At 70.2% G+C, this 54,275-nt stretch carries 61 protein-coding genes and 1 riboswitch (2 of these 62 cut by a window edge); of the genes, 50 read left to right on the plus strand and 11 right to left on the minus strand.

Annotation, left to right across the window (positions count from 1 at the left end; translation table 11 throughout):
• The 5 genes from JOF43_RS23025 to tuf form a co-directional block, all read left to right on the plus strand.
• Positions 1-591 carry the 3' end of a resuscitation-promoting factor gene (locus JOF43_RS23025; RefSeq protein ID WP_342592207.1) on the plus strand. The gene continues 639 nt to the left of window position 1, outside the view, so the window shows 591 of its 1,230 coding nt (coding positions 640-1,230); its start codon lies beyond the left edge, outside the window; the stop codon is at positions 589-591.
• 530 nt (positions 592-1,121) lie between these two features.
• Positions 1,122-1,496: a 30S ribosomal protein S12 gene (rpsL, locus tag JOF43_RS15675; protein WP_076808106.1), complete on the plus strand. Its 375-nt coding sequence runs from the start codon at positions 1,122-1,124 to the stop codon at positions 1,494-1,496.
• Positions 1,496-1,966, plus strand: coding sequence for a 30S ribosomal protein S7 (gene rpsG / locus JOF43_RS15680; protein ID WP_209903811.1), 471 nt, complete (start codon positions 1,496-1,498; stop codon positions 1,964-1,966). Before rpsL ends, rpsG begins: the two co-directional genes overlap by 1 nt.
• Positions 1,967-2,056: 90 nt before the next feature.
• Positions 2,057-4,204, plus strand: a complete 2,148-nt coding sequence (fusA, locus tag JOF43_RS15685) for an elongation factor G (protein WP_209903813.1) — start codon at positions 2,057-2,059, stop codon at positions 4,202-4,204.
• 128 nt (positions 4,205-4,332) lie between these two features.
• Positions 4,333-5,520 (plus strand): elongation factor Tu, encoded by a 1,188-nt coding sequence (gene tuf, locus JOF43_RS15690; protein ID WP_209903814.1) that lies wholly within the window; start codon positions 4,333-4,335, stop codon positions 5,518-5,520.
• Positions 5,521-6,006: 486 nt separating this feature from the next.
• Here the strand turns inward: tuf and JOF43_RS15695 are convergent, their stop codons facing one another.
• Positions 6,007-7,125 (minus strand): YflT domain-containing protein, encoded by a 1,119-nt coding sequence (locus JOF43_RS15695; RefSeq protein ID WP_245354574.1) that lies wholly within the window; start codon positions 7,123-7,125, stop codon positions 6,007-6,009.
• 612 nt (positions 7,126-7,737) lie between these two features.
• On the opposite strand from JOF43_RS15695, the gene ngcE reads away from it, so the two are divergent.
• The 14 genes from ngcE (at position 7,738) to rpsQ (ending at position 17,354) form a co-directional block, all read left to right on the plus strand.
• On the plus strand, positions 7,738-9,180 hold the full coding sequence (gene ngcE, locus JOF43_RS15700; RefSeq protein ID WP_209903816.1) for an N-acetylglucosamine/diacetylchitobiose ABC transporter substrate-binding protein: 1,443 nt from the start codon (positions 7,738-7,740) through the stop codon (positions 9,178-9,180).
• Entirely contained in the window at positions 9,177-10,244 is a 1,068-nt protein-coding gene (locus JOF43_RS15705; protein ID WP_245354575.1) for a carbohydrate ABC transporter permease, read from the plus strand. The genes ngcE and JOF43_RS15705 overlap by 4 nt, the downstream gene beginning before the upstream one ends.
• Complete coding sequence (locus tag JOF43_RS15710; protein WP_209903817.1) at positions 10,241-11,176, plus strand: carbohydrate ABC transporter permease; 936 nt, start codon at positions 10,241-10,243, stop codon at positions 11,174-11,176. Before JOF43_RS15705 ends, JOF43_RS15710 begins: the two co-directional genes overlap by 4 nt.
• A gap of 487 nt (positions 11,177-11,663) precedes the next feature.
• Positions 11,664-11,972 (plus strand): 30S ribosomal protein S10, encoded by a 309-nt coding sequence (gene rpsJ / locus JOF43_RS15715; RefSeq protein ID WP_076808092.1) that lies wholly within the window; start codon positions 11,664-11,666, stop codon positions 11,970-11,972.
• Positions 11,973-11,983: 11 nt separating this feature from the next.
• Positions 11,984-12,664 carry a 50S ribosomal protein L3 gene (rplC, locus tag JOF43_RS15720; RefSeq protein WP_209903819.1) on the plus strand — a complete coding sequence of 227 codons (681 nt, stop codon included), beginning with the start codon at positions 11,984-11,986 and terminating at the stop codon, positions 12,662-12,664.
• A 5-nt stretch (positions 12,665-12,669) separates the two neighbouring features.
• On the plus strand, positions 12,670-13,614 hold the full coding sequence (rplD, locus tag JOF43_RS15725) for a 50S ribosomal protein L4, sunset domain variant (protein WP_209903821.1): 945 nt from the start codon (positions 12,670-12,672) through the stop codon (positions 13,612-13,614).
• Positions 13,611-13,913 (plus strand): 50S ribosomal protein L23, encoded by a 303-nt coding sequence (gene rplW, locus JOF43_RS15730; RefSeq protein WP_076808087.1) that lies wholly within the window; start codon positions 13,611-13,613, stop codon positions 13,911-13,913. Before rplD ends, rplW begins: the two co-directional genes overlap by 4 nt.
• A gap of 46 nt (positions 13,914-13,959) precedes the next feature.
• On the plus strand, positions 13,960-14,796 hold the full coding sequence (rplB, locus tag JOF43_RS15735) for a 50S ribosomal protein L2 (RefSeq protein ID WP_209903823.1): 837 nt from the start codon (positions 13,960-13,962) through the stop codon (positions 14,794-14,796).
• A 15-nt stretch (positions 14,797-14,811) separates the two neighbouring features.
• Positions 14,812-15,093, plus strand: coding sequence for a 30S ribosomal protein S19 (gene rpsS, locus JOF43_RS15740; protein WP_209903825.1), 282 nt, complete (start codon positions 14,812-14,814; stop codon positions 15,091-15,093).
• Positions 15,094-15,145: 52 nt separating this feature from the next.
• Positions 15,146-15,499, plus strand: a complete 354-nt coding sequence (gene rplV / locus JOF43_RS15745) for a 50S ribosomal protein L22 (RefSeq protein WP_209903827.1) — start codon at positions 15,146-15,148, stop codon at positions 15,497-15,499.
• A gap of 10 nt (positions 15,500-15,509) precedes the next feature.
• Entirely contained in the window at positions 15,510-16,349 is an 840-nt protein-coding gene (rpsC, locus tag JOF43_RS15750) for a 30S ribosomal protein S3 (protein ID WP_209903829.1), read from the plus strand.
• A 5-nt stretch (positions 16,350-16,354) separates the two neighbouring features.
• Positions 16,355-16,774: a 50S ribosomal protein L16 gene (gene rplP / locus JOF43_RS15755; protein WP_076808078.1), complete on the plus strand. Its 420-nt coding sequence runs from the start codon at positions 16,355-16,357 to the stop codon at positions 16,772-16,774.
• The gene (gene rpmC, locus JOF43_RS15760; RefSeq protein ID WP_114853752.1) at positions 16,774-17,007 is read left to right on the plus strand and encodes a 50S ribosomal protein L29; all 234 of its coding nucleotides are present in this window, start codon (positions 16,774-16,776) and stop codon (positions 17,005-17,007) included. Before rplP ends, rpmC begins: the two co-directional genes overlap by 1 nt.
• Positions 17,008-17,027: 20 nt before the next feature.
• Positions 17,028-17,354, plus strand: coding sequence for a 30S ribosomal protein S17 (gene rpsQ / locus JOF43_RS15765; RefSeq protein WP_209903830.1), 327 nt, complete (start codon positions 17,028-17,030; stop codon positions 17,352-17,354).
• A gap of 152 nt (positions 17,355-17,506) precedes the next feature.
• Here rpsQ and JOF43_RS15770 read toward each other — a convergent pair whose 3' ends face one another.
• Positions 17,507-17,920 (minus strand): hypothetical protein, encoded by a 414-nt coding sequence (locus JOF43_RS15770; RefSeq protein ID WP_209903832.1) that lies wholly within the window; start codon positions 17,918-17,920, stop codon positions 17,507-17,509.
• A gap of 191 nt (positions 17,921-18,111) precedes the next feature.
• Between JOF43_RS15770 and JOF43_RS15775 the strand changes: the two genes are divergently transcribed.
• The 20 genes from JOF43_RS15775 (at position 18,112) to rplQ (ending at position 30,917) form a co-directional block, all read left to right on the plus strand.
• A complete protein-coding gene (locus JOF43_RS15775) occupies positions 18,112-19,800 on the plus strand; it encodes an MFS transporter (protein ID WP_209903834.1) in 1,689 nt (562 codons plus the stop codon).
• Positions 19,801-20,252: 452 nt separating this feature from the next.
• A complete protein-coding gene (rplN, locus tag JOF43_RS15780; protein WP_209903836.1) occupies positions 20,253-20,621 on the plus strand; it encodes a 50S ribosomal protein L14 in 369 nt (122 codons plus the stop codon).
• 1 nt (position 20,622) lies between these two features.
• Positions 20,623-21,009, plus strand: a complete 387-nt coding sequence (gene rplX / locus JOF43_RS15785) for a 50S ribosomal protein L24 (RefSeq protein ID WP_209903838.1) — start codon at positions 20,623-20,625, stop codon at positions 21,007-21,009.
• A 1-nt stretch (position 21,010) separates the two neighbouring features.
• A complete protein-coding gene (rplE, locus tag JOF43_RS15790) occupies positions 21,011-21,580 on the plus strand; it encodes a 50S ribosomal protein L5 (protein WP_209903840.1) in 570 nt (189 codons plus the stop codon).
• Position 21,581: 1 nt separating this feature from the next.
• Positions 21,582-21,767 carry a type Z 30S ribosomal protein S14 gene (locus JOF43_RS15795; RefSeq protein ID WP_010550318.1) on the plus strand — a complete coding sequence of 62 codons (186 nt, stop codon included), beginning with the start codon at positions 21,582-21,584 and terminating at the stop codon, positions 21,765-21,767.
• Between the two features lie 71 nt (positions 21,768-21,838).
• Positions 21,839-22,237 carry a 30S ribosomal protein S8 gene (rpsH, locus tag JOF43_RS15800; RefSeq protein WP_209903842.1) on the plus strand — a complete coding sequence of 133 codons (399 nt, stop codon included), beginning with the start codon at positions 21,839-21,841 and terminating at the stop codon, positions 22,235-22,237.
• A 19-nt stretch (positions 22,238-22,256) separates the two neighbouring features.
• A complete protein-coding gene (rplF, locus tag JOF43_RS15805; RefSeq protein WP_209903844.1) occupies positions 22,257-22,799 on the plus strand; it encodes a 50S ribosomal protein L6 in 543 nt (180 codons plus the stop codon).
• A 2-nt stretch (positions 22,800-22,801) separates the two neighbouring features.
• Positions 22,802-23,188, plus strand: a complete 387-nt coding sequence (rplR, locus tag JOF43_RS15810; protein ID WP_209903845.1) for a 50S ribosomal protein L18 — start codon at positions 22,802-22,804, stop codon at positions 23,186-23,188.
• A gap of 37 nt (positions 23,189-23,225) precedes the next feature.
• The gene (gene rpsE, locus JOF43_RS15815; RefSeq protein ID WP_209903847.1) at positions 23,226-23,909 is read left to right on the plus strand and encodes a 30S ribosomal protein S5; all 684 of its coding nucleotides are present in this window, start codon (positions 23,226-23,228) and stop codon (positions 23,907-23,909) included.
• Complete coding sequence (gene rpmD / locus JOF43_RS15820; protein WP_281065156.1) at positions 23,906-24,088, plus strand: 50S ribosomal protein L30; 183 nt, start codon at positions 23,906-23,908, stop codon at positions 24,086-24,088. Before rpsE ends, rpmD begins: the two co-directional genes overlap by 4 nt.
• A gap of 5 nt (positions 24,089-24,093) precedes the next feature.
• Positions 24,094-24,552 (plus strand): 50S ribosomal protein L15, encoded by a 459-nt coding sequence (gene rplO / locus JOF43_RS15825; RefSeq protein ID WP_209903851.1) that lies wholly within the window; start codon positions 24,094-24,096, stop codon positions 24,550-24,552.
• 155 nt (positions 24,553-24,707) lie between these two features.
• Positions 24,708-26,012 carry a preprotein translocase subunit SecY gene (gene secY, locus JOF43_RS15830; protein ID WP_209903853.1) on the plus strand — a complete coding sequence of 435 codons (1,305 nt, stop codon included), beginning with the start codon at positions 24,708-24,710 and terminating at the stop codon, positions 26,010-26,012.
• Positions 26,009-26,605 carry an adenylate kinase gene (locus JOF43_RS15835; protein WP_209903854.1) on the plus strand — a complete coding sequence of 199 codons (597 nt, stop codon included), beginning with the start codon at positions 26,009-26,011 and terminating at the stop codon, positions 26,603-26,605. Before secY ends, JOF43_RS15835 begins: the two co-directional genes overlap by 4 nt.
• Entirely contained in the window at positions 26,602-27,450 is an 849-nt protein-coding gene (gene map / locus JOF43_RS15840) for a type I methionyl aminopeptidase (protein ID WP_209903856.1), read from the plus strand. Before JOF43_RS15835 ends, map begins: the two co-directional genes overlap by 4 nt.
• Before the next feature lie 328 nt (positions 27,451-27,778).
• Positions 27,779-28,000: a translation initiation factor IF-1 gene (gene infA / locus JOF43_RS15845; protein ID WP_076808056.1), complete on the plus strand. Its 222-nt coding sequence runs from the start codon at positions 27,779-27,781 to the stop codon at positions 27,998-28,000.
• A 22-nt stretch (positions 28,001-28,022) separates the two neighbouring features.
• Positions 28,023-28,136 carry a 50S ribosomal protein L36 gene (gene rpmJ / locus JOF43_RS15850; protein ID WP_010532506.1) on the plus strand — a complete coding sequence of 38 codons (114 nt, stop codon included), beginning with the start codon at positions 28,023-28,025 and terminating at the stop codon, positions 28,134-28,136.
• A gap of 218 nt (positions 28,137-28,354) precedes the next feature.
• Positions 28,355-28,729, plus strand: a complete 375-nt coding sequence (rpsM, locus tag JOF43_RS15855) for a 30S ribosomal protein S13 (RefSeq protein WP_209903858.1) — start codon at positions 28,355-28,357, stop codon at positions 28,727-28,729.
• Between the two features lie 104 nt (positions 28,730-28,833).
• Positions 28,834-29,238, plus strand: coding sequence for a 30S ribosomal protein S11 (rpsK, locus tag JOF43_RS15860; RefSeq protein ID WP_076808050.1), 405 nt, complete (start codon positions 28,834-28,836; stop codon positions 29,236-29,238).
• A 158-nt stretch (positions 29,239-29,396) separates the two neighbouring features.
• Complete coding sequence (locus JOF43_RS15865) at positions 29,397-30,395, plus strand: DNA-directed RNA polymerase subunit alpha (RefSeq protein ID WP_209903860.1); 999 nt, start codon at positions 29,397-29,399, stop codon at positions 30,393-30,395.
• Between the two features lie 27 nt (positions 30,396-30,422).
• Positions 30,423-30,917: a 50S ribosomal protein L17 gene (gene rplQ / locus JOF43_RS15870; RefSeq protein WP_209903862.1), complete on the plus strand. Its 495-nt coding sequence runs from the start codon at positions 30,423-30,425 to the stop codon at positions 30,915-30,917.
• 134 nt (positions 30,918-31,051) lie between these two features.
• On the opposite strand, the gene purL is transcribed toward rplQ, so the two are convergent.
• The 3 genes from purL to JOF43_RS15885 form a co-directional block, all read right to left on the minus strand.
• Positions 31,052-33,382 (minus strand): phosphoribosylformylglycinamidine synthase subunit PurL, encoded by a 2,331-nt coding sequence (purL, locus tag JOF43_RS15875; protein ID WP_209903864.1) that lies wholly within the window; start codon positions 33,380-33,382, stop codon positions 31,052-31,054.
• Between the two features lie 276 nt (positions 33,383-33,658).
• Positions 33,659-35,797 (minus strand): acyl-CoA dehydrogenase family protein, encoded by a 2,139-nt coding sequence (locus JOF43_RS15880; RefSeq protein WP_209903866.1) that lies wholly within the window; start codon positions 35,795-35,797, stop codon positions 33,659-33,661.
• On the minus strand, positions 35,794-36,441 hold the full coding sequence (locus JOF43_RS15885; protein WP_209903868.1) for a TetR/AcrR family transcriptional regulator: 648 nt from the start codon (positions 36,439-36,441) through the stop codon (positions 35,794-35,796). Before JOF43_RS15885 ends, JOF43_RS15880 begins: the two co-directional genes overlap by 4 nt.
• 93 nt (positions 36,442-36,534) lie before the next feature.
• On the opposite strand from JOF43_RS15885, the gene JOF43_RS15890 reads away from it, so the two are divergent.
• The 3 genes from JOF43_RS15890 to JOF43_RS15900 all read left to right on the plus strand — a co-directional run bounded on the left by JOF43_RS15890 (position 36,535) and on the right by JOF43_RS15900 (position 40,326).
• Positions 36,535-37,860 carry an acetyl-CoA C-acetyltransferase gene (locus JOF43_RS15890; RefSeq protein ID WP_209903870.1) on the plus strand — a complete coding sequence of 442 codons (1,326 nt, stop codon included), beginning with the start codon at positions 36,535-36,537 and terminating at the stop codon, positions 37,858-37,860.
• 97 nt (positions 37,861-37,957) lie between these two features.
• A complete protein-coding gene (locus JOF43_RS15895; RefSeq protein ID WP_209903872.1) occupies positions 37,958-39,307 on the plus strand; it encodes a 3-oxoacyl-ACP reductase in 1,350 nt (449 codons plus the stop codon).
• Positions 39,304-40,326, plus strand: a complete 1,023-nt coding sequence (locus JOF43_RS15900; RefSeq protein ID WP_342592208.1) for a MaoC/PaaZ C-terminal domain-containing protein — start codon at positions 39,304-39,306, stop codon at positions 40,324-40,326. The genes JOF43_RS15895 and JOF43_RS15900 overlap by 4 nt, the downstream gene beginning before the upstream one ends.
• 88 nt (positions 40,327-40,414) lie before the next feature.
• Here the strand turns inward: JOF43_RS15900 and JOF43_RS15905 are convergent, their stop codons facing one another.
• Positions 40,415-41,389, minus strand: a complete 975-nt coding sequence (locus JOF43_RS15905; protein WP_209903874.1) for a nucleoside hydrolase — start codon at positions 41,387-41,389, stop codon at positions 40,415-40,417.
• 138 nt (positions 41,390-41,527) lie between these two features.
• Here JOF43_RS15905 and JOF43_RS15910 point away from each other — a divergent pair, with 138 nt between their 5' ends.
• Positions 41,528-41,923 carry an MmcQ/YjbR family DNA-binding protein gene (locus tag JOF43_RS15910; protein ID WP_245354576.1) on the plus strand — a complete coding sequence of 132 codons (396 nt, stop codon included), beginning with the start codon at positions 41,528-41,530 and terminating at the stop codon, positions 41,921-41,923.
• Between the two features lie 175 nt (positions 41,924-42,098).
• Here JOF43_RS15910 and JOF43_RS15915 read toward each other — a convergent pair whose 3' ends face one another.
• The gene (locus tag JOF43_RS15915; RefSeq protein WP_209903876.1) at positions 42,099-43,235 is read right to left on the minus strand and encodes a serine hydrolase domain-containing protein; all 1,137 of its coding nucleotides are present in this window, start codon (positions 43,233-43,235) and stop codon (positions 42,099-42,101) included.
• A 65-nt stretch (positions 43,236-43,300) separates the two neighbouring features.
• On the opposite strand from JOF43_RS15915, the gene JOF43_RS15920 reads away from it, so the two are divergent.
• Both JOF43_RS15920 and JOF43_RS15925 read left to right on the plus strand, forming a co-directional pair.
• Positions 43,301-44,347, plus strand: a complete 1,047-nt coding sequence (locus JOF43_RS15920; protein ID WP_209903878.1) for a pirin family protein — start codon at positions 43,301-43,303, stop codon at positions 44,345-44,347.
• 11 nt (positions 44,348-44,358) lie between these two features.
• The gene (locus JOF43_RS15925; RefSeq protein WP_209903880.1) at positions 44,359-45,678 is read left to right on the plus strand and encodes a class I SAM-dependent methyltransferase; all 1,320 of its coding nucleotides are present in this window, start codon (positions 44,359-44,361) and stop codon (positions 45,676-45,678) included.
• Between the two features lie 155 nt (positions 45,679-45,833).
• On the opposite strand, the gene purQ is transcribed toward JOF43_RS15925, so the two are convergent.
• Positions 45,834-46,559, minus strand: coding sequence for a phosphoribosylformylglycinamidine synthase subunit PurQ (gene purQ, locus JOF43_RS15930; protein ID WP_209903882.1), 726 nt, complete (start codon positions 46,557-46,559; stop codon positions 45,834-45,836).
• Entirely contained in the window at positions 46,559-46,816 is a 258-nt protein-coding gene (gene purS / locus JOF43_RS15935) for a phosphoribosylformylglycinamidine synthase subunit PurS (RefSeq protein WP_209903884.1), read from the minus strand. Before purS ends, purQ begins: the two co-directional genes overlap by 1 nt.
• Positions 46,817-47,138: 322 nt before the next feature.
• Here purS and JOF43_RS15940 point away from each other — a divergent pair, with 322 nt between their 5' ends.
• Together JOF43_RS15940 and JOF43_RS15945 are read left to right on the plus strand one after the other, a co-directional pair.
• Positions 47,139-47,864, plus strand: a complete 726-nt coding sequence (locus JOF43_RS15940; RefSeq protein ID WP_209903886.1) for an MBL fold metallo-hydrolase — start codon at positions 47,139-47,141, stop codon at positions 47,862-47,864.
• A 9-nt stretch (positions 47,865-47,873) separates the two neighbouring features.
• Positions 47,874-48,467: a protein-L-isoaspartate O-methyltransferase family protein gene (locus JOF43_RS15945; protein ID WP_209903887.1), complete on the plus strand. Its 594-nt coding sequence runs from the start codon at positions 47,874-47,876 to the stop codon at positions 48,465-48,467.
• A gap of 25 nt (positions 48,468-48,492) precedes the next feature.
• Here the strand turns inward: JOF43_RS15945 and JOF43_RS15950 are convergent, their stop codons facing one another.
• On the minus strand, positions 48,493-49,266 hold the full coding sequence (locus tag JOF43_RS15950) for an MBL fold metallo-hydrolase (protein ID WP_209903889.1): 774 nt from the start codon (positions 49,264-49,266) through the stop codon (positions 48,493-48,495).
• 127 nt (positions 49,267-49,393) lie between these two features.
• Positions 49,394-49,479: riboswitch (TPP riboswitch) on the plus strand.
• A 55-nt stretch (positions 49,480-49,534) separates the two neighbouring features.
• On the opposite strand from JOF43_RS15950, the gene JOF43_RS15955 reads away from it, so the two are divergent.
• The 3 genes from JOF43_RS15955 to JOF43_RS15965 are packed head-to-tail and all read left to right on the plus strand — an operon-like array spanning position 49,535 to position 53,422.
• The gene (locus JOF43_RS15955; RefSeq protein ID WP_342592209.1) at positions 49,535-50,254 is read left to right on the plus strand and encodes a YkoF family thiamine/hydroxymethylpyrimidine-binding protein; all 720 of its coding nucleotides are present in this window, start codon (positions 49,535-49,537) and stop codon (positions 50,252-50,254) included.
• Positions 50,251-50,898, plus strand: a complete 648-nt coding sequence (locus JOF43_RS15960) for an ECF transporter S component (RefSeq protein WP_209903891.1) — start codon at positions 50,251-50,253, stop codon at positions 50,896-50,898. Before JOF43_RS15955 ends, JOF43_RS15960 begins: the two co-directional genes overlap by 4 nt.
• The gene (locus tag JOF43_RS15965; protein ID WP_342592210.1) at positions 50,888-53,422 is read left to right on the plus strand and encodes an ATP-binding cassette domain-containing protein; all 2,535 of its coding nucleotides are present in this window, start codon (positions 50,888-50,890) and stop codon (positions 53,420-53,422) included. The genes JOF43_RS15960 and JOF43_RS15965 overlap by 11 nt, the downstream gene beginning before the upstream one ends.
• 24 nt (positions 53,423-53,446) lie before the next feature.
• Here JOF43_RS15965 and JOF43_RS15970 read toward each other — a convergent pair whose 3' ends face one another.
• Positions 53,447-54,275, minus strand: the 3' portion of a protein-coding gene (locus JOF43_RS15970; RefSeq protein ID WP_209903892.1) for a phosphoribosylaminoimidazolesuccinocarboxamide synthase. It continues 89 nt past the right edge of the window; 829 of the gene's 918 nt are visible here — the last part of the coding sequence; its start codon lies off the right edge, out of view — the gene reads right to left on this strand; it ends in the stop codon at positions 53,447-53,449.

Raw genomic sequence — 54,275 nt, forward strand, 5'->3', positions numbered from 1 at the left:
ACCAAGACGGTCGAGGACGACGAGCTGCTCGAGGGCGAGACCAAGACCACGACCGAGGGCAAGAAGGGCGTCACGGAGAAGGTCTTCACCGACACCGTCGTGGACGGCGAGGTCACCGATTCCGAGCTGGTCTCCGAGAAGGTCACCTCCAAGCCGGTCGACCGCGTCGTCGCCAAGGGCACCAAGCCGGCGCCTGAACCGGAGCCCGAGGAGGAGGCCGCGGACGAGTCCGACCAGGACAGCGCGCAGTCCACGCGCTCCGAGAGCTCCTCCTCGCGCAGCTCCGAGCGCGAGTCGACCTCCGAGTCCGGCAGCACCGGGGCCTCCGCCCCGTCGGTCTCCGACGGCTCGGTGTGGGACCGCCTGGCCCAGTGCGAGTCCGGCGGCGACTGGTCGATCAACACCGGCAACGGTTTCTCCGGCGGCCTGCAGTTCACCAAGTCGACCTGGCTCGCCTTCGGCGGTGGCCAGTACGCCCCGGTGGCGCACCAGGCCAGCCGCGAGCAGCAGATCGCGATCGGCAAGAAGGTCCAGGCCGGTCAGGGCTGGGGCGCATGGCCCTCCTGCACCTCCCAGCTCGGGATTGGCTGAGCGGACCCGACCGTCCCGGTGGTCTCGCACCCCTGAGAGGGTCGACTAGCCGCTGACCAGCACTGCACGAGCGCGCCGCGATGATCGCGGCGCGCTCGTGCACGTCGGGGGCGATGTGCGACACGCCGGGGGACACACGGCGTCATGTGATCTGCGTCGGAACAGCGGAGAAGCTTTGACCGGGTGCGGCGGGCCTCAGTAGACTGCCATTGCGTCCGGAGTGCCCTCTGGTCGTGACCCGGGACGAGATCCGCGAAAACCCTTCGGGGCGGCCGCGGAAGGTGTCCCCCGCGAGGAGCGGATCCTCGCGGCGTGCCCGAATGCGGAACGGCTGCCATGTCCGGCACCGACCGCGGGCACCGATCACGGTCCTCCTGGACGCCCGGCAGGTGCCATCACCTGACGGGCGGGTCGATCCGCCGACGTCCCCGGACATGGGGACGGTGCATCGGGTCGCCGGCCGCGAGAGCGGTCGAAGAAGTTGATCCTTCGGTGCCAACAGCTCCGAGGGCTGAACAGGAAGAGAAGCTGTGCCCACTATTCAGCAGTTGGTGCGCAAGGGACGGGACGCCAGGTCCGGTTCCTCCAGCACGCCCGCGCTCAAGGGGTCCCCCCAGCGCCGCGGCGTCTGCACGCGCGTCTACACCCAGACCCCCAAGAAGCCGAACTCGGCGCTGCGCAAGATCGCCCGCGTGCGCCTGTCCACCGGCGTCGAGGTCACCGCGTACATCCCCGGCGAAGGCCACAACCTTCAGGAGCACTCCATCGTGCTCGTCCGCGGCGGTCGTGTGAAGGACCTCCCCGGTGTGCGCTACAAGATCGTCCGTGGCGCGCTCGACACCCAGGCAGTCAAGGGCCGCAAGCAGGCCCGCTCCCACTACGGCGCCAAGAAGGAGAAGAAGTAATGCCTCGTAAGGGCCCCGCTCCCAAGCGCCAGCTCGTCGTCGACCCCGTCTACGGCTCGCCGATCGTCACGCAGCTCATCAACAAGATCCTCCTGGACGGCAAGAAGACCGTCGCCGAGGGCATCGTGTACGACGCCCTCGAGGGCGCCCGCGAGAAGAACGGCCAGGATCCTGTCGTCACCCTGAAGAAGGCGCTGGACAACATCCGGCCCTCCCTCGAGGTCCGTTCCCGCCGCGTCGGCGGCGCGACCTACCAGGTCCCGATCGAGGTCAAGCCCGGCCGCGCCACCACTCTGGCGCTGCGCTGGCTGGTCAGCTACTCCCGCGCCCGTCGTGAGCACACCATGACCGAGCGCCTGATGAACGAGATCCTCGACGCGTCCAACGGCCTGGGTGCCGCGGTGAAGCGTCGCGAGGACACTCACAAGATGGCCGAGTCCAACCGGGCCTTCGCGCACTACCGCTGGTGAGTCCGGGTGGGGTCCACCCTCGACGGTGGGCCCCACCGACTGCCCTCCGGCACGTCGACCAGCTTCCGTTCTCCAGAAAGGCACAAGCCCGTGGCACTCGCAGTGCTCAGCGACCTGAACAAGGTCCGCAACATCGGCATCATGGCCCACATCGATGCCGGCAAAACCACCACGACCGAGCGCATCCTCTTCTACACCGGCGTGAACTACAAGATGGGCGAGACCCACGACGGTGCCGGCACCATGGACTGGATGGACCAGGAGAAGGAGCGCGGCATCACGATCACGTCGGCCGCGACCACCTGCTACTGGCACGACAATCAGATCAACATCATCGACACCCCCGGGCACGTCGACTTCACCGTCGAGGTGGAGCGTTCGCTGCGCGTGCTCGACGGCGCCGTCGCGGTGTTCGACGGCAAGGAGGGCGTGGAGCCCCAGTCGGAGACCGTCTGGCGCCAGGCCGACAAGTACGACGTCCCCCGCATCTGCTTCGTCAACAAGATGGACAAGCTCGGCGCGGACTTCTTCTTCACCGTGCGCACCATCACCGAGCGCCTCGGCGCGAAGCCGCTGGTCATGCAGGTCCCGATCGGCGCCGAGAACGACTTCACCGGCGTCGTCGACCTGGTCGAGATGAAGGCTTACGACTGGCCGGAGGTCCTCGAGGAGGACATGAAGGTCATCAACTCCAAGAAGGGTGATCCCTCGCTCGGCCAGTGGCAGCGCGAGATCCCGATCCCCGAGGACCTCGCCGACACCGTCGAGGAGTACCGCGCCAAGCTCGTCGAGGACGTCGCCGAGAGCTCCGAGGAGCTCATGGAGAAGTACCTCGAGGAGGGTGACCTCAGCACCGACGAGCTCAAGGCCGGCATCCGCGCCCTGACCGTCAACTCCGAGGCCTACCCGGTCTTCTGCGGCACCGCCTTCAAGAACAAGGGCGTCCAGCCCATGCTCAACGGTGTCATCGACTACCTCCCGTCCCCGCTCGACGTCCCCGCGATGGTGGGCCACAAGCCGGGCGACGAGAGCGTCGATCTGACTCGCAGCGCCGACTGGGACGAGCCCTTCTCGGCCCTCGCGTTCAAGGTCTCCACGCACCCGTTCTTCGGGTCGCTGACCTATGTGCGCGTGTACTCCGGTCAGGTCAAGCAGGGCGAGCAGATCGTCAATGCCACGACCGGCCGGAAGGAGCGTGTCGGGAAGCTCTTCCAGATGCACTCCAACAAGGAGAACCCGGTGGAGGAGGCCTTCGCAGGCCACATCTACGCCTTCATCGGCCTCAAGGACACCACCACGGGCGACACGCTCACGGATCCGTCGAACCAGATCCAGCTGGAGTCCATGACGTTCCCGGAGCCGGTCATCTCGGTGGCCATCGAGCCCAAGACCAAGGGCGACCAGGAGAAGCTGGGTGTGGCCATCCAGAAGCTGGCCAAGGAGGACCCGACCTTCCAGGTGCAGCTCGACGAGGAGACCGGTCAGACGGTCATCCGCGGCATGGGCGAGCTCCACCTCGACATCCTCGTGGACCGCATGCGCCGCGAGTTCAACGTCGAGGCGAACATCGGCAAGCCGCAGGTCGCGTACCGCGAGACCATCAAGCGCGTCGTGGAGAAGTACGACTTCACCCACAAGAAGCAGACCGGCGGCTCCGGCCAGTTCGCGAAGGTGCAGATCACCTTCGGCCCGCTGACCGATGCCGAAGAGGGCGTCTTCTACGAGTTCGACAACAAGGTCACCGGCGGCCGCATCCCGCGCGAGTACATCCCGAGCGTGGACGCGGGCATCCAGGACGCCCTGGAGTCGGGCATCATGGCCGGCTACCCGGTCGTGAACGTGAAGGCCGAGCTGCTCGACGGTGCGTTCCACGACGTCGACTCCTCGGAGATGGCGTTCAAGATCGCCGGCTCGATGGCGGCCAAGGAGGCCCTGCGCAAGGCGCAGCCGGTCCTCCTCGAGCCCGTCATGGACGTCGAGGTCCGTACTCCGGAGGAGTACATGGGAGATGTCATCGGCGACCTGAACTCGCGACGGGGTCAGGTCCAGTCGATGGAGGACGCGAGCGGGGTCAAGATCGTCCGTGCTCTCGTCCCGCTGTCGGAGATGTTCGGCTACGTCGGCGATCTGCGGTCCAAGACCCAGGGTCGCGCGATGTACACCATGCAGTTCGACAGCTACGCGGAGGTCCCCTCCAGCATCGCTGAGGAGATCGTCGCGAAGACCCGGGGCGAGTGAGACGACGGGGGAGCAGGTAGGCTCCTTCTCCTGTTCCCCCGCGCTTCCGTCGGACCGCCCTCCTGCTCAGGAGGGATCCGATCCCGATCCAGAAGTACCACGATTAGAAGTCCTAGGAGGACACCATCATGGCCAAGGCCAAGTTCGAGCGGACCAAGCCGCACGTCAACATCGGCACCATCGGTCACGTCGACCACGGCAAGACGACGCTGAGCGCCGCCATCTCCAAGGTCCTGTACGACAAGTTCCCGGAGCTGAACCAGGCCCGCGACTTCGACACGATCGACAACGCGCCCGAGGAGAAGCAGCGCGGCATCACGATCAACGTCTCGCACATCGAGTACGAGACCGACAAGCGTCACTACGCTCACGTCGACGCCCCCGGCCACGCCGACTACGTCAAGAACATGATCACCGGCGCCGCTCAGATGGACGGTGCGATCCTCGTGGTCGCCGCCACCGACGGCCCGATGGCTCAGACCCGTGAGCACGTCCTGCTCGCGAAGCAGGTCGGCGTCCCCTACCTGCTCGCAGCGCTCAACAAGGCCGACATGGTCGACGACGAGGAGATCCTCGAGCTCGTCGAGATGGAGGTCCGCGAGATGCTGGCCTCGCAGGGCTTCGACGAGGACGCGCCGATCGTCAAGGTCTCCGCGCTCAAGGCTCTCGAGGGCGACGAGAAGTGGGTCCAGTCCGTCGCAGATCTGATGGACGCGGTGGACGAGTCCATCCCGGATCCGGTTCGCGATCTGGATCAGCCCTTCCTCATGCCGATCGAGGACGTCTTCACGATCCAGGGTCGCGGCACCGTCGTCACCGGCAAGGTCGATCGCGGCAAGCTCGCGATCAACTCCGAGATCGAGATCGTGGGCATCCGTGCGCCGCAGAAGACGATCGTCACCGGTATCGAGATGTTCCACAAGCAGATGGACGAGGCGTGGGCCGGCGAGAACTGCGGTCTGCTCCTGCGTGGCACCAAGCGTGAGGACGTCGAGCGCGGCCAGGTCGTCGTGAAGCCGAAGTCGATCACGCCGCACACCAACTTCGAGGCGCAGGTCTACATCCTGTCCAAGGACGAGGGTGGCCGTCACAACCCGTTCTACTCGAACTACCGTCCGCAGTTCTACTTCCGGACCACCGACGTCACCGGCGTCATCGAGCTGCCCGAGGGCACCGAGATGGTCATGCCCGGCGACAACACCGAGATGACGGTCGAGCTGATCCAGCCGATCGCCATGGAGGAGGGCCTCGGCTTCGCCATCCGTGAGGGTGGCCGCACCGTGGGCTCCGGCCGCGTCACCAAGATCATCAAGTGATCTGAGCGGGGGCGACCCCGCAGCGTGACGGCAGGACGCCGTGCCTCGGAAGGCCCCGACCCGGGAAACCGGGCCGGGGCCTTCTGGCATGTGCGGGCCGCGTCGCGGGGGAGCGCGCCTCTCACCTCCGCGCCGGGACGCGGCATGCCCCGCCCCCGGCGACATAGCAAGGTCGTGAAAGGTGCCATCGAGGTGGCACCTTTCGGCGCGCGGGGGAGCGGCTTGCGCGGGGGAGCGGTCCGCGGCAGGGCCCGGCCGCCATGTGTCCGGCAGGGTGATCGCGGCGCGCCCGACGGGTTCCTCGGCGTCGACGCTGCGCGCGTCGAGCTGCGTACTCGAACGGGCCCTGCTCCAGATATCACTACGCCCCCGCTCCGTCGGGGCGGAACGGGGGCGTGGTCGAGAGGTCCCTCGTGGTCACTCCCGGCGGACCGGGGCCACGGGGTGAGCAGGAGTCACCGGGTACCGGTTCACCCGCGGACGAGGTCAGCGAGAGCCGCGGTACGGGTCGTCCTCGGCCGACGAGCCGTTCTGCGGTCGTGTGGGTTCGGGGGCCGACGGACTGCCCTGCTCCGCACCGGTATCGGCGGGGCGCTCATCCTCCCGCAGCGGGGTCCCGGCCGGCTGGCCGAAGGAGGGTCGGCTCCCTCGGCCGAATCGATCCTCAGCAGGATGGGACGGCGACGGCGAGGATGGCTGCCCGTAAGTCGGTCGGCTTGACGAGGACGTCGGGGCGGATGCTCCCGCGGGCCCGGCGACGGAGCCCGGCCGCGCTGAGGAGTCCTGGCCGTACGACTGCTGGCCGGGCGTCTGGCCGAACTGCTGCTGCCCGGGACTCTGGCCGTAGGAGTGCTGGCCGGGCGTCTGGCCGAACTGCTGCTGCCCGGGACTCTGGCCGTAGGAGTGCTGGCCGGGCGTCTGGCCGAACTGCTGCTGCCCGGGACTCTGGCCGTAGGGCTGCTGGCCCGGCGCTTGGCCGAACTGCTGGCCCGATCCCTGCCCGAACTGCTGACGGCCGGGAGCCTGGCCATACTGCTGGCCACCGGACCCGCCGGTGTGGGAGCCTGCGCCCCCGTACCCGGGTGTCGGGACGGCGGGGGGCGGCGTGGTCATCGGCACGGCTCCGGACTCCACCAGGAGATGGCGGGCCTGCTCGGCGTGCTTGTGCTCGACCAGCAGCTCGTACTGCATGGGGATGGTGGCGGTCATCGACGTGAAGTCACGCTTGCCGCCGGTCAGCAGGTGACTGACCGCGGACCACACGGTGAAGAACACGATGCCCATCAGCACGCTGGTCAGCACCACCATGACGTTGCTGGGGGTGATGAGCATCAGCAGCAGACCGAGGAACAGGCCCATCCACAACCCGGAGACGATGCCCTGGCCGATGATCCGGCCCCAGGTCTTGCGGCCGGTGACGCGCTCCATGAGCTTGAGGTCGGTGCCGACGATCAGGGTGGACTGCACCGGGAAGTGCTTGTCGGCGAGCGTGTCGACGACGGCCTGCACCTCCTGGTAGGTGCTGTAGACCCCGAGGGATCGCGGATACTCCAGGTCGTACAGCCGCGCTGTCAGTGGGGAGGGGGACTGCGGTGGCTGGCTCATGCGCCCACCGTAATCCAGCAGCCACCGAACGCGCTGGGCGCGAGCGGGGCGAATCGTGAATGCCCCACGTCACCCGCAGCAGCCCGCGTCGTGGCCGGACCAAAGGTAGCGGGCGCTCAGCGTTCCCGTTGGTTCCACCACGTCGCGTCTCTCCATAGCAGTCGCGTTCTCCCCCAGCAACGGCGGGACGCGTCGCGAGGTACAGGCAGGCTCCTTCCCGCGCCACCGGCGGGCCCGGTCGCTTGACCGCGGCACGCAACCTTGGCCGCCGCCACGCCGTGTCGCCCGGCACCGAAGGGCCCCGCCGCGTCCCGATGGCAGGCCTCCTCGAAGGACGCCGAACGACCCTGTTGTCTATCGTCGCCGAGCCCGTGGCACGGCGCCGCAGGTCCGGGCCACGGCGGGACCCGGCGCCTGAACGGACCGGAAAGGACGCCCCTTCCAGCGCAGGTCACACCCATATCACTGGATTCTCGACACGTGCCGTCGATCGTCGTGATCTGCCGGAAAATGTGTCCTGCACCACGTATCGTGACCCCTAGCGGTCGTCCTGCCGGGCGACCTCAGGGTAGAGACGAATCTTTTCGACGAAGACGACGAAAGAGGATCCCGATGGGCACTTCCGCTGATGACATGACTCCGCTCGAGCGGCTCGGAGCCTCCCGCCGACACTTCCTCGCGCTCGCCGGCGCCGGGGCGGGGGCCACGGTGCTCGCCGCCTGCGCCGGGGGAGGTGGTGGCGGAGGAACCGAGGAGGGCGGTTCGGTCGCCGGCGACGGGGAGGTCACCGACGAGAACCCGCTGGGCGTGGACGGCAGCCTGCCGCTGCAGGCGGTGATCTTCGACGGCGGCTACGGGACCAAGTACGCCGAGGACGCGGGCGACACGTACATGGAGAAGTACCCGGAGGCGAAGGTGACGGTCAGTTCTACCGTGAACATCCAGCCTGACCTCCAGCCCCAGTTCGCCGCGGGCACCCCGCCGGACGTGTTCGACAACTCCGGGGCCCAGAAGCTCTCCATCAACGGTCTGGTCGGGCAGCTGTCCGACCTCGGGGACCTCCTCGCGGCACCGATGGTGGACGTCGAGGGGACCGTCGAGGAGAACCTCCTGCCCGGCGTCACCTCACCGGGCATGTTCGACGGGACGTTCCTCGGGATGAACTACGTCTACACGGTCTTCGCCCTGTGGTACTCCGCCTCCGAGTTCGAGGAGAAGGGATGGAGCGTCCCGCAGACCTGGGACGAACTGATGACGATGGGGGAGAGCGTCAAGGGTGAGGGGCGCTACCTCTTCTCCTACGGCGGTCAGAACGCCTCGAACTACTACCAGGAGATGGCCCTGTCGATGGCCGCCAAGCTCGGCGGTGCCGAGGTGCTCACGGCGATCGACGCCCTCGAGGAGGGGGCGTTCGAGCAGGACGCCGTCGTCCAGGCGTATGACGCGATGGCCGAGGCCGTCGAGGCCGGCTTCTTCGAACCCGGCGGCGCCGGCATTAAGCACACGGCCGCCCAGACCAACTGGGTTCAGGGCACGTCGGTGTTCTACCCCTCGGGATCGTGGATCGAGAGCGAGCAGGCCGACGTCACTCCCGAGGGCTATGAGATGACGGGCGCGCCGGTCCCCTCGCTGCCCGACAGCACCCTGTCCCACGAGGCGTTCCACGGCACCGCGGCCGAGCAGTACTTCGTGCCCTCGGGCGGGGAGAACCCCGCCGGGGGTGCCGAGTTCCTGCGCCTCATGCTCTCCAAGGAGCAGGCGCAGAACTTCGCGAAGCTGACGAAGGCGCCGTCGGTCGTCAAGGACACAGTGCCCGACGACGGCTTCGGATCCACCGCTCTCGCCTCGGTCAACGCGATGATCAAAGCGGCCGGCGACAACACGTTCACCTACAACTTCTCCGACTGGTACGGGCTGGGCGATGCGTCGAACTCGAACTGGACCAGCTTCCTCAAGGGCGATATCGACGCCGCGACCCTGCGCAAGCAGGAGCAGGCCATGATCGACGCGGTCCGCAAGGACGAGTCGATCACGAAGTTCGAGGCTGGTTCATGACCTCATCCGGCACCTCTGTCGGACGGCACGGGACGGCGACGTCGCCAGCGGTCGGCCGTCGCCGTCGGCCCTCCTTCGAGCGGATGCTGTTCTTCCTGCTGTTCCTGGGGGTGCCGCTCGCGGTCTACCTGATGTTCGTCGTCTCGCCGTTCCTGCAGGCCTTCTACTATTCGCTGACGAACTGGTCCGGGCTGAGCCCGACCATGGATTTCATCGGGCTGGACAACTACGAGCGGATCCTCGGCGACGTGGTCTTTTGGACGTCTCTGCGGAACAACCTGGTGCTGCTGATCGTGCTGCCCACCATCACCATCACGCTCTCCTTCGCCCTCGCCGTCATGGTCACCATCGGCGGCAGCACACATGGCGGTGTGCGAGGTGTGCGCGGCGCCGGGTTCTACCGCGTCATCAGCTTCTTCCCCTACGCCGTCCCCGCCGTCATCACGGGCATCCTGTTCGCGTTCATCTTCCACCCCAACGGCGGACTGCTCAACGGCACGCTGAACCTATTCATGCCGGCCGTGAACGGGGCGCTGGGCCTGGCCTCGCCGGTGATCGACCCGCTGCGCGCGCTGGTGGGCGCTGCGCCGATGGAGCTGCCGCTGGCAGACATCCGGATCGCCTGGCTGGGCGACCAGCGCTTCGCCCTGCCTGCCGTCGCGTTCGCGATGATCTGGACCTTCGTGGGCTTCTACATGGTGCTGTTCGTCGCCTCCATCAAGTCGATCCCGCAGGAGGTTCTCGAGGCCGCGCGCATCGATGGTGCGGGCCGGCTGCGCTCAGCCGTGCAGGTCGTCGCCCCGATGGTGCGCGACAACATCTCCACCGCCGTGGTGTACATCGGGATCTTCGCGCTGGACGCCTTCACCTTCATCTCCGTGATGACCCCGAACGGCGGCACGGACAACAGCACCAAGGTCGTCTCCCTGCACCTGTACCAGACCGCCTTCCGCGACGGGCGTTTCGGCGAAGCCAGCGCGATGGGCGTGCTGATGGCCCTGATCACGATGGCGGTGGCCGTGGTGGTCATCGGCCTCGGCCGGGCGCGGAAGGACGAACGATGAGCGCGACCAGCACGAGCGCCGAGGAACCGCGGACCGACTCGCCGATCATCCCGCCCGAGCACCGGCCCGCCCGGCTCCGGGCCGGGGCCCGCGGTGGCGACGGGCTCGGCTTCGCCACGCTCCACCACGTCATCCTGACGATCTGGGCGCTGCTGGTGATCCTGCCGCTGCTGTGGACGATCTACACCTCGTTCAAGACCTCGCAGGAGATCCTCACCGAGCCCTTCGGACTGCCGGCCGTCCCGCAACTGAACAACTACACGCGAGCCTGGACCGAGGCGCGGATCGGCGACTACTTCCTCAACACGCTGATCGTCGTCGGTGCGGCCCTGATCATCGTGATGACGCTCGGCGCCATGTGCGCCTATGTCCTGGCGAGGTTCCGCTTCCCCGGCAACCGGATCATCTACTTCGGAATCGTCGCCGGGCTCACCTTCCCGATCTTCCTCGCCGTGGTCCCGCTGTTCTTCGTGCTGAGCAACATGGGGCTGCTCCAGGGCCGGCTGGGCCTGGTGGGCGTGACGATGGCCTACGTGGCGTTCGCGCTCCCGTTCACGGTGTTCTTCCTGCACTCCTTCTTCGCGAACCTGCCGGAGGAGATCGGGGAGGCGGCCGCGATCGACGGTGCCGGGGACTTCCGCACGTTCTTCCAGATCATGCTGCCGATGGCGAAGCCGGGCCTGGCCTCGGTCGCGATCTTCAACTTCCTGGGCCTGTGGAATCAGTACCTGCTGCCCCTGGTGCTGAACACCGAGCGGAGCAACTACGTGCTCGCGCAGGGCCTGGTGAACCTCCAGGCCCAGCAGGGCTACAAGGTCGACTGGGGCGGAATGTTCGCCTCCGTCGTGATCACCGTGATCCCGGTGATCATCGTCTACGTGATCTTCCAGCGGCAGCTGCAGGGCGGTGTCGGACCGAGCACGAGCAAATGAGAGGCTGTTCGTCGCGGTGACTTCTCGAGACTCCGTCCCTCCGACTCTCCGGCGCACTGACTCAGTGGCTCCGAATCTCTGTGACTCGGGGACTTCGTGTCTCCGGAACTCAGCGGCTCCGTCACCCGGTCACTCCTTTCCTCCTCATCTCGTAACGCTGTGATCTGTGACCGGGTGCACCCGGGGTCCACTTGTGGGGTCCCCCGCGGTCTGGCAGACTGTTCAAGTTGTCTGCGCGGGCCGACATGCCCGGTTCCGTTCTCCGTGGGTCAAGCACCCCGGCGAATGATCACCGGATGAGGTCCGTCCCGAGGATGCGAACTGCGCCACCGGCGCAGAGTGCGCATCGACGAGGGATCTAGACGCAGAAGCAGTCGATACTCGGCGGCCGAAAGCTGGGCTGTGTGCCCCGTGGAGGCCGACACGCCCGTCCTCGGGTACCGGGGTCGGCTGCATCCATGCCAGACGAGAAGAGAGACAGGACGCCATGGCGGGACAGAAGATCCGCATCCGGCTCAAGTCGTACGACCACGAGGTGATCGACACCTCGGCGCGAAAGATCGTCGAGACGGTCTCCAGCGCGGGTGCGACGGTCGTGGGCCCGGTGCCGCTGCCGACCGAGAAGAACGTGTTCTGCGTGATCCGTTCTCCCCACAAGTACAAGGACTCCCGTGAGCATTTCGAGATGCGCACGCACAAGCGACTGATCGACATCGTCGACCCCACGCCCAAGGCCGTGGACTCGCTCATGCGTCTCGACCTGCCGGCGGACGTCAACATCGAGATCAAGCTCTGAGGCAGGTGGACATGAGCAACGAACTGACTGGGCAGCAGGCCCGTCCCGTGTCCGGCGTGCTCGGCACCAAGCTCGGCATGACGCAGGTCTGGGACGACAGCGGCAAGCTCGTCCCCGTGACCGTCGTGCAGACCGGTGCGAACGTCGTCACCCAGGTGCGGTCCATCGAGACCGACGGGTACGACGCCGTGCAGATCGCCTACGGCCAGATCGACCCGCGCAAGGTGTCGGCCCCCCTGAAGGGCCACTTCGAGAAGGCCGGCGTGACCCCGCGCCGCCACCTCGTCGAGCTGCGCACCGTCGATGCTGCCGATTACAACCTCGGCCAGGAGATCGACGCGTCGATCTTCGAGGCCGGCCAGAAGGTCGACATCGTCGGCACCTCCAAGGGCAAGGGCACCGCGGGCGTCATGAAGCGTCACGGCTTCTCCGGCGTCAGCGCCACCCACGGCCAGCACCGCAACCACCGCAAGCCCGGTTCCATCGGCGGCGCCGCCACCCCCGGTCGCGTCTTCAAGGGTCAGCGCATGGCTGGCCGTATGGGCAGCGACCGCACCAGTGTCCAGAACCTGACCGTTCACGCGGTCGACGTCGAGAAGGGCCTCGTGCTCGTCAAGGGTGCCGTCCCCGGCGCCAAGGGCGGCCTCGTGCTCGTCCGCTCGGCTGTCAAGAGCCCCGCGAAGGAGGCCTGAGCCCGATGGCAGCGAACCTGACCGTCGACGTGCTCGACACCGCCGGCAAGAAGTCCGGCACCGTCGAGCTGCCCGCGTCGATCTTCGACGTGCAGACCAACGTGCCCCTGATCCACCAGGTGGTCGTCGCCCAGCAGGCGGCGGCTCGTCAGGGCACCCACAAGGCCAAGACCCGCGCCGAGGTGCGTGGCGGCGGCAAGAAGCCCTGGAAGCAGAAGGGCACCGGTCGTGCCCGTCAGGGCTCCCTGCGCGCCCCGCAGTTCACCGGTGGCGGCACCGTCCACGGCCCCGTCCCGCGCGACTACGGCCAGCGCACGCCCAAGAAGATGAAGGCCGCCGCTCTGCGCGGTGCCCTCTCCGACCGGGCCCGCAACGGCCGCGTCCACGTGATCTCGTCCCTGCTCACCGGGGACGTCGCCTCCACCAAGGCGGCCCGCGTGACCCTGTCCCACGTCTCCGACCGCCGGCACCTGCTGGTCGTCGTGCGTCGTGATGACGACCTGGGTGCGCTGAGCTCGCGCAACCTGCCCACCACGCACGTCCTGTACGCGGACCAGGTGAACACCTACGACGTCATGCTCTCCGACGACGTCGTGTTCACCTCCGGTGCGCTCGAGGACTTCGTGGCCCAGGCCACCCTGACCCTTCCCACCTCCACCTTCGCCACGGCGAAGGCTGCTGCTGCCGCCCCGGCCCCCGCCGCTCCGGCCGCCGCTGCCGAGGAGGGCCCCTTCGGTGCGGGTTCCGCGGCCCCTCAGGCCGACGGCTCCGCCCCCGAGGGCTTCACCATCAAGGGCAACAAGGGCTCGATGAAGTTCCACACCGAGGACTCCCCGTGGTACGGACGTACCAAGGCCGAGGTCTGGTTCACGACCGAGGAGGCCGCCAAGGCCGCCGGGTTCGTGAACGCGGTCAAGGAGTCCACCCCGGCCGATGAGGAGTCGAAGTGACCTCGCTGAACAAGGATCCCCGCGACGTCCTGCTGGCCCCGGTCGTCTCCGAGAAGAGCTACGGGCTGATGGACGAGGGCAAGTACACCTTCCTGGTGGACGCCCGCGCCAACAAGACCGAGATCAAGATCGCCGTCGAGTCCATCTTCGACGTCAAGGTCTCCTCGGTGAACACGATCAACCGTCAGGGCAAGACGCGCCGCACGCGCTTCGGGACCGGCAAGCGCAAGAACACCAAGCGCGCCGTGATCACCCTGACTGACGGAGCCATCGACATCTTCGGAGGGTCGGTCGCCTGAGGCGGCCGATGTCCGAGGAGCCGAAGAGAGTCTGAGGGAAACCCACATGGCAATTCGTAAGAGCAAGCCGACCACCCCCGGTCGTCGCGGCTCGAGTGGCGCCGACTTCGTCGAGGTCACCCGGTCCACGCCGGAGAAGTCCCTGGTCCGCCCGCTGTCCAAGTCCGGCGGTCGCAACAGCAACGGTCGTATCACCTCCCGTCACCGGGGCGGTGGCCACAAGCGGGCCTACCGTGTGATCGACTTCCGCCGTCACGACAAGGACGGCGTCAAGGCCAAGGTCGCGCACATCGAGTACGACCCGAACCGCACCGCGCGCATCGCGCTGCTGCACTACGCCGACGGCGAGAAGCGTTACATCCTCGCCCCGTCGAAGCTGCGTCAGGGCGACTGGATCGAGAACGGCACGGGGTCGGACATCAAGCCCGGCAACAACCTGCCGCTGCGCAACATCCCGGTGGGCACCGTGATCCACGCGATCGAGCTCCGCCCCGGTGGCGGCGCCAAGATCGCCCGCAGCGCCGGCGCCTCCGTGCAGCTGGTCGCCAAGGACGGTCCGTATGCGCAGCTGCGCATGCCCTCCGGAGAGATCCGGAACGTCGACGCCCGCTGCCGCGCCACCATCGGCGAGGTCGGCAACGCCGAGCAGTCCAACATCAACTGGGGCAAGGCCGGCCGCATGCGCTGGAAGGGCAAGCGTCCTCACGTGCGCGGCGTCGTCATGAACCCCGTCGATCACCCGCACGGTGGCGGCGAGGGCCGCACCTCCGGTGGTCGTCATCCGGTGTCGCCCTGGGGTCAGCCCGAGGGCCGTACCCGTCGACCGGGCAAGGAGAGCGACAAGCTCATCGTGCGCCGTCGTCGGACCGGCAAGAAGCGCTGATAGGGAGAACCACACATGCCTCGCAGTATCGCCAAGGGCCCGTTCGTCGACGATCACCTTCAGAAGAAGGTGGACGCTCAGAACGACAAGGGCACCAAGAACCTCATCAAGACCTGGTCGCGTCGTTCGGTCATCACCCCGGACTTCCTCGGCCACACCTTCGCAGTGCACGACGGCCGCAAGCACGTCACGGTGTTCGTCACCGAGTCGATGGTCGGCCACAAGCTCGGCGAGTTCGCTCCCACGCGGACTTTCAAGGGCCACGAGAAGGACGACAGAAAGGGCCGTCGTCGCTGACCTCGCTCAGCACGGCAGCACGTCCCGACATCCAGAAGAAAGCAGGACAGCAATGGAAGCCAAGGCGCAGGTGCGGCATCTCCGCATGTCGCCCATGAAGGCTCGCCGCGTTGTGGACCTGATTCGTGGCAAGAGCACGGGCGAGGCCCTGGACACCCTGCGGTTCGCCCCGCAGGCGGCCAGCGAGCCCGTCCTCAAGCTCGTCGAGTCCGCGATCGCCAACGCGCGGGTGAAGGCAGATCAGGCGGGGGAGCGCTTCGATGAGCGCGAGCTCGTCGTCTCCTCCGCATTCGTCGACGAAGGTCCGACCATGAAGCGGTTCCAGCCGCGTGCACAGGGTCGAGCCTTCCAGATCAAGAAGCGCACCAGCCACGTCACCGTGGTGGTCGCTCCCGTGAACAAGTAAGGAGTCCCGAATGGGCCAGAAGGTCAATCCGAACGGGTTCCGCCTCGGGATCACCACGGAGCACAGCAGCCGGTGGTTCGCCGACTCCTCCAAGGAGGGTCAGCGCTACCGCGACTACGTGAAGGAAGACGTCGCGATCCGCAAGCTCATGTCCAAGGGCATGGACCGCGCCGGCATCTCCAAGGTCGAGATCGAGCGCACCCGCGACCGCGTCCGCGTCGACCTCCACACCGCCCGCCCGGGCATCGTCATCGGGCGTCGTGGCGCGGAGGCCGAGCGTCTGCGCGGTGAGCTGGAGAAGCTCACCGGCAAGCAGATCCAGCTGAACATCCTCGAGGTCAAGAACCCCGAGGCCGATTCCCAGCTGGTCGCTCAGGGCATCGCCGAGCAGCTCGCCGCCCGTGTCTCCTTCCGTCGTGCGATGCGCAAGGGCATGCAGTCCGCGCAGCGCGCCGGTGCGAAGGGCATCCGAGTGGCCGTCTCCGGTCGCCTCGGCGGCGCCGAGATGAGCCGCAACGAGTTCTACCGCGAGGGGCGCGTGCCGCTGCACACCCTCCGCGCGAACATCGACTACGGCTTCTACGAGGCCCGCACCGCCTTCGGCCGCATCGGCGTGAAGGTGTGGATCTACAAGGGCGACGTCACCGCCAAGGAGCTCGCGGCCCAGCAGGCCGCCTCGCAGGGTCCCCGCTCCGGCGGACGCGGCCCGCGTGCCGAGCGTCCCCGCGGCCGTCGTAACGAGCGCAATGCTGCCGCCCGTCGGGAGAACCCGGAGTCTGCCCCGCAGGCGTCCGCTCCCGCCGAGCAGTCGGCGTCCGCTCCCGCAGAGCAGTCCGGAACGGAGGCCTGAGCGACATGCTGATCCCTCGCAGGACCAAGCACCGCAAGCAGCACCACCCGACCCGCAGCGGTATGGCCAAGGGCGGGACCGAGCTCGCGTTCGGTGACTACGGCATCCAGGCGCTCGCGCCGGCCTACGTCACCAACCGCCAGATCGAGGCCGCGCGTATCGCCATGACCCGCTACATGAAGCGTGGCGGCAAGGTGTTCATCAACATCTACCCCGATCGACCGCTCACCAAGAAGCCTGCCGAGGTCCGCATGGGCTCGGGCAAGGGCTCCGTCGAGTGGTGGGTCGCCAATATCAAGCCGGGACGTGTCATGTTCGAGATCACCGGCGTCGACGAGGAGGTTGCTCGCGAGGCCCTGCGCCTGGCGATGCACAAGCTCCCCATGAAGTGCCGCATTCTGAGCCGAGAGGGTGGTGACATCTGATGGCAGCGACCAAGCTCACCGCCGATGAACTCGACAAGCTGGACGACGTCAAGCTTGCCGAGGAGCTGGCGAAGGCCAAGGACGAGCTGTTCAAGCTTCGTTTCCAGTCCGCTACCGGTCAGCTCGAGAGCTCCGGCCGCCTGCGGTCCGTCAAGAAGGACATCGCACGGATCTACACGATCCTGCGCGAGCGCGAGCTGGGCATCCGTCAGGCCCCCGGCTCCGCCGAGTGACCGCGAAGCGAGGAACAGAGATGACTGAGAACAGCAAGGCCGAGACCCCGGCCGTCGAGGAGCTCGACAAGGAGGGGGCGCACGCCTCCTCCCACGAGCGTCCCTACCGCAAGACCGTCCGCGGTCTCGTGGTCTCGGACAAGATGGACAAGACCGTCGTGATCGAGGTCGAGGACCGTGTCAAGCACGCCCGCTACGGCAAGGTCACGACCAAGACCAGCAAGTTCAAGGCCCACGACGAGGAGAACACCGCCGGCATCGGCGACCGTGTCCTCATCATGGAGACCCGTCCGACCTCCGCGACCAAGCGGTGGCGTCTGGTCGAGATCCTCGAGCGCGCGAAGTGATCCTGCGGTCCTCGTGACCGCCCCCGGATCCTGAACAGGGCCGGTCCTCCCCTCGGGGAGGGCCGGCCCTTTCGCTGTGCTGCGGCCGCGCGCCGTGCCGCCGCGCCAGGACTCCGGGTGGAGGCAGCGCGGGCAGGTCCCGGTCAGGTCGGTCAGCCGCCGGTGAGGTGCACGAGCAGCGCCCCTGCGTAGGCGTCCTCGGCATGCGGGGCGCGCAGCTGACGCTCCTCGCCGTCGGCAGTGGCCTGCAGGGTCACGACGAAGACGCCGTCGCCCTCCCGATGCAGGCTGCGGAAGGCAGGGCCCAGCGCTGTGCGCAGCTGGTCCTCCCGGGGGATCCAGATCGCCTCGTGCTGCTCCACCGAGTCGAGCGCCCACTCGGTGGTGCCGTTGAAGCGGAAGACATGCTCGCCGGCGCGCCCCACCGCGGGCTCGACCACCATCGAGGAGAGCATGAACGCCTCCTCGCGCAGTAGCTCGGTGTCGATCGTGAAGAGGTCCCCCTCTGCGGGTGCCCATCTGAGGCCGGAGTCCTGGAGGCGGCGGGCGACGTCGATGTCGATCATTCCTCGAGTGTAGAGGCGCCGCCTGCGTGCGAGGAGTCCCGAGCGGGCGCCGGGTGGGCGGGGACGACGTGATGACGTCGACGCCGACGTGGACATCCGGTGGACGCGGCGTGACACTTGACGGCGGCCCGGCGCGGACAGGACACCGCGCGCCGCGCCCAGCCTCCTTCCCGAACCGAAAGTATGTCCCCATGGGTGAACGCCGCCGCCGCCAGGACCGTGACTCCTCGCCTCCGCCGAGGTCTCGTCTGGTCTCCCGCACACGCAAGTTGGGGGTCGAGGACGTCCTGGTGGTCAAGCGGTCGCGGATCCGCACCGCGGTCGGCGGGACCGTGGTCGGCAACTTCATGGAGTGGTTCGACTTCGGCGTGTACGGCTACATGGCCCTCACGCTCGCGAGCCTGTTCTTCGAGACCGGCAGCGACAGCCTCGATCGGCTGCTGAGCCTGCTCGGCTTCGCGGTGAGCTTCCTGGTCCGCCCGCTCGGCGGTCTCGTGCTCGGTCCGCTCGGCGACCGGATCGGACGCCAGAAGGTCCTGTTCATCACCATGGCCGCCATGGCCGTCGCGACTGCCCTGATCGGCGTGCTCCCGACGGCCTCTCAGATCGGCGTGTGGGCGGCGTTCCTGCTCTACCTGCTCAAACTGATCCAGGGCTTCTCCACGGGCGGCGAGTACGCCGGGGCCTCGACCTACGTCGCCGAGTTCTCCTCGGACAAGCGCCGAGGCTACTTCTCCTCCTGGCTCGACGTCGGCTCCTACCTCGGTTTCGCCACCGGCGCCGGGACCGTGGCCCTGACCCACCTCGTGGTGGGACTCGGCTGGGGCGAGACCGCCTTCTCCGACTGGGGATGGCGGGTGCCGTTTCTCGTCGCCGTCCCCCTGGGAGCGATCGCGATCTATTTCCGTGCCCGCATCCCCGAGACCCCGGCCTTCGAGACCGCGGAGAGCGCGCAGGGTGAGGAGGAGCCCGATCGGGATGACCCGATGGCCAGCTCCGGTCTGCGCAGCCTGCTGCGCCACCACTGGCGCGCCGTGCTGGTGGCGATCTCGATCGTCGCCGCCGGCAACACCGTCGGTTACGCCCTGACCAGCTACATGCCCACCTTCCTCGGCGCCCAACTGGGCATGAACGAGATGATGGCTGCGGTAGCCACCATCCCTGCGATGGTCGCCGTCGCGCTCAGCCTGCCCCTCATCGGTCGGCTCTCCGACCGGATCGGCCGCAAGCGGGTGCTGTACCTCGCGATCGTCAGCACTCTCGTGCTCACGATCCCCGCCTTCGAGATGATGCTGACGGGCCACTTCTGGGTCATCCAGCTCGCGAGCTTCCTCATCGCCGTCCCCGCGGCGCTGTACCTGGCGATGTTCGCCTCGACCCTGCCGGCGATGTTCCCCACCGCAGTGCGCTTTGCGGCGATGGGCCTCGCCTTCAACGTCGCGGTCTCGGCCTTCGGTGGCACCACGCCCCTGGTCTCGCAGGCGCTGATCGACGCCACCGGGAACGAGCTGATGCCGGCCTTCTGGATCATGCTCTTCTCCGTGATCTGCGCGGTCGCACTGCTGGGCCTCAAGGAGACGGCGCGGACGCCGCTGCTGGGCTCGTTCCCGACCGTCGAGGACGAGCAGGAGGCCGCGGCGCTGGTCGCGGGCCAGGAGGAGAACCCGCACCTCGACCTCGACGCCATGCCGCTCCAGGAGGAGTACCTGCGCATCGCGGTCGACGCCGCAGGTGATCCCGTCGACGGAGTGGAGCCCGTGCGTGTCACGGAGCTCTCCGACGCCGATCGTGCCCTGCTCGACTCCCCCCGGACCCCGCGCACGGACGAGGACACCGAGCAGGGGCCGGGGGAGCGGCGGAGCACCCGGGCCCCGGAGTGAGCGAGCGGGCGGGTCCCGCGGAGAACGACCGGACGAGCGACGGACGAGAAGCCGGACGAGCCGCGGGAGAGCAAGCACACACCAGGTCGGCGGCTCGTACGGGGTGACAGTGCAGGTGCCGACCGCGTAGTCTTGAGCGGTTGCCGGACATCTGTCCCCATGCACCTCCGCGGTGCGTGCGAGCAGGAGTCCGCGACAGGATCCGGTACCACCAGATCCGTCCTCGCCGGAGACCGTGCACGAGAAGCGAACGCCTCGCGTTCCACACGCTAGTGCATGAGTCCGGCAGAGGGATTTTTGGTGCCCGGGGCCCGTCGGCGGTGACGCTCACGGTCGCAGTGGTGACCAGGGGTGATGCGGCGCACCATGCAGTGTCCATATTCCGTTCCGCAAGGCTCGGCCGGCTCGCTCCCGCGGGCGGGAAGAGAACCGGTGAGACGATAGGAGAACGAGTGATTCAGCAGGAGTCGCGACTGAAGGTCGCCGACAACACGGGTGCCAAGGAGATTCTCTGCATCCGTGTTCTCGGTGGCTCCGGTCGCCGTTACGCCAGCATCGGCGACACCATCGTGGCGACCGTGAAGGACGCCATCCCCGGTGGCAACGTCAAGAAGGGCGACGTCATCAAGGCTGTCGTCGTCCGCACGTCCAAGGAGCGTCGGCGTCCCGACGGCTCCTACATCCGCTTCGACGAGAACGCGGCGGTGATCCTCAAGGCCGACGGCGAGCCGCGCGGAACGCGCATCTTCGGCCCCGTCGGTCGCGAGCTGCGCGACAAGCGCTTCATGAAGATCATCTCGCTGGCACCGGAGGTGCTGTGACATGGCAAAGATGAAGATCAAGAAGGGCGACCTCGTCCAGGTCATCACCGGTCGCACGAGCGACAGCGACAAGGCCGCCCAGCGCGGCCTCGAGGCCGGCGACAAGGGTAAGCAGGGCCGCGTCCTGCAGGTGTTCCCCGACACGCAGCGCGTGCTCGTCGAGGGCATCAACCGGCGCACCCACCACCTCAAGCCGACCCAGGCCGGCGGTGCGGGCGGCATCGAGCAGCGCGAGGCCCCGCTCCACGTCTCCAACGTGGCCCTGGTCGACCCGGAGGACAACAAGCCGACCAAGGTCGGTTTCCGCGTCGAGACCCTCGAGCTCGACAGCGGCCGCTCCAAGCAGGTGCGCGTCCGCTTCGCAAAGCGCTCCGGGAAGGACATCTGAGATGAGCGAGACCGTCACCCAGGCGCCCACCCCGCGTCTGAAGACCCAGTACAACGAGACCATCAAGGCGCAGCTGACCGAGCAGTTCGGTTACGAGAACGTCATGCTGGTGCCCGGCCTGACCAAGATCGTCGTGAACATGGGCGTCGGCGACGCCGCACGCGATTCCAAGGTCATCGACGGCGCCATCCGCGATCTCGCCGACATCACCGGCCAGAAGCCCCAGGTCACCAAGGCCCGCAAGTCCATCGCGCAGTTCAAGCTGCGTGAGGGCATGCCGATCGGTGCGCACGTCACCCTGCGCAACGCTCGCATGTGGGAGTTCCTGGACCGGATGCTGTCGACCGCGCTGCCGCGCATCCGCGACTTCCGCGGACTGTCGCCGAAGCACTTCGACGGCAACGGCAACTACACCTTCGGTCTCACGGAGCAGGTCATGTTCCACGAGATCGACCAGGACAAGATCGACCGGGTCCGCGGTATGGACATCACGGTCGTGACCACTGCGAAGACCGACGACGAGGGACGCGCGCTGCTCAAGCTGCTCGGCTTCCCCTTCAAGGAGAACTGATATGGCCAAGACAGCCCTGATCAAGAAGTCGGAGCGCAAGCCGAAGTTCGCCGTGCGCGCCTACACCCGGTGCCAGCGCTGCGGCCGTCCGCACTCCGTGTACCGCAAGTTCGGGCTCTGCCGAGTCTGCCTTCGCGAGATGGCTCACCGCGGTGAGCTCCCCGGCGTGACCAAGAGCAGCTGGTAAGGACTACCGCCAGAGGTCCCGGGGCACAGCAATGATGTCGCGGGAAACCAGGTGAGGAAGAAGCAACAGACATGACCATGACCGACCCGATCGCGGACATGCTCACGCGGATCCGGAACGCCTCAGGCGCGTTCCACGAAACCGCGTCCATGCCGTACTCGAAGTTGAAGGCCCGCATCGCGGACATCCTGAAGGCGGAGGGCTACATCCTCGGCTGGCGCGAGGAAGAGGCCGAGGTGGGCAGCAAGCTCGTCCTCGAGCTCAAGTACTCCGACAGCCGTGAGCGCGCCATCTCCGGCATCCGGCGCATCTCGAAGCCCGGCCTGCGTGTGTACGCGAAGTCCACCAATCTGCCCAAGGTCCTCGGCGGACTGGGCGTGGCGATCCTGTCCACGTCCTCCGGCCTCCTGACCGACAAGCAGGCTGCCCAGAAGGGTGTGGGTGGGGAAGTCCTCGCCTACATCTGGTAACCGGGGGAGGAGAACTACTATGTCCCGCATCGGATTCCGACCGGTCCCCGTGCCGGCAGCCGTTTCAGACGTCACCATCGATGGCAACATCGTGACGGTGACCGGACCCAAGGGCGTGCTCTCGCACGAGGTGCCGGCGCCCCTGACCATCGAGCGCAACGACGACGGCGCGATCGTCGTCCGCCGCCCCGACGACGAGCAGGACAACCGTGCGCTGCACGGGCTGACCCGCACGCTCGTCAACAACATCGTCCTCGGTGTCACCGAGGGCTACGAGAAGAAGCTGGAGATCGTGGGCACGGGCTACCGTGTGACCGCGAAGGGCACCGACCTCGAGTTCGCACTCGGCTTCTCCCACCCCGTCACGGTGAAGTCCCCCGAGGGCGTCACCCTGAACGTCGAGTCCCCGAGCAAGTTCTCGGTCAGCGGCATCGACAAGCAGCGGGTGGGTCAGGTCGCCGCGAAGATCCGTGGCATCCGTCCTCCCGAGCCCTACAAGGGCAAGGGCGTGCGGTACGCGGACGAGACCGTGGTGCGCAAGGCCGGAAAGGCTGGTAAGTGATCATGGGTTACGCACTCAAGCACACCAAGGGCAACCGCGGCAGCAAGCTGCGCTCGCGCGGCCGTCGTCACCTGCGTGTCCGCCGTCGGGTCATCGGCACCGCCGTGCGCCCGCGTCTGGTGGTCACCCGCTCGTCGCGCCACGTCTTCGTCCAGATCGTCGACGACTCGCTGGGCAAGACCATCGCGTCGGCGTCGACCATGGAGGCCGACCTGCGCGGCGCCGAGGCGCCCAAGGCGGACAAGGCCCGCACCGTCGGCACCCTGGTCGCCGAGCGCGCCCAGGCCGCCGGGATCGACTCCGTCGTGTTCGACCGCGGCGGCAACAAGTACCACGGCCGCGTGGCCGCCGTCGCGGACGGCGCTCGCGAAGCCGGCCTGGCGCTGTGATCGCCCCCCGGACACAGGACGAGAAGAGGATCTGAATATGGCTGCACAGCAGCGAAGCAACGGTCCCGCGGCCTCCGGCCGGCGGGACGAGAAGTCCACCACCAGCAACGAGCGCGGCGGGCGCCAGGGCGGCGACCGCGGTGGCCGTCAGGGCCGCGGCCGCGGTCAGGACGCCGAGAAGTCGGCCTTCCTCGAGCGCGTCGTCAGCATCAACCGCGTCTCGAAGGTCGTCAAGGGCGGCCGTCGGTTCTCCTTCACCGCCCTCGTGGTGGTGGGTGACGGCGACGGCACCGTCGGCGTCGGCTACGGCAAGGCCAAGGAGGTCCCTGCGGCGATCTCCAAGGGTGTCGAGGAGGCGAAGAAGAACTTCTTCCGCGTCCCCCGCATCCAGGGCACCGTCGTGCACCAGGTCCAGGGCGAGGATGCGGCAGGCGTCGTCCTGCTGCGTCCGGCCGCGCCGGGCACCGGTGTGATCGCCGGCGGTCCGGTCCGCGCCGTGCTCGAGTGCGCCGGAGTGCACGACGTGCTCTCCAAGTCGCTCGGGTCGACCAACCAGATCAACATCGTGCGGGCCACCGTCGATGCGCTCAAGCGGCTCGAGGAGCCGGAGGCCGTGGCCGCGCGCCGTGGTCTCGCGGTCGAGGACGTCGCCCCGGCGGCGCTCCTGCGGGCCCAGGCCGAGGGCCGTGCCGCGGCTCGCGCCGAGAAGGTGGGTGCCTGATGCAGATCAAGGTCACCCAGGTCCGTTCCGACATCGGCGGCAACCAGAGCCAGCGAGCCACCCTGCGCGGCCTCGGCCTCAAGCGCATCGGTGACACGGTGGTGAAGGATGACCGCCCCGAGATCCGCGGCATGATCCGCGCCGTCACCCACCTGGTGACGGTCGAAGAGGTGGACTGAATCTCATGAACACTGAAGACCAGAATCCCCTGAAGCTTCACGACCTGCGCCCCGCGCCGGGTTCGAAGACCGCACGCACCCGCGTCGGTCGCGGTGAGGCCTCCAAGGGCAAGACCGCCGGTCGCGGCACCAAGGGCACGAAGGCCCGTTACCAGGTGCCCGTCGGCTTCGAGGGCGGCCAGATGCCGATGCACATGCGTCTGCCCAAGCTGCGCGGCTTCACCAACCCGTTCCGCGTCGAGTACCAGGTCGTGAACCTGGCGACCCTGGAGGAGCTGTTCCCCGAGGGCGGCACCGTCACGGTCGAGGATCTCGTCTCCAAGGGCGCCGTGCGCAAGAACCAGCCCGTCAAGGTGCTGGGGACCGGTGAGGTGAGCGTCAAGCTCGACGTCACCGCACAGAAGTTCTCCGCCTCGGCGGAGCAGAAGATCGCGGCGGCTGGCGGGTCCGTCACCACCGCGTGAGTCGCTTTTGACGGGGCACCACGGCGCAGAATAATCTGTGCTGCGGTGCCCCGTCGTCATACTGGGGCCGGTCCGATGGCCGCAGAGTTTCTACGGCACCGGGACGGACCGGGACGCCCTACGGTCCTGTCCCCGGACCTCCAGGAGGGAAACTGGTGAACTCGTTCGTGCGCGCGCTGCGCACCCCCGAGCTGAGGGCGAAGATCTTCTTCACGCTCGGCCTGATCGCCATCTATCGACTCGGCGTCTTCGTCCCCACTCCGGGGTTCGACTACACCAACGTGATGGTCTGTTCCGATCAGGCACAGTCGGGTCAGGGCGCCTCCGCGATGGGCATGATCAACATGTTCTCCGGCGGCGCGCTGCTGCAGCTGTCCGTCTTCTCGCTCGGCGTGATGCCCTACATCACTGCCTCCATCATCGTGCAGCTGCTGCGTGTGGTGATCCCGCGGTTCGAGGCCCTCCACAAGGAGGGGGCCTCCGGCACCGCCAAGCTCACGCAGTACACGCGCTACCTGACCATCGGCCTGGGCGTGCTGCAGGCCACCACGATCATCACCCTGGTGCGCTCCGGGCAGTTCTTCGTGGGGTGCAACCTCACGCTCGTGCCCGACCAGTCCGTGCCCACGCTGCTGCTGATGGTGCTGGCCATGACCGTCGGCACCGTGCTGATCATGTTCATGGGCGAGATGATCACCGAGCGCGGTGTCGGCAACGGCATGTCGCTGATGATCTTCACGTCCATCGCCGCGTCCTTCCCGGGCGCCATGGGCCAGGTCTTCCAGCTGCAGGGCTGGATGATCTTCGCGCTCGTGATCCTCGTGGCACTGGTGGTGATGATCGGCGTCGTCTTCGTCGAGCAGTCCCAGCGCCGCATCCCGGTCCAGTACGCCAAGCGGATGGTGGGCCGCCGCATGTACGGCGGCACCTCCACCTACATCCCGATCAAGGTCAACCAGGCCGGCGTCATCCCTGTCATCTTCGCCTCCTCGATCCTGGCGCTGCCGCAGATGGCCGCCTCCTTCGGCAACCCCGAGTCCGGCTGGGTGCAGTGGATCAATGCGCACCTGGTGATGGGGCAGTCGTTCTCCTGGATCTATGCCGTCGTCTACGTCAGCCTGATCGTTTTCTTCGCCTTCTTCTACGTCTCGATCACCTTCAACGCGGAGGAGATCGCCGACAACATGAAGAAGTACGGCGGTTTCGTGCCCAACGTGCGCGCCGGCAAGCCCACCGAGAGCTATCTGCGCTACGTGATCAACCGGATCCAGACCCCCGGCGCGATGTACCTCGCGGTGATCTCGCTGATGCCCCTGCTCGCGCTCGTCTATCTGGGCGCCTCGCAGAACTTCCCGCTGGGCGGCGTGTCCCTGCTGATCGTCATCGGCGTCGGCCTCGACACCGTCAAGCAGATCGACGCGAAGCTCCAGCAGCACCACTACGAAGGGATTCTTCGGTGACCACCTCTCCCGCCGCGCCCACCGCCCGCCGACTGCTGATCGTCGGCCCGCCCGGAGCCGGCAAAGGCACGCAGGCCGTGCGCCTGGCCGAGTCGCTGTCGATCCCCGCGATCTCCACCGGTGACATCTTCCGCGCCAACGTCTCCCAGGAGACCGAGCTCGGCGTCCTCGCGAAGTCCTACATGGACGCCGGCGAGTACGTGCCGGACTCGGTCACCAACGACATGGTGCGTTCGCGCCTGACCGAGGAGGATGCCCGGGGTGGTTTCCTGCTGGACGGCTACCCCCGCACCCTCGACCAGGTCGAGGCCCTCGACACCATGCTCGCCGAGCTCGGCTCCGCGCTGGACGCCGTGCTGCTGCTCCAGGTCGAGACCGAGGCCGTCGTGGGCCGACTGGTCGCACGCGGCCAGGAGGAGGGCCGCAGCGACGACACCGAGGAGACCATCCGGCGCCGGCTCGAGGTGTACGCCGAGCAGACCGCCCCGCTGATCGACGTCTACGAGAACCGCGGTCTCGTGCGCCGCGTGGACGGCATGGCCCCCATCGACGAGGTCACCGTCTCTCTCCAGGAGGCGCTCGAGGCACGATGAGCATCCTGCCTGAGCGGGTGGAGCTGAAGACCCCCGAGCAGATCCTCGTCATGCGGCGCAGCGGCCGGTTGCTGCACCGCGTGCACGAGATGCTCGAGGAGAACATGCGTCCCGGCGTCACCACCGCCGAGCTGGACCGCCTCGCCCACGAGATGATCCTCGACGAGGGCGCCACCCCGAACTTCCTGGGCTACCAGGGGTACCCGGCCTCGCTGTGCATCAGTGTCAACGAGGTCGTCGTCCACGGCATCCCCGATGGGCGTGAGCTGGTCGAGGGCGACATCGTCTCCCTCGACGGCGGGCTGATCATCGATGGCTGGCACTCCGACGCGGCGCGCACGCACATCGTCGGCTCGCCCCGTTCGGTGGCCGACGAGGACCTGGTCCGCATCACCCGGGACGCCCTGTGGGCCGGCATCGCCGCCCTCGGGACGGCCCAGCGGGTCGGTGACGTCGGTGCCGCCATCGAGGACTTCGTCGAGGAGGAGGCGGGGGAGTCCCTGTCCCCTCTGGAGGGTTTCGGCGGGCACGGCATCGGCACCGCCATGCATCAGGCGCCGGACGTCATGAACTACCGCACCCGCGCCCGCGGGCCGCGCGTGCGGCCCGGGATGTGCCTGGCCATCGAGCCCATGCTCATCCAGGGGCAGGGCAACTGGGAGCTCGAGGCCGACGACTGGACGGTGCGCGCCACCGCGGGCGGCAGGGCCGCCCACTGGGAGCACTCCGTCGCCGTCACCGAGGACGGGCTGCTGGTGCTCACCGCGGGCGACGGCGGTGCCGCCGAGCTCGCTCGGCGCGGGGTCAAGGCCGCGCCGGACCCGCTGGCGGACTCCGGGGACTGATCAGCGGGCCGACGAGGCGGGTCGCGGGCGTTCCCGGGGCGACGTGATCGGGGTCATCACCCCTGGCACTCGCCGTTTCCGGCCAGGGAGTGTAGGCTCGTCGATCGGGTGTGCTCCGCGCGCGATCTCGTCGTGTGCAGTCGTGCAGTCCCGTCGCGCAGACCTTTCGACCGGCGTAGCCGAGTCGAGCCGCCGCGGCGACGACGCGCTCCGGCGCCACCCTCGTTGACCACCGTACCGTCGCCCGACGGCAGGTGTGCAAGGACTGAGTGTTCATCGAATGCGGAACTCGGCCCCCGGTCCTCCGGAGGCGAGAGATTGGGGAGGCATGGCGAAGAAGGACGGCGTGATCGAAGTCGAGGGCCGTGTCGTGGAGGCGCTCGCGAACGCGCGTTTCCGGGTCGAGCTCGACAACGGGCACATGGTGCTCGCGCACATCTCCGGGAAGATGCGCCAGCACTACATCCGCATCCTTCCCGAGGACCGCGTGGTCGTCGAGCTGAGCCCCTACGATCTCGACCGGGGCCGCATCGTCTACCGCTACAAGTGATCGTCCCGGGAGAAGGAAAGCTATGAAGGTCAAGCCGAGCGTCAAGCCGATCTGTGACAACTGCAAGGTGATCCGTCGCCACTCGCGCGTCATGGTCATCTGCTCGAACCCCCGTCACAAGCAGCGCCAGGGCTGAGCGGAGCATTCCGTCGGTCCCGGCTCTCGCCGTGACAGCCGCCCGCACGGGCGGCACGCCCCGCAGGGGCACCGTCCGCGTCGCGGGCACACAACAGAAGAGTCGACACCACCGGCCATCCGGCCGGCCACCCGCAGCGCGGAGGCTGCGGCGTCCCGGGAACAGACCCGAGGACGAGGTGTCGGATCAGGCCTCCGAGACAGTAGGAGAATCTGCACATGGCACGTCTGGTGGGAGTGGACCTTCCGCGCGAAAAGCGCCTCGAAGTCGCCCTGACGTACATCTTCGGCGTGGGACGCACCCGCGCCCTCGAGACCCTGGCCGCGACCGGTGTCCCCGGTGACAAGCGCGTGCGCGAGCTGACCGACGACGAGCTCGTCCAGCTCCGCGACCACATCGAGGAGAACTACCGGACCGAGGGTGATCTGCGCCGCGAGGTCGCCGCCGACATCCGTCGCAAGGTCGAGATCGGCAGCTACCAGGGCCTGCGGCACCGCCGCGGTCTGCCGGTCCACGGTCAGCGCACGAAGACCAACGCGCGCACCCGCAAGGGTCCCAAGCGCACCGTCGCCGGCAAGAAGAAGACCCGCTGATCCACGGCGACAGCCGTCGGACCGCAGGAGTCTTCGGACCCGCAGTCACTTCGCGCCGCTGAGGGATCCGGCGCACCCCACACCCACCAGAGGAGTTCTGCCGTATGGCAACCAAGACCCGTCAGGCCGCTGCGCGCAAGCCGCGCCGCAAGGACAAGAAGAACATCGTCAACGGCCAGGCACACATCAAGAGCACGTTCAACAACACGATCGTGTCCATCACGGACCCGACCGGTGCTGTCATCTCCTGGGCCTCGGCCGGGCAGGTCGGCTTCAAGGGCTCGCGCAAGTCGACCCCCTACGCCGCGCAGATGGCCGCCGAGGCCGCCGCGCGCCAGGCGCAGGACCACGGCATGAAGAAGGTCGACGTCTTCGTGAAGGGCCCGGGCTCCGGCCGCGAGACCGCGATCCGCTCGCTCACCGCGACCGGCCTCGAGGTCGGCTCGATCCAGGACGTCACCCCGCAGCCGCACAACGGCACCCGTCCGGCCAAGCGCCGCCGCGTCTGACCGCGTCGGCCGCGACCGGGCATCGCCCCGTCCGTCGCGGCCGACCCCGGTGCCGGCCGGCCCGTCGGCCCAGGCACCCCTGGACACCACACTCATCCTCTAGGCCCACCGCCCCCTTCTGAGCGTCATATGGCGGACGCTCGCAGAAAGGATCCACAGTGCTCATTGCACAGCGCCCCACGCTGACCGAAGAGGTCGTGTCGGACAACCGCTCCCGGTTCGTCATCGAGCCGCTCGAGCCGGGCTTCGGCTACACCCTCGGCAACTCCCTGCGCCGCACCCTGCTGTCCTCCATCCCCGGCGCCGCGGTCACCTCGATCCGCATCGACGGCGTGCTGCACGAGTTCAGCACCGTCCCCGGGGTCAAGGAGGACATCACCGAGGTCATCCTCAACATCAAGAACCTCGTCGTCTCCTCGGAGAACGACGAGCCGGTCGTGATGTACCTGCGTCGCGAGGAAGCCGGTCACGTGACCGCGGCCGACATCACCCCGCCCGCCGGCGTGGAGATCCACAATCCCGACCTCCACATCGCGACCCTCAACGAGAAGGGCCGTCTGGAGATCGAGCTGATCGTCGAGCGCGGCCGCGGCTACGTCTCCGCCGCTCAGAACAAGGGCATCGACGGAGAGATCGGCCGGGTCCCGGTCGACTCGATCTACTCGCCCGTGCTCAAGGTGACCTACAAGGTCGAGGCGACCCGTGTCGAGCAGCGCACCGACTTCGACAAGCTGATCGTCGACGTCGAGACCAAGCCGGCCATCTCCCCGCGCGACGCGCTGGCTTCCGCCGGCAAGACGCTGGTCGAGCTGTTCGGTCTGGCCCACGAGCTGAACCAGGAGGCGGAGGGCATCGAGATCGGCCCGTCGCCGACCGACCAGGCGCTGGCCGCCGACCTGGCGCTGCCGATCAACGACCTCAACCTCACGGTGCGGTCGTACAACTGCCTCATGCGCGAGGGTGTGCACACCGTCGGCGAGCTGACCGCCCGTTCCGAGGCCGATCTGCTCGACATCCGCAACTTCGGGCAGAAGTCCATCGACGAGGTCAAGGCCAAGCTCGCCGACCTCGGACTGTCGCTGAAGGACTCCCCGGCCGGCTTCGACCCGTCCGCCGCCCTCGAGTCCTACTCCGACGACTTCGGCGACCAGTACTGACCTTCATCTTCACCAAGGAGAACGACCATGCCTGCACCCACCAAGGGCGCGCGCCTCGGCGGATCCCCCGCGCATGAGCGGATGATCCTCGCCAACCTCGCCACCGAGCTGTTCCGCCACAAGGCGATCACCACGACGGAGTCCAAGGCCAAGCGGCTGCGTCCGTACGCGGAGCGCCTGGTCACCTTCGCCAAGAAGGGCGACCTCGCCTCCCGCCGTCGCGTGATGCGCACGGTCCGCGACCGTGGCGTCGTGTACTCGCTGTTCGAGGAGATCGCCCCGACCTTCTCGGAGCGTCCCGGCGGCTACACCCGCATCACCAAGACCGGTCCCCGCAAGGGCGACAACGCCCCGATGGCCGTCATCGAGCTGGTCCAGGAGGAGTACTCCCCGAAGCAGGCCGTGGTGAAGGAGGCCGAGGGCGCCGCGAAGAACGCGTCCGCGACCGACGAGACCGCCGCCGCGGAGGAGACTCCCGAGGTTCCCGCTGAGGACGCCGCGGAGGAGACGAAGGAGGCCTGAGCCCCTTCCCTCCCTGAGACGACGGAGCCCGCCGAGCATCTGCTCGGCGGGCTCCGTCGTCTTCGCGGTGACGGGAGGTCCGGTGGCGTCCCGGTCAGCAATTCGACGCCGACGCCCGTGCCGCGGCGGCGGCCTCAGCCGAAGTAGCGCGGCAGCGTCCCCTCGCGCAGCTCGCGCAGGGCGCCGATGCCGTAGCTCCCGAGTCCGGCGATCGCCAGCTCCTCGCCGCCGGTGCTGCCCAGGCGCAGTGCCGGGACGCCGTGCGCCGCGGCCGAGGCGAGGAGCTGCTCCTCCGTCTCCGTGGGCACCGACACCAGGGCTCGGGACTGGGACTCGGAGAACAGCGCGGTGAACAGGTCCACCCCGTCGCGTGCGGCGAGGGCATCGAGGTCCACCGAGGCACCGGTGCCGAAGCGGACGACGGCCTCGACGAGAGCCTGCACCAGCCCGCCCTCGGACAGGTCGTGCGCGGCGGAGACGAGCCCGTCGGCGCTCGCCCCGATCAGCACCTCGGCCAGCGCGGCCTCGGCGGCGAGGTCGACCTGCGGGGGGAGGCCGCCGAGGTGGTCATGGGCCACCTGGGCCCAGGCCGAGCCGGAGAGCTCCTCGCGGGTGGTCCCGAGCAGGATCACGCTCTCACCCGCGTGCTGCCAGCCCGAGGGCACCCGGCGAGCGACGTCGTCGAACACGCCGAGCACGCCCACGACCGGGGTGGGGTGGATGGCGGAGTCGAGCCGACCGGGCTCTCCGGTGGAGTTGTACAGCGAGACGTTGCCGCCGGTGACCGGGACGCCGAGCGTCTCGCAGGCCTCCGCGAGGCCGCCGATCGCCTCGACCAGCTGCCACATGGGGCCGGGGTCCTCGGGGGAGCCGAAGTTCAGGCAGTCGGTGACCGCCAGCGGGCGGGCGCCGGCGGCGGCGACGTTGCGATAGGCCTCCGCGAGCGCGAGCTGGGCGCCGGTGCGCGGGTCGAGCTTGGTGTAGCGGCCGCTGGCGTCGGTCGCCAGTGCGACCCCGCGCCCGGTGGTCTCGTCGACCCGCAGCACGCCGGCGTCGTCGGGCATCGCGAGCGCGGTGCTACCGCCGACGTAGCGGTCGTACTGATCGGTGATCCAGCCCTTCGAGGCGAGGTTCGGGGAGGCGACCAGCTCGCGGATCGCGTGGCCGATCTGCTCGGCGCCCTCCGGGCGGGGCAGGTCCTCGGCGCGGTCGGCCTGCAGGCCGTCCTGCCAGTCGGGCCGGGCGTAGGGGCGGTCGTAGACCGGGCTGTCGACCGCGACGGTGGTGGGATCGACGTCGACGATCCGGTGGCCGTGATGGTCGATGGTCAGCCGGCCGTCGCCCGTGACCTCGCCGATGACGGCGGCCTCGACGTCCCACTTCGCGACGATCGCCTCGAACTCGGCCAGCTTCGCGGGACTGACCACCGCCATCATCCGCTCCTGGGACTCGCTCATGAGGATCTCCCCGGCGGTCAGGGTGGGATCGCGCAGCAGCACGTCCTCGAGGTCGATGCGCATGCCGGAGCCGCCGTTGGCGGCCAGCTCGCTGGTGGCGCAGGAGATGCCCGCGGCGCCGAGGTCCTGGATGCCCTCGACGGTGCCGGCGGCGAACAGCTCGAGGCAGCACTCGATGAGGACCTTCTCCATGAAGGGGTCGCCCACCTGGACGCTGGGGCGCTTGACGGGGCCGTCCTCGTCGAAGGTCTCCGAGGCGAGGATCGAGGCACCGCCGATGCCGTCCCCGCCGGTGCGGGCACCGAACAGGACGACCTTGTTGCCGGGCCCGGTGGCAGAGGCGAGGTGGATGTCCTCGTGGCGCATCACGCCGATGGACAGGGCGTTGACCAGGGGGTTGGTCTGGTAGGAGGCATCGAAGACGGTCTCGCCGCCGATGTTGGGCAGGCCGAGGGAGTTGCCGTAGCCGCCGACGCCGGAGACCACGCCGTGGACCACGCGCGCCGTATCGGGATGATCGATCGCCCCGAAGCGCAGCTGGTCCATGACGGCGACGGGCCGGGCGCCCATGGAGATGATGTCGCGCACGATGCCGCCGACCCCGGTCGCGGCGCCCTGGTGGGGCTCGACGTAGCTGGGGTGATTGTGGGACTCGACCTTGAAGGTCACCGCCCAGCCGTCGCCGATGTCGACGACCCCCGCGTTCTCGCCCATGCCCACCAGCAGCTTCGCGCGCATCTCCTCGGTGGTGTGCGCGCCGAAGGTGCGCAGGTGCTTCTTCGAGGACTTGTAGGAGCAGTGCTCGGACCACATCACCGAGTACATGGCCAGCTCGGCGTTGGTGGGACGCCGGCCGAGGATCTCGCGGATGCTCGCGTACTCGCCGTCGGTGAGGCCGAGCTCCGCGTAGGGCTGGGTCTGCTCAGGGGTGCCGGAGGCATGCTCGATGGTGTCGACATCCCCGGGCGAGGCGGGCGAGGGGGAGGGGTGAGCGTCGTCAGCGGTCATCGCGGGGTCGAATCCGTTCATCACGTGGGCACAGGGGCGCGGGCGGTCGCCGGCGCCGGGATGCGGGCGGAATCCGCCGCGGCGCTCACAGTCTACGATCGCCGCGCGTCCTCGGGCAGGACCGCCCACCGGGCCGACGGCGGGGGTCGACGGGTGCCACCGTGTCCGGCCCGGGCGCCCGCGGGCGCCCGCGGGACCGGGTCAGGTCCTCCGCCGCTGCGGGGTGGCCGGCGGCGGGGACCCGGCCCGGATCGGGGCGAGGAGACTCCGTCGGCCTCAGTGCGAACCCGCCGCGCGGCGGGCCCGCTTCTCCCGGTCCCGCAGGGCCTTCTCGCTGACCGGGGTATCGGCGCCGGCCCGCTGCGCACGGAAGTACGCGGCGGCCTCCTCCTGGCGCTCCTGCTCCCCGCCCAGGGCGATCGGGGCACGCACGTGCCCGGGGCGGATGTCGAAGGAGGCGACGAGGTCCAGGGCGTGGGGACGCAGGCGCCACAGTAGACGGCGCAGATCCGAGTCGATCTGCCGACCGCGCTGGGTGGAGATCATGCCGCCCAGGAGGAACCAGGCCAGATCGTCCTCGATGGTGGACAGCCCGAACAGGTCGCGCACATCGGTGAGCACCGACCGCGTTCCCTCGTCCTCGAAGCGCTCGATCGCCGTGGTGAAGGCGCGCCAGCGGACCAGATCGGCGTGGGCGCGCGCGGCGTCGAGCATCTCCACCTGATGCTTGTTGACCTCGGCGGCGGCGTCGGCCGGATTCATCTTCGAGGCCGAGCGGAGTGAGAGCGCGACCTCCTCGACCTTCACCCGGGCGCGCGCGGAGAGCATCTCCTCCTGGAAGTCGCTCTGGCGCATCGAGTCGGAGGCCCGACGGGGATTGCCGCGGTCGCTGAGGTCCTGCGCAAGGCTCGCCCAGGGGGTGTGGCGCTTGGCGAGGACTTCGGCGCGCTGGGCGATGAAACGCCCGATGCCGGCGCGGTCCACGTTCTTCAGCTCGGAGGTGTAGTCGCTGAGCAGACGCTTGGCGACCAGCTGCAGCAGCACCGTGTTGTCGCCCTCGAAGGTGGTGTACACGTCGAGGTCCTGATGCAGGCCCACCAGCTGGTTCTCGGCGATGAAACCGGCGCCGCCGCAGGCCTCACGGCACTCCTGGATGGTGTCCAGGGCCAGCCGCGTGGAGGTGGGCTTGAGTGCGGCGGCGAGGGTCTCGAGGTCCTCGCGGGCCTCGGGATCGTCGGTGCGGTCGGAGAATACGTCGTCGAAGGCGTGCAGGAGCTGCTCGTGCGCGAAGGCGCCGGCGTAGGTGGCCGCGAGCTTCGGCAGCAGGCGATGCAGATGCGCCTGGTAGTCCATCAGCACCGTCTCCCGGGTGGGGTCGGCGGCCGTGAACTGGCGGCGCTGGGTGGCGTAGGTGATCGCGATGTGCAGTGCGAGCTGGCTCGCCCGGTTCGCGGAGCCGTCCAGGGACACGCGCCCCTGGACCAGGGTCCCCAGCATCGTGAAGAACCGGCGACCGGGGGACTCGATCGGCGAGGTGTAGGTCCCGTCGGCGGCGACGTCGCCGTACCGGTTCAGCAGGTTCGTGCGCGGCACACGCACGTGGTCGAAGGCCAGGCGCCCGTTGTCGATCCCGTTCAGACCTCCCTTGGCGCCGTCGTCCTCGCTGGCCACCCCGGGCAGCAGCGTTCCGTCGGCATCGCGCACCGGCACGTAGAAGCAGTGCACGCCGTGGTCGACGCCCCCGGTGATGAGCCGGGCGAAGACCGTGGCGGCCTTCGCATCGAGGGCGGCGTTGCCGAGGAACTCCTTCCAGGCGGCGCGGATGGGAGTGTTCAGCACCCACTCCTCGGTGGCGGGGTCGTAGGTCGCGGTGGTCGCGAGCGACTGCACATCGGAGCCGTGCCCGATCTCGGTCATCGCGAAAGCGCCGGGGGTGGCCAGGCTCATCGCGTCGGGAACCCAGGCCTTCTGCTGCTGCTCGTCGCCGAGCTGGACGATCGCGGAGGTGAACAGCCCCCACTGCACGCCGGCCTTGATCTGCAGCGAGGGATCGGCGACCACGAGCTCCTCGAAGCCGGCGACGTTCGCGCCGTTGTCGTTGGGGCCGCCGAGGTGCTCGGGCAGCATCGGGAAGGAGACGTCCTCCTCGGCCAGCAGCTGCATCTGGGCGGAGGTGCGCTCGCGGTGCTCCGCGACCGTGGCGTCCAGCGGGCGATGCAGCTCGGGGCGGGCGGCGCGCTCACGGGCGGCCCGGCGGGTGTCGGCCCAGGACCCCAGCAGGGCCTCGGCGACGGCCTCGACGTCGAGGCGGGCGGCACCGCTCGGGGGGACCGGGATCGGGCCGGTGGGGGTGGCGGAGCTCGCCGCGGTGGCGGGCGTGCTGGGAGTGGGGGCGTTGTCGGCGTGGACGGTCATGCGTGCATTCCCTTCATGAGCCAGGTGACCAGTCGAGTGACGAGCTGGTCGGAGGTGATCGGACTGCTCTGCGGTGCGGCGTCCTCCCGCGCGTCGACGGCCGCGTGCTCCTCGAGCTCGGTCATCCAGGTGTCGACCGCGCTCTCGACGAAGCCGACGGCTCCGTGCGCCCAGATCTGGCGAGAGGGCAGGTCGTCCGGGAGGAATGTGGCCACGAGGCGGGTGACGGCACCCAGGAAGTGGTTCAGCCCGTCGCTGGGGCGGGTGACGAAGCGGTAGACGCCGGGGGAGCGCTGTGCGGTCTCCACATAGGCGCGGATCATGGCATGGATGCGTTCGTCGGGCTCCGGCTCGCGGCCGACGGTGGACTCCAGAGCGCGCATCTCCTCGAGCAGCTTGGCGTGCATCGACGTCAGGATGCTGCGTCCCAGGGCCTGCTGCAGGGTCGCTTTGTCCTCGAAGTACCGGTAGACGATGGACTTCGAGGTGCCCGAGGCTGCGGCGATGTCTTCCATCGTGACGTCGGGGCCGCTCTCGTGGATCAGATGCCGGGCGATGTCGAGCAGCTCGGCGCGCCGCTGCTCCCGGTGGCGCGCCCAGCGGGCCGATCGTCCGTCCACGGGGGCTTGCGTCGTCGCATTCACGGAACCTAGGGTATCAAGTACCGTCGGTTCTATGTAAAGTCCCGAGCGTGGATCCGTCCGGATTCCCGCAGCGACCACGAAGAGGTGCCCACAGTGACCGTTCCCGACTTCCCGCGAGACGCGCTCATCCTGGGAGGCAACCGCATCCCGTTCGCCCGCTCCGGCGGAGCCTACGCCGGGATCTCCAACCAGGATCTGCTCACCGCCGCTCTCGACGGGCTCGTCGCCCGCTACGGGCTGCAGGGCGCGAAGCTCGGCGAGGTCGCGGGCGGCGCCGTCCTCAAGCTCGCCGGCGACCTCAACCTCACGCGCGAGAGCGCACTGGGGACCCCGCTGGATCCGCGCACCCCCGCGATCGATCTCTCCCGCGCCTGCGCCACCAGCCTCGAGACCGTGATCCGCGTGTCGAACAAGATCCAGCTGGGGCAGATCGATTCCGGCATCGCCTGCGGTGTCGACTCCGCCTCCGACTCCCCGATCGAGGTCACCCCCCGGCTGCGGCGCATCCTGCATCGCGCCTTCGCCGCGAAGACCGCCGTGCAGCGTGTCAAGGCGTTCAGCGCGATCCGCCCCGCCGACCTCGCGCCGGTCCCGCCGCGCAACGGCGAGCCCCGCACCGGGCTGTCGATGGGAGAGCACCAGGCACTGACCGCCGCCCAGTGGGGGATCACCCGCCAGGCGCAGGACGAGCTGGCGCTGGCCTCGCACCAGAAGCTCGCCGCCGCCTACGACGCCGGGTTCTTCGACGACCTGGTCACCGGCTATCGGGGTCTGTCCCGCGACCAGAACCTGCGCCCGGACTCCACCCTCGACAAGCTCAGCACCCTCAAGCCCGTCTTCGGCGTCAGGAGCCCGGAGGTCGCCGAGCCGACCATGACCGCCGGCAACTCCACGCCGCTCAGCGACGGTGCCGCCTCCGTGCTGATGGGAACCCAGGAATGGGCCGACGAGCGGGGCCTGACCCCGCTGGCCCGCGTGGTCGACGCGCGCAGCGCGGCGGTCGACTTCGCCCACGGCGCCGAGGGCCTGCTGATGGCCCCCGCCTACGCGGTCCCCGAGCTGCTCGACGCCCACGGCCTGACCCTGCAGGACCTCGACATCTACGAGATCCACGAGGCCTTCGCCTCGACCGTCCTGGCGACCCTGGCGGCGTGGGAGTCCGAGGAGTTCTGCCGCGAGAAGCTCGGGCGGGGTGGGGCGCTCGGCGCGATCGACCCCGACAAGCTCAACGTCGTCGGCTCCTCGCTCGCCGCCGGCCACCCCTTCGCCGCGACCGGCGGGCGCCTGGTCGCGACCGCGGCGAAGCTGCTGCACCAGCGGGAGGTGGAGACCGGTCGCGTCCAGCGCGGGCTGATCTCGGTGTGCGCTGCCGCCGGCCAGGGCACCGTCGTCCTGCTCGAGTCGGTCACCGACGCATGACCCGTGGCGAGCGGCGCGCGGTCGCAGATCGGCGACCCGTCACCGCAGTGAGCCGCGCGGCCCGATGCCGTCCCCGTCCCGTCCCGAGGAGGATCCCATGACCGATGCCTACACGAAGTTCGTCCGCTCCGCGCCCGGCGCCCTGCTCGCGAAGCGGGTCGGCCTGCCCCGTCCCGCTCGGCTGCCGCGCCGCGGCGACCGTCCCGGGCCGGTGCTCGGCCCGGTCGTCGTGCTCGGCGAGTCCGAGGGCGCCGACCAGGTCGCCCATGAGCTGCTCGGCTGGGGCGCCGACGTGCGCCGACGCTTCGAGGAGCTGCGCACCGTCGGCTCCGTGATCCTCGTGCTCGACGAGGTCTCCACCCCGGCCGACCTCGGCCGCCTCCTGCTGCCACTGGCCGGGGCCATGCGCACGCTCGCCCCCGGGGCCCGGGTGGTGACGATCTCCCGTCCCGCACGCGGCGAGGACCCGGCCCAGGACGCCGCCCGCGGCGGCGTCGAAGGGTTCCTGCGCTCGCTCGCCCATGAGATGCGCGCCGGCGGCACCGCGAACGGGATCCTCGTCACCGACGGCGTGGGCCCGGACGCGCCCGGTGTCATCGGGACCCTGCGGTTCCTGCTCTCGGCCCGCAGCGCCTTCGTGACCGGCCAGCTGGTGACCGTCGCCTCCGAGGCGGGGTCGCTCACCGAGGACCTCGAGCAGCCGCTGGCCGGGCGCACCGCGCTGGTCACCGGGGCTGCCCGCGGCATCGGTGCGGCCATCGCCCGCACGCTCGCCGCCGACGGCGCCCGCCTCGTGGTGCTCGACGTGCCCGGAGCCGGCACCGAGCTCTCGCGCCTGGCCAACGAGCTGCATGCGGTGCCGATCCAGCTCGACGTCACCGCGCAGGGCGCGGGGGAGCGCCTGGTGGCCTCCCTGCGGGAGCGGGGCCTGAGGCTCGATGTCGTGGTGCTCAACGCCGGCATCACCCGCGACAAGCTGTTCGCCAATATGACCGCCGAGCGCTGGGACCCGGTGCTCGCGGTGAACATCGCCAGCCAGATCGCCCTCACCGACGCGCTGATCGAGGCGGGGGCGGCCGGCGCGGTCCTCGGTGCCCAGCCGCGGGTGGTCTCCCTGTCCTCCACCAGCGGCATCGCCGGCAACCGGGGTCAGACCAACTATGCGGCCTCCAAGGCCGGGGTGATCGCCTTCGTCGACGCGCTCGCCGCACGGCTCGAATCCCTCGGCGGCACCGCCAACGCGGTCGCCCCCGGATTCATCGAGACCGAGATGACCGCCAGGATGCCGGCTCTGACCCGCGAGGTGGCGCGCCGCCTGAACTCGCTGCAGCAGGGCGGGCTGCCGGCCGACGTCGCCGAGGCCATCGCCTTCCTCTCCTCCGCGGAGGCCGGGGGGCTGCGCGGCGAGACGCTGCGGGTGTGCGGCCAGAACATGGTGGGACGGTGAGCGCCGTGCGGAGCACCTCGAGCGGAGCTTCGGCGGAGCGGCTCAGGGACCTCGCCGAGGTGCCGTCGTTCCCGGCGGTCTACGCGGCCGCCCTCGACCCGCGTTCCGCCCGGCGCGGCTCCCGGCGGGAGCCGACGCTGCCCGAGGTCGCCTACCGGGTCCGCGGCGTGCGGCTGGACGCCGAGCGGGCCCGCGACTTCGACCACCTGATGGGCGGTCCGGCGACCGATCTCGTCCATCCGGGTGTGCTGCACGTGCTGGCCTTCCCGGTCTCGCTCGCCCTCATGGCCCGCCGGGACTTCCCCTTCGCCCTGCTGGGACTGGTGCACCTGCGCAATCAGGTGCTCCAGCACCGCCCCGTGCGGGTCGGGGAACGGGTCGACGTCGAATGCCGTGTGCGCGATCTGCGGCCCCATCGCAAGGGCCGCACCTTCGAGGCGGTCTCGACGATCCTCGGCGAGGCCGGCGAGATCATCGCCACCGACGTCTCCACCTACCTGGCCAAGGGGGAGGGGACGAGGGACGGCGCCGAGGACCCCGCGGGCCGCCGCGACGAGAGCCCGGAGCGCACAGAGAACACGGGCGGCTCCGGCGGCTCGGTGAGCTCTTCGCCCCCGGAGCGTCCTGAGCACTCCTCGCGTCGGGTCTTCGAGGCGCCGCGCCCCACCGGACGGTGGAAGCTCCCGGCGGATGCCGGACGTCGCTACGCCGCCGTCTCCGGGGACGTGAACCCGATCCACCTCTCGGCGCTGAGCGCGAGGGCCTTCGGGTTCCCGCGGGCGATAGCCCACGGCATGTACACCGCCTCGCGCGCCTTCACCGAATCCTGCGTGGACCTCTCGCTCCCGCTGCGCTGGGACGTCAGCTTCGATGCCCCCGTCACGCTGCCGGGCACCGTGCTGGTGGCCTACGACGACGACCGTGGGTCCGACACCGTCCACTGCGTGGGCTGGCGAGCGGGCTCGGAGGACAAGGGTCCGCGCCGCTGCTTCGAGGTCGAGGTCACGACCCTGGGCTGACGCCGGCGCCCGGACACGGACTCCGGTCCGGGTGCGGGCGCGACCGGACCCGGTCCGCGTGCCGGGCGCCGGGGACGGGACGGCGGATTCAGCGCGGTGCGAGCCGCGCCAGCCCGTCGCCGAGCGTCGCCAGCAGATGCTCGATGAACGACTCGGGCTGCACGTCCCGGAGCACGTCGACGTTCGGCTCCCGGCCCCAGCGACCCAGCTCGTCGCCTACGCTCTGGCCCCGGGTGAGGGTCCCGGCGAGCTCCACGTCGACCGCGAGCGGCCGGGTCGCCGCGAACTGCCCGGTCACGGCGTGCGCGGCGACCAGAGGATCATGCACGTGCGCCGTCCACCCGAAGCCGTCGGCTCGGTGGAACTCGAAGTAGAAGCGCAGAGCCTCCGTGAGGATCATCGCGACCGGGTGTCCGGTGCTCGCCCCGAACTGCCGGACACGGTCCAGGGTGTCCTGCGTGAACCGCACCGACTCGGTGGCCTCGAGCGAGCCGAGCACGGGACGCACCGGGGCGCCGCTGAACGCGGCGAGCACGCGCTGGGCCGCCTCCGGATCCACGGCGAAGTTCCACTCGCTCGTGGCACCGGTGTTCCCCCGGTGGTTGATGGCGCCGCCCATGATGTGCAGGCGCCGCAGCAGCCGCGGCAGCTCGGGCTCGATCTCGAGCGCGAGAGCGAGGTTGGTGTGCGGGCCCAGCACGAGACCGACCAGTTCCCCAGGATGCGCGCGGGCGGTGTCGACCCAGAGCTGCGCACCGGAGCGGGGATCCTCGGAGCGCCCGGGATCAGGGAGCACGGCGTGGCCGAGGCCCTGCGGCCCGTGGGTGTCGTCCGCGAACATCGGCTCCTGCACGAGCGGCCGTGCCGCGCCCAGGGAGATCGGGGCGGAGATGCCCAGCAGATCGGCCAGGGCGAGGTTGTTGCGATGCACGGCAGGGACCGGGACGTTCCCGCCGGTGGAGACGACGCCGATGATCTCCACATCGCTCCGGCAGGCGAGATAGGTCAGGGCGATCGCATCGTCGATGCCGGTGTCACAGTCGATCAGCACAGGGAGGGTCATCGAGCCAGCGTAGGGCCGCTGACGGATGCCGGCGGTGGAGGCTGCGCGTCGGCGGCACGGCGACGCCGACGGAGGACCCCTCGCCCGTCTGCCGCCCCAGGGGTGGCGCATCAGGGCCGGGAACGCAAGGATCGACCCATGCCACATCCGCAGATGTTCGATGACGACGACCCGGTGCTGGAGCGCGTCCGGTCGATCGCGCTGGCGCTCCCCGGGGCGAAGGAGAAGATCAGCCACGGTCGGCCCGCCTTCCACACCGTGAAGATCCATTGCTACTACGGCGGAGCGCGGAAGGTCGACGGGCAGTGGGAGCAGCACCCGCACGCGGTGTTGGTGCACCTGTCGGAGTCGGAGACCGCCGCTCTGCAGGAGGACCCTCGCACGTTCGTCCCCGCCTACCTCGGGGCCTCGGGGTGGATCGGACTGGATCTGGATGCGCGGACCGATGACCAGGAGCTCGGTGAGCTGATCGAGGAGTCCTACCGGATGGTGGCCCCGGCGCGACTGGTCGCCGAGCTCGGGACGTCCGCGTGACCCGCACGCGACGTCGGGCCGATCCGATCTCGGTCGTGCAGGGGGCGGAGTGGTCGCCTCGGTCACGCACTGCACAGCAGATTTTCTTCGTGGCACATCGCCCGCCATCCGGGGGCACGGGGACGAGCAGCCGGGTCTGCGTCCTCCGGTCCGGGCCGATGGACGGACGGGGTGGTCAGCTCGCGGGGTCCGCGCCCGGCGGCGGGGCGAGCTCGCCGTAGGCCTCCAGCAGGGGTGCCAGGCGGTCTCCCATCGGCACCTGGGTGAGCAGCAGGCCGAGGGTGCCGTCGGGGTCGAGGAAGTAGTCCGTGCCTGCGCCGCCGGACCAGCTGCAGCGGCCGCGATGAGGGCCGTCGGTGACGACGGCCAGCCCGAATCCCCAGCTGGTCCGTTCCCAGAAGCCGGGGAAGAAGGATTCGGGCGTCTTCGCCTCCTGGGGCACCTGGTCGCTGCGCAGCATCCCCAGGTGCTCGTCGCTGAGCAGCTCCCCGTCGCGCAGCGCCCGCAGCAGGCGGAGGTAGTCGCCGGCGGTGGAGAGCAGCTCGCTGTGGCTCATGTCGTAGGGCGGTGGGCCCGCGTGGAAGCCGCCACCTGCCGGTTCGATCTCGACCAGCCCGGTTCCCTCCTCCGCGTAGGCGGCGGGGAGGCGGTCGAGCTTCTCGTGGGGTACGAAGTACCCCGTGTCGCGCATCCCGAGCGGCCCCAGCAACGTCTGCTCGAGGTACGCGCCGGTGCTGGTGCCGCTGATCCGGGACAGCAGGATCCCCAGCAGACCGAAGGAGTGGTGGTACCGCCACACGGTGCCGGGCTGTCCCACCAGCGGCAGGGAGGTCAGGGCGGCGATCCAGTCGTCGGCCCCGAGCGTGGGAGGCAGCGGGCCCGCCTCCGTCCCGGTCGCGGTCATCGCCCTGGCCAGAGGGCAGTCCTGGAGGATCATCCCGTACCCCGAGGTGTTGGTGAGCAGGTGTCGCAGGGTGAGCGGGGTGCGCAACGGCTCGGTGTCCGTCAGCTCGGCGTCGGGGCGGGTGAGCACCTCCGGGGCGGCCAGCTCCGGCAGCCAGTCCGCCACCGGGGCGTCGAGGGCGAGGACTCGCTGCTCGACCAGACGCAGCGCCGCCACGGTGGTGACCAGCTTGGTCATCGACTGGATGCGGAAGATCGCGTCGGCGGGCATCGGCGGACCGCCGACGGACATCCGGCCGGCCGCGATCGGCTCCGGGTCGTGCCCGAGCGCGATCACGCCGCCTGGGATCGTGCCCTCGTCGACGGATCGGGACAGCAGCAGGGCGGCGGGGGACGACGGAGTCGACATGCGCTCACAGTACGCAGGGGGCCGGGGAGGGGGAAGAGGCGATCCGCCGCCCCTACACTCGGTCCATGAGCTCCTTCGAGGACGTGGTCCTGCTCGAGCCCCGGGAGGTGCCGCTCGGTGGGCCGCGCGGCATGACCGTGCATCGCACTCTGCCGGCGCGTCGGACCTCGTTGATCGGTGCCTGGTGCTTCGTGGACCACTTCGGGCCGGACGACGTCTCCGTGAGCGGGGGCATGAGCGTCGCCCGTCACCCGCACACCGGGCTGGCGACGGTCTCCTGGCTGTTCGAGGGTGCGATCACGCACCGCGACTCGATCGGCAGCCATGCCCTGGTGCGTCCCGGCGACGTGGACCTCATGGTGGCCGGCTCCGGCATCACCCATTCCGAGTTCTCCACGAACGACACCACCATCCTGCACGGAGTCCAGCTCTGGTACGCCCTGCCGGACCGGTCGCGGTTCCGCGAGCAGGAGTTCGTGGTCCACACCCCGCGCGAGCGGGCCACCGCCGGCGCGCGGGTGCGGGTCGGCATGGGGCACCTGCGGGCGACCGATGAGGACGGAGCCGTGCTCGAGGACCTCAGCCCGCTGGTCACCGACACGGCGCTGACCATGGCCCAGATCGACCTGGACGCCGGGCACGAGATGCGCCTCGAGCTGGCCCCCTCCCACGAGCACGGGTTGCTCGTGGACCGGGGCACGGCGCACCTGGGGCTCGGCGCCTCGACGGCGCGCGCGCAGCGCGACGAACTGGCCGTGCTGCCCGACGGCGCCGACCATGTCCGGCTGCGGGCGGACGGCGACGAGAACCTGCGGGTGATGCTCCTGGGCGGCGAACCGCTCGGGGAGGACATCATCATGTGGTGGAACTTCGTGGGCCGCACGCACGAGGAGATCGAGCAGTTCCGCGCCCGCTACCAGGCCGAGATCGGCGTCGAGCTCGCCCTCGAGGACGCTCCGATCGCCGAGATCGCCCGCGAGCGGGGAGGTCTGGGTCCGCACGACGAGCAGTTCGGCCCCTTCGCCGCCCACACCCCGGCGGCCCTGCCCGCCCCGACGCTGCCGGGCGGGCGCCTGCGCTCCCGCGGCCGCGTCGGCCACTCCGCCCCCTGATCGAGGACTTGATGACCGACCACCACAGCACCGCCCCCACGGGGGCCCCGACCACCGATGACGACCCGTCGGCCGCTCCCACCGGGGCCCTGCGTACGGATGATGACCCTTCGCCCGCCCCGACCACCGTCGACGACGCGGCCGCCTCCGGACCCGTTCCGGAGGCCTCCGCCCCGCACGGCCCGGACCAGACCGACCGCGTGATCCTGCGGACCGCCGCCGAGGAAGCCGCAGCGAGCGGGCCCGGCGCCGTGCTCGTGGTCGACGACGCCACCGGCGAGCTCACCGCGGCCGCGCTCGCGGAGGTTGGCACGGTGGGCGAGGCGACGTCCGCGGTGCCCGGGACGCCGGTGATCTCCTGGACGGCCTCGCACGCCGCCACCCTGGCCCTGCGCGCCCGTTTCTCCGAGGAGGTCACCGAAGGACGCCTGGAGGTCCCCGGCGGCGACCACCCCGCCTCGCTCGCCGAGATCGCCGCCGAGACCCGCCCGCGCCTGGCCCTGATGCGACTTCCCAAGGCGCTCGCCGATCTCGAGCACCGCGCCGTCGAGATCGCGCGTGCCGGGGACGTCACCCTGGTCGCGGGCGGACGCGTGAAGCACATGACCCGCACGCAGAACGTGGTGCTCGGCGGCGTCTTCACCGAGGTGCACGCCTCCCGCGGCCTGGGCAAGTCCCGCGCCCTGGTGGCCACCGCGGCGCGTGAGGACCTCGCCCCGCTGCCGATCGCCCGCGGCACCGCCCATCTCCCGGTGCGGGGGACGGCGTCGGCACTGGAACTGCGTGCGATCGGGGGAGTGTTCGGCGGCGCCACGGCCGATGCCGGCAGCCTCCTGCTGCTGGAGGCCCTGGACCGTCACCTCCTCACCCGCGAGGAGGCAGAGGCCGCCCCGCTCGCCCGCGCGATCGACCTCGGCTCCGGCAACGGGCTGCTGACCGCCTATCTCGCCGCCGCGCTGCCGGAGACGCCGGTGCTGGGCAGCGACGACGACGCCGACGCGGTCGCCTCCACCCGGGCGACCCTGGACGCGTACGGGCTGGATCGTGAGAGCACGGATGTGACCTGGGACGACTCACTGTTCCGGGTGGCCGACCGCAGCGCCGACCTGGTGCTGCTGAACCCGCCCTTCCATGACGGCACCGCGGTCGACGCCACCCTGGTGCAGGGTCTGCTGGACGCCGTCGCCCGCGTGCTGCGGCCCGGCGGCGAGCTCTGGTTCGTGCACAACTCCTCGCTGCGCTACCGCACGGAGGTCGAGCGTCGCATCGGCCCCGTGCGTCAGCGCGCCCGGGACCGGCGCTTCACGGTGCTGTCGGCAGAGCGCACCTGAGACGAGACGGTGCCGCGCCCGGTGCCGTCGCCGGTCCCGTCCGCTGCCACCGGGTCGTCGGCCGCGTAGTCATGCACCCCGGTGACCGGTGCGCGGCGGCACACCGGTCGCCGGGGTGCATGACCGTGCGGAGCGCTCCGTGAGGGCCCTGTGGCTCAGGCGACGAGGCTGCGCAGCACCGAGGTGAACATGCCCAGGCCGTCGACCCCGGTGCGGGTGCCCGCCCCGGGCTCGTCGGGACCGAAGCCGGCCTCGACCGCGTGCTCGGGGTGCGGCATCAGTCCGACGACGTTGCCCTCCGCGTTGGTGATGCCGGCGATGTCGTGTCGGGAACCGTTGGGGTTGGACTCGAAGCCGGCCGGTCCATGGGTGGCGCCCGCGGTGTAGCGGAACACCACGCGGTTCTCGGCCTCGAGCTCGGCCAGGGTGCGCTCGTCGGCCACGTACTGGCCGTCCTGGTTCTTCAGCGGGATCCGGATGACCTGGTCCTGCGCGTACTCCGTGGTCCACGCGGTGCGGGTGTTCTCGACCCGAAGCGGCTGGTCGCGGCAGAGGAACGAGCGGTGCGCGTTCTTGATCATGGCGCCCGGCAGCAGGTGCGTCTCGCACAGCACCTGGAAGCCGTTGCAGATGCCGAGCACCGGCATCCCGCCCTTCGCGGCGTCCACCACCTTGTCCATCACCGGGGCGAAGCGGCTGATCGCACCGGCGCGCAGGTAGTCGCCGTAGGAGAAACCGCCGGGCAGCACGATCGCCTCGACGTCCAGCAGATCGTCCTCTCCGTGCCACAGCGCCACCGGCTCGGCACCCGCGAGGCGCACGGCCCGCAGGGCGTCACGGTCATCGAGCGTGCCGGGGAAGGTCACCACACCGATGCGCATCAGGCCCTGCCCTCCTCGACCTCGAGGGCGACGACGTCCTCGATCACCGGGTTGGACAGCAAGGTGGTGGCCGCCTCGCGGAGGTGGTTGAGCACCTCGTCGGTGACCTCGCCCTCGACCTCGAGCTCGAACCGCTTGCCCTGGCGCACGGAGCTGATGCCCTCGAAGCCCAGTCGGGGCAGCGCCGCGGCGACCGCCTTCCCCTGCGGGTCGAGGATCTCCGGCTTCGGCATGACATGGACCACGACGCGGGGCATGGGGCGTTCTCCTGGAGGACGGCGGCCGCGCGGGGGGCGGGCCGGACGGGTGGGTGCAGCGGGGCGGAGCGGGAGGAGCTCCCGGGCTCACCGACGATCTCGGTGCCGACCGCGACCATCGTACCGAGCCCCGGGCGCGCAGAGGGGGAGCGCCCACCGCCGGCGCCCCTCGCGCGGCGCACCGCCCCGCACCCGTCCCGCGGTGGTCGCCGCTCGCACGGTGTCCACCGCTGCCGCAGTGCCCTCCGCCGCCGCCCCTCGCGCGTCGAGCCATGTCGCGTTAGGTTCGTCGTGTCCGAGTCCACCGATGCCGGAGGCAGCGATGAAGATCCGTCACCTCGTCCATTCGTGCCTGCTCGTGGAGACCGCCGGGCGGCGGCTCCTGGTCGACCCGGGCGGCTTCAGCGCTCAGGCCGTACGTGCCCTGACCCCGGAGGTGCTCGGCACCCTCGACGCCGTCGCCGTCACCCACCAGCATCCCGACCACCTCGACCGCGCCCTGCTCGCCGAGGTCCTCGCCGCGAGCGCCGAGGCGATCGTGATCGCCGAGCCGGAGACCGCTCAGCAGCTCGCCGAGCCGTCCGAGGGCGCGCCGGCGGTCGACGGTGAGCGCCTGCTCCCGCTCAGCGCCGGGACCGCGCACGAGTTCCCCGCGACCGGCGAGCATCCGCCCCTGCGGATCAGCGCCGTCGGCGGCAACCATGCGATCATCCATCCCGACATCCCGCGCGTGGGCAACACGGGTCTAGTGCTCACCGCCGGCGACGGGCCACGGCTCGGCATCACAGGGGACTCCCTCGAGCCGGTCCCCGAGTTCCACGGCATCGACGTGCTCGCCTTCGCGGTCGTCGCGCCGTGGTCGAAGATGTCCGAGACTATCGACTTCCTGCGCAGTGTCCGCCCGGTCCTCGCCCTGCCCGTGCACGATGCGGTCGCCAGCGACGTCGGCCGTCCGATCTTCCTGCGTCAGTCCACGCACCTCGCCCCCGAGGGCACCGAGGTGCGCGACTGGCCCGCGGGCGGCGTCGTCGAGATCACCGCGAGCTGAGGGACTGCCATGGCACGTGACGACTCAGGGCACGACGACGACCCGGTCGCGGGAGCCTTCGCGGCGGTCCCGCGCACCCCGTTCCTGCCTGCGGAGCAGCGCCGGCACGCCGAGGTCGACGCCCCGCTGCGCATCGCGCAGGGGCAGACCAACTCGCAACCGACGACCGTCGAGATCATGCTGCGGTTGCTCGAGGTGCGCCCCGGGGACCGGGTGCTCGACGTCGGCGCCGGGTCCGGCTGGACCACGGCCCTGCTCGCGCACCTCGCCGGTCCGCGCGGGCGCGTGATCGGGGTGGAGCGGCACGAGGCGCTGGTCGAGTCCGCTCGCGCGGCTCTCGGTGAGGCCGAGGCGTTCGGCGTCGCGGAGGTCCGCGTCGCCGCCGACGGCGTGCTCGGCGCGCCGGAGGACGGCCCCTACGATCGGATCCTGGTCTCGGCCGAGGCGCAGGGGCTTCCCGACGCGCTGATCGAGCAGCTGGCCGACGGCGGGGTGATGGTGATCCCGGTCGGCACCACGATGCATCGCATCGAGCGTCACGGGGACCAGCTGCGGGACACCGAGCACGGCGCCTTCCGCTTCGTGCCGCTGGTGGAGGACTGACGGCGCAGTACGAGCGCCCGGTCCCTCAATGCCGTCGCTGCGGGGAACCGGCCGGGTGCGCGGCGCGGGCCCTGTCGACGGCCTCCCGGACGGGGCCGCGCCAGGACGGTCCGTGACCCGGGACGACGGCATCGGCCCCGAGCTCGGCGAGGACGTCCAGGGTGGAGCGCGCGGTGGCCGGGTCGTGGGTGAAGAACTCCGGGATGAGCTGCGGCCCGAGGCGAGCGGAGGTCTGGTGGCCGGTGACGAGGGCGTCCCCGGTGACCACGACGCCCGCCTGCGGCAGGTGGTAGACGGTGTGCCCGGAGGTGTGGCCGGAGCAGGCCAGGGCGATCGGTCCCCCGGGGAGGTCCAGCGGCGTGCCGGTGCTGACGGCTCGTGCCTGGGGAAGGTGGATCGTGGACAGGCCTCCCGCGCGGGCGACGGTGAATGCCCATCGCGCCGTCCGCGGCCGCCAGCACCGTCGCACGACGTCGCGGGCGGACGCCTGCTCATGGACCTCGCCGCGGAGCATCGGCAGCTCCCGGTCGTGGGCATGCATCGGGATCGGATGCATCGCCTGGATCCCCGGGAGCGAGCCCACGTGGTCGACATGGGCGTGGGTGATCAGCACGCCGCGGACGTCCTCGATCCTGCCTCCGAGGTGCTCGAGAGAGGAGAGGACGTTCTCGAGATCCTTCGGGTACCCGGCATCGATCAGGGTGAGATCGCGGCCCTCGCGCACCACCGTCCAGTTGGAGGCGATCCCCTCGACCATGAACACCTCGGACGCGACCTCCTGGATCTGCCTGTGGGCCATGCGCTCTCCTCCCGGACGTCGGGACTTGAAGCTACCAGCCGCTCCCGGCCGGGGATCATCAGCACCGCCGGACGCGGCGGTGGACCGCACCTGCGGCGAGCGCCCTCGGCGACTACAGTGGCCGCGTGCACGGGAGCCCGGTGAGCCGGGCTGAGAGGGAGTGCTCCGACTCCGACCGTAGAACCTGATCCGGATCATGCCGGCGCAGGGAGCCTCCGCAGGGCGAGAGCCGCTGTGCGCCCGTGCCGCGTCGTGAAAGGCACGGATCGTGACCACCGCTGCTGCATCTCCCGCCTCTCCCTCCCCACCCGTCCCCTCGGGCGACGGGTGGTCCCCGACACCCCCCACCGACCCCGCCGGGACCCCGCTCGGCTTCGGGGTGGGCGCCCGGGTCACCGCCGCTGTCATGGCCGACGACTACGCCCGGATCCTCGTCGAGACGCTCTCCGCGCTCGACGAGACCTCGCTGGTGCGCGAGACCGGCGACGTCTCCACCTACCTCGGCGGCCACGAGGCCGATCTCCTGCGCTGGCTCACCGACCTCGGCGAGGCCCTCGCCCGCACCGAGCACCACGCCACCCTCGCCGTGCACCTGTCGCGCGGCTGTCCCGGCGAGGTCGTCTGCGAGCTGCCCGGCGGCGCCGGGCCGCGCCGCACCGAGGTCCCGTCCCCGCGCCGGACCGGGCGCTTCGCCACCGCCGAGTGGGCCCTGTACCCGCTCGCGGACCAGGTCACCGCGGACGGCACCGCTCCCGACCACATGCGGGACATCTACGCGGCGATCGACCACGCCCGGGAGCTGGGCACCTTCCGCGGCTCCGAGCACTTCGTGACCCGGCTCGAGGGCGACGTCGGGGACGTCCTCGCGACAGCACTCGCCGGATGGGTGCAGGTGGGCCACGGCGTCCAGCACGTGACCAGTCATCTCACGCTCAGCCTCAACAGCCCCTCCCACCGGACCCGGGACCTCGGACAGGACGCGCGATGACCGCCCCCGCTCCCGCCACCGCCCGCGCGCGGCTGGAGCTGCGCGAGATCGTACTGGTGGTGGTGCTGGGCATCGTCTTCGGCTTCCTGTACTGGGTGTTCGTCCAGGCGTGGAACGGCCTGGCGATCGCCATGGGCCCCGCCGGGGATCTCGCCCAGCACGTCCTGGCCGGCTCCTGGCTGCTGGTGGGACCGGTCGCGGTCGCCATCATCCGTCGGCCCTTCAGCGGTGTGATCGCCGAGATCCTCGCGGCGGTCGTCGAGGTGGTGTTCCTCGGCAGTCCCGTCGGCCCGCTGCTGCTGCTGTCCGCGGCGCTCCAGGGCGTCGGCAGCGAGCTGCCCTTCGCGCTGACCCGGTACCGCCGGTTCGGGTGGAGCACCTTCGCCGTCTCCGGGGCTCTCGGCGCCGGTCTCGTCTTCTTCTGGACCGCGCTGCGGATGGGCTGGTACGGGCAGGACATCCTCGCACTGCGACTGGGCATGCAGGTGCTCTCCGGCATCGTGCTCGGCGGCCTGCTCGCCAAGGTGCTGGTCGACGCGCTCGTGCGCACCGGGGTGCTCGACAACTTCGCGATCGGCGGCTCGCGCGGGAGCACCGGTGCGCGGGAGCCCGAGGACTCCGCCCCTGCCCGTCGTGTCCACTGAGGCGCGCTCGGCGCCGGGCCGGGTGGCGAGCACTGGACGTGCCCCCGCGGCCCGTGCGGAGCAGCACACCGATCGCGCCCTCGAGGGGTCGGACCACGGGGACCGGCCGCTGGTCCGGGCGGAGGACTTCGAGGTCATCCTGCCCTCGGGAGACGGCGTCGGCCCGTGGACCGGCACCCTCCGGGCGGGCGAACAGGTCCTGCTGCTCGGGCCCTCCGGTGCGGGCAAGTCCACCTTCCTGTTGGCGCTGGCGGGCGCCGTCCCCTCCCATGTCCGCGCGAGCACCCGCGGGAGGCTGCGCATCGACGGGCGGGACCCGGTGGCCGACGGTGTGGTCGCCCTGTCGGACGTCGTCGGGTATCTCGGGCAGGACCCGGTCAGCGGCGTGTGCCTGCCGGACGTCGCCGACGAGATCGCCCTGCCGCTCGAGAACCGCCGCGTGCCGCGAGCACGGATCGGGGCACAGGTCTCCTCCGCGCTGCGCAGTGCCGGGGCGGAGCATCTGCAGGCCCGAGGGACCCGTGGCCTCTCCGGCGGTGAGCTGCAGCGGGTCGCCCTCGCGGCGTCGACCGTGGCCGGGCCGCAGCTGCTGCTGCTCGACGAACCCACCGCGATGCTGGACGCCGGCGGTGTGGCGGCGGTGCGGGCGAGCCTCGAGTCGGCGGTCGCCGGTTCCGGGGCGGCCACGGTGCTCGTGGAGCATCGGCTCGACGAGTGGGCGGGGGAGCGAGGTGTGGAGGCGCTGCCGGGACGCATCATCGCCCTGGACCGCTCCGGGCACGTCCTGGCCGACGGGCCGACAGCGGCCGTCCTCGCCGAGCACGGCCGCGCGCTGCGGGAGGACGGGTGCTGGCTGCCACGGGACGTCGAGCAGGAGCTCGCGCGGGAGGACCGAGTGCGTCGGGATCATGAGGTCGGGAGCGAGGCCGAGCTCGGGACCGAGAACAGGAGACGGTCGGGGCGGGAGAACGGAATCGAGAGCGGGCCGAGGGCCGGGACCGAGCCCCCGGACCCGGGCTCGACGGGCGAGGAGGAATCCGTCGCGCTGCAGGCCCGTGACCTCGTGCTCGGGCACGACGACACCACGGTGCTCTCCGGCATCGATCTCGACCTGGTCGCGGGGGAGCTGCTCGCGGTCGTCGGCTGGAACGGGGCCGGGAAGTCCACTCTCCTCGGCGCGCTCGCTGGCCTCGATCAGCCCCGGGCGGGCACGGTCGAGGGTGGCGCCGCCGGCCTCGTCTTCCAGCGGCCCGAGTCCCAGTTCGTCGGGGCGACGGTGCGGGAGGAGCTCGCCGACACCGGCGCGAGCCCGGAGCAGATCGAGGAGATGCTGACCCGGCTGCGACTCGAGGACTGGAGCGGGTCGAGCCCGTTCCGCCTCTCCGGAGGACAGCAGCGGCGCCTGTCGCTCGCCGCGATGCTGCTGCGCGACCGGCCCGTCCTGCTGGCCGACGAGCCCGGGTTCGGCCTCGACCATGCCGCCCACCGCACCGTCATGGCAATGCTGAGGTCGGCCGCCGACGAGGGACGCGCAGTGGTGATGACCACCCACGATCTGCGCGCCGTGACCGCCGCCGACTCGGTGGTGGTGCTCGCCGAGGGCACGGCGCTGCCACCGCTCACCCCCGACGAGCTGCTCGCGGACCGCGCACTGATGACCGCGGCGGGGCTGGCCCCGGGTGACGGGCACGGCGCACCCCCCGAGCCCGTCGCCGTGACCGGGGACGGGATCGCGGCGGAGAGCGGCACCGCGAGGGAGACGGGGGTCGAACCGGCCGAGCCCGCGCGCCGTCGGCCCCTCCCGTCCCGGAACCCCACGGTGCTGCTGGGGCTGCTCGCCGCGGTCAGCGGGCTGTGCCTGTTCCTCACGGACCCGGTGCCGCTCGCCGTGCTCTACCTCCTGCTCACCGTCGCGGTGATGGTGGGCACCCGCCTGGGACCGCTCCGCCTGCTGCGCGGCCAGCTGCCCTTCGCGGTCTTCGCCCTCGGGGTGTTCTCCGTCAACGTGCTGAGCCGCCCCGGGCGCGAACCGTGGCCGGACCTGCCCGTGCGCGTCACCGAGGAGGGTCTCGTGCTCGGCGCGGCCCTCGCCCTGCGCGCCCTGGTGATCGGGCTCGGTGCCCTCGGTGTCGCCCGCGCGACCGACCCTCGCCGCACCATGGTCAGCCTGCACCAGCACGCTCGCCTGCCCGCGCGGTACGCGCTGGCGCTCCTCGCCGGCCGTCGCCTGCTCGATGAGCTCCCGGGGCGCTGGCGGACCCTCACCCGGGCCCACCGGGTGCGACTGCCGCTGCGGCCCGACGGCTCGGTGCCGCCGCTCGGACCGCGCCGTCTGCTCGGCTGCGCGTTCGCCCTGCTGGTGGACGCGATCCGTGCGGCGGAGCGGATCGCGCTGGCGCTGGAATCCCGTGGCCTTGGCGACGGTCCGCGCACCGTCTGGCGGCCGGTGCTGCTGACCTGGGCCGACGCCGTGCTCGTTGTCGCGGTGGCCGGCGTGGCCACCGCGGTGCTGATGCTGTTCTGAGACGGCGCCGACGGCGCCGGGTCGTCAGAACTGCTGGCCGGTGAGCCGTTCGTAGGCCTCGACGTAGCGGGCGCGGGTCTGTTCGACGACCTCGGAGGGCAGGGCCGGGGGCGGGGTGGCCGTGCCTTTGTGCCACCCGGAGGCCCGGGACGTCAGCCAGTCCCGCACGAACTGCTTGTCCAGGCTCGGCTGGGTGCGGCCCTCGACGTAGGTGTCGGCGGACCAGAAGCGGCTCGAGTCCGGGGTGAGGACCTCGTCGCCGAGCATCAGGGTCCCGTCCGCGCGGGAGCGGCCGAACTCGAGCTTGGTGTCGGCCAGCAGGATCCCCCGTTCGGCGGCGAGGTTCCGGGCTCGTTCGTAGACCGCGAGGGTGAGGCGCTCGAGCTCGTCGGCGAGCTCCGGGCCCAGCAGGTCCCGGGCCTGGGCGACGGAGATGTTCTCGTCGTGCTCCCCGGCCTCCGCCTTGGTCGACGGGGTGAAGATCGCAGGATCGAGCCGGGACGCGTCGACCAGACCGCTGGGCAGCACGTGCCCTCCGACGGACCCTCCTGCGCGGTAGTCGGCCAGGCCCGAGCCGGTGAGGTAGCCGCGGGCCACGCACTCCAGCGGCACCATGTCCAGCCCCCGGCAGCGCAGTGCCCGGCCGGCGACGGCGTCGGGCACCTCGGTCGCGGAGAGCACGTGGTGGGGGACGAGGTCGGCCAGCTGCTCGAACCAGAAACGGCTGATCGCGGTGAGCACCCGGCCCTTGTCGGGGATGCCCGGCTGCAGCGAGTGGTCGTAGGCGCTGATGCGGTCGGTCGCGACCACCAGCACCTCGGTGGCCGCGGCGGGGTCGACACCCGTGGGCACG

It is taken from the genome of Brachybacterium sacelli (genome assembly GCF_017876545.1).
Lineage (GTDB): Bacteria > Actinomycetota > Actinomycetes > Actinomycetales > Dermabacteraceae > Brachybacterium > Brachybacterium sacelli.

What these genes read in the sequence shown, in the direction of transcription:
- rpsG (WP_209903811.1), top strand. Translation starts at nt 1,496, where the DNA reads ATGCCTCGTAAGGGCCCCGCTCCCAAGCGCCAGCTCGTCGTCGACCCC.
- tuf (WP_209903814.1), top strand. Translation starts at nt 4,333, where the DNA reads ATGGCCAAGGCCAAGTTCGAGCGGACCAAGCCGCACGTCAACATCGGC.
- JOF43_RS15695 (WP_245354574.1), bottom strand. Translation starts at nt 7,125, where the DNA reads ATGAGCCAGCCACCGCAGTCCCCCTCCCCACTGACAGCGCGGCTGTAC.
- ngcE (WP_209903816.1), top strand. Translation starts at nt 7,738, where the DNA reads ATGGGCACTTCCGCTGATGACATGACTCCGCTCGAGCGGCTCGGAGCC.
- JOF43_RS15705 (WP_245354575.1), top strand. Translation starts at nt 9,177, where the DNA reads ATGACCTCATCCGGCACCTCTGTCGGACGGCACGGGACGGCGACGTCG.
- JOF43_RS15710 (WP_209903817.1), top strand. Translation starts at nt 10,241, where the DNA reads ATGAGCGCGACCAGCACGAGCGCCGAGGAACCGCGGACCGACTCGCCG.
- rpsJ (WP_076808092.1), top strand. Translation starts at nt 11,664, where the DNA reads ATGGCGGGACAGAAGATCCGCATCCGGCTCAAGTCGTACGACCACGAG.
- rplC (WP_209903819.1), top strand. Translation starts at nt 11,984, where the DNA reads ATGAGCAACGAACTGACTGGGCAGCAGGCCCGTCCCGTGTCCGGCGTG.
- rplD (WP_209903821.1), top strand. Translation starts at nt 12,670, where the DNA reads ATGGCAGCGAACCTGACCGTCGACGTGCTCGACACCGCCGGCAAGAAG.
- rplB (WP_209903823.1), top strand. Translation starts at nt 13,960, where the DNA reads ATGGCAATTCGTAAGAGCAAGCCGACCACCCCCGGTCGTCGCGGCTCG.
- rpsS (WP_209903825.1), top strand. Translation starts at nt 14,812, where the DNA reads ATGCCTCGCAGTATCGCCAAGGGCCCGTTCGTCGACGATCACCTTCAG.
- rplV (WP_209903827.1), top strand. Translation starts at nt 15,146, where the DNA reads ATGGAAGCCAAGGCGCAGGTGCGGCATCTCCGCATGTCGCCCATGAAG.
- rpsC (WP_209903829.1), top strand. Translation starts at nt 15,510, where the DNA reads ATGGGCCAGAAGGTCAATCCGAACGGGTTCCGCCTCGGGATCACCACG.
- rplP (WP_076808078.1), top strand. Translation starts at nt 16,355, where the DNA reads ATGCTGATCCCTCGCAGGACCAAGCACCGCAAGCAGCACCACCCGACC.
- rpmC (WP_114853752.1), top strand. Translation starts at nt 16,774, where the DNA reads ATGGCAGCGACCAAGCTCACCGCCGATGAACTCGACAAGCTGGACGAC.
- rpsQ (WP_209903830.1), top strand. Translation starts at nt 17,028, where the DNA reads ATGACTGAGAACAGCAAGGCCGAGACCCCGGCCGTCGAGGAGCTCGAC.
- JOF43_RS15770 (WP_209903832.1), bottom strand. Translation starts at nt 17,920, where the DNA reads ATGATCGACATCGACGTCGCCCGCCGCCTCCAGGACTCCGGCCTCAGA.
- JOF43_RS15775 (WP_209903834.1), top strand. Translation starts at nt 18,112, where the DNA reads ATGGGTGAACGCCGCCGCCGCCAGGACCGTGACTCCTCGCCTCCGCCG.
- rplX (WP_209903838.1), top strand. Translation starts at nt 20,623, where the DNA reads ATGGCAAAGATGAAGATCAAGAAGGGCGACCTCGTCCAGGTCATCACC.
- rplE (WP_209903840.1), top strand. Translation starts at nt 21,011, where the DNA reads ATGAGCGAGACCGTCACCCAGGCGCCCACCCCGCGTCTGAAGACCCAG.
- JOF43_RS15795 (WP_010550318.1), top strand. Translation starts at nt 21,582, where the DNA reads ATGGCCAAGACAGCCCTGATCAAGAAGTCGGAGCGCAAGCCGAAGTTC.
- rpsH (WP_209903842.1), top strand. Translation starts at nt 21,839, where the DNA reads ATGACCATGACCGACCCGATCGCGGACATGCTCACGCGGATCCGGAAC.
- rplF (WP_209903844.1), top strand. Translation starts at nt 22,257, where the DNA reads ATGTCCCGCATCGGATTCCGACCGGTCCCCGTGCCGGCAGCCGTTTCA.
- rplR (WP_209903845.1), top strand. Translation starts at nt 22,802, where the DNA reads ATGGGTTACGCACTCAAGCACACCAAGGGCAACCGCGGCAGCAAGCTG.
- rpsE (WP_209903847.1), top strand. Translation starts at nt 23,226, where the DNA reads ATGGCTGCACAGCAGCGAAGCAACGGTCCCGCGGCCTCCGGCCGGCGG.
- rplO (WP_209903851.1), top strand. Translation starts at nt 24,094, where the DNA reads ATGAACACTGAAGACCAGAATCCCCTGAAGCTTCACGACCTGCGCCCC.
- map (WP_209903856.1), top strand. Translation starts at nt 26,602, where the DNA reads ATGAGCATCCTGCCTGAGCGGGTGGAGCTGAAGACCCCCGAGCAGATC.
- infA (WP_076808056.1), top strand. Translation starts at nt 27,779, where the DNA reads ATGGCGAAGAAGGACGGCGTGATCGAAGTCGAGGGCCGTGTCGTGGAG.
- rpmJ (WP_010532506.1), top strand. Translation starts at nt 28,023, where the DNA reads ATGAAGGTCAAGCCGAGCGTCAAGCCGATCTGTGACAACTGCAAGGTG.
- rpsM (WP_209903858.1), top strand. Translation starts at nt 28,355, where the DNA reads ATGGCACGTCTGGTGGGAGTGGACCTTCCGCGCGAAAAGCGCCTCGAA.
- rpsK (WP_076808050.1), top strand. Translation starts at nt 28,834, where the DNA reads ATGGCAACCAAGACCCGTCAGGCCGCTGCGCGCAAGCCGCGCCGCAAG.
- rplQ (WP_209903862.1), top strand. Translation starts at nt 30,423, where the DNA reads ATGCCTGCACCCACCAAGGGCGCGCGCCTCGGCGGATCCCCCGCGCAT.
- purL (WP_209903864.1), bottom strand. Translation starts at nt 33,382, where the DNA reads ATGACCGCTGACGACGCTCACCCCTCCCCCTCGCCCGCCTCGCCCGGG.
- JOF43_RS15880 (WP_209903866.1), bottom strand. Translation starts at nt 35,797, where the DNA reads ATGACCGTCCACGCCGACAACGCCCCCACTCCCAGCACGCCCGCCACC.
- JOF43_RS15895 (WP_209903872.1), top strand. Translation starts at nt 37,958, where the DNA reads ATGACCGATGCCTACACGAAGTTCGTCCGCTCCGCGCCCGGCGCCCTG.
- JOF43_RS15905 (WP_209903874.1), bottom strand. Translation starts at nt 41,389, where the DNA reads ATGACCCTCCCTGTGCTGATCGACTGTGACACCGGCATCGACGATGCG.
- JOF43_RS15910 (WP_245354576.1), top strand. Translation starts at nt 41,528, where the DNA reads ATGCCACATCCGCAGATGTTCGATGACGACGACCCGGTGCTGGAGCGC.
- JOF43_RS15915 (WP_209903876.1), bottom strand. Translation starts at nt 43,235, where the DNA reads ATGTCGACTCCGTCGTCCCCCGCCGCCCTGCTGCTGTCCCGATCCGTC.
- JOF43_RS15920 (WP_209903878.1), top strand. Translation starts at nt 43,301, where the DNA reads ATGAGCTCCTTCGAGGACGTGGTCCTGCTCGAGCCCCGGGAGGTGCCG.
- JOF43_RS15925 (WP_209903880.1), top strand. Translation starts at nt 44,359, where the DNA reads ATGACCGACCACCACAGCACCGCCCCCACGGGGGCCCCGACCACCGAT.
- purQ (WP_209903882.1), bottom strand. Translation starts at nt 46,559, where the DNA reads ATGCGCATCGGTGTGGTGACCTTCCCCGGCACGCTCGATGACCGTGAC.
- purS (WP_209903884.1), bottom strand. Translation starts at nt 46,816, where the DNA reads ATGCCCCGCGTCGTGGTCCATGTCATGCCGAAGCCGGAGATCCTCGAC.
- JOF43_RS15940 (WP_209903886.1), top strand. Translation starts at nt 47,139, where the DNA reads ATGAAGATCCGTCACCTCGTCCATTCGTGCCTGCTCGTGGAGACCGCC.
- JOF43_RS15945 (WP_209903887.1), top strand. Translation starts at nt 47,874, where the DNA reads ATGGCACGTGACGACTCAGGGCACGACGACGACCCGGTCGCGGGAGCC.
- JOF43_RS15950 (WP_209903889.1), bottom strand. Translation starts at nt 49,266, where the DNA reads ATGGCCCACAGGCAGATCCAGGAGGTCGCGTCCGAGGTGTTCATGGTC.
- JOF43_RS15960 (WP_209903891.1), top strand. Translation starts at nt 50,251, where the DNA reads ATGACCGCCCCCGCTCCCGCCACCGCCCGCGCGCGGCTGGAGCTGCGC.